This window comes from Arcticibacter sp. (assembly GCF_053551015.1).
In genome coordinates this window covers 1-57,671 of sequence record NZ_JBMQOB010000002.1, presented here as the reverse complement: position 1 = coordinate 57,671, position 57,671 = coordinate 1, and the positions used below count along the sequence as shown (strand labels likewise).

Annotated in this window: 30 protein-coding genes (1 of these 30 running past the window's edge); 13 read left to right on the top strand and 17 right to left on the bottom strand. The window is 46.9% G+C overall.

What is annotated here, in order from left to right:
• A protein-coding gene (locus ACO1NU_RS00285) for a SusC/RagA family TonB-linked outer membrane protein (protein ID WP_448816439.1) crosses the window boundary here: on the top strand, nt 1-2,205 show its 3' portion. 882 nt of this gene lie to the left of the window's left edge; the window shows 2,205 of its 3,087 coding nt (coding positions 883-3,087); its start codon lies beyond the left edge, outside the window; it ends in the stop codon at nt 2,203-2,205.
• 8 nt (nt 2,206-2,213) lie between these two features.
• A complete protein-coding gene (locus ACO1NU_RS00280; protein WP_448816438.1) occupies nt 2,214-3,821 on the top strand; it encodes a RagB/SusD family nutrient uptake outer membrane protein in 1,608 nt (535 codons plus the stop codon).
• Nucleotides 3,822-4,107: 286 nt separating this feature from the next.
• Here the strand turns inward: ACO1NU_RS00280 and xyl3A are convergent, their stop codons facing one another.
• The 6 genes from xyl3A to ACO1NU_RS00250 form a co-directional block, all read right to left on the bottom strand.
• Nucleotides 4,108-6,738, bottom strand: coding sequence for a xylan 1,4-beta-xylosidase (xyl3A, locus tag ACO1NU_RS00275; protein WP_448816437.1), 2,631 nt, complete (start codon nt 6,736-6,738; stop codon nt 4,108-4,110).
• 189 nt (nt 6,739-6,927) lie between these two features.
• Nucleotides 6,928-10,947 (bottom strand): hybrid sensor histidine kinase/response regulator transcription factor, encoded by a 4,020-nt coding sequence (locus tag ACO1NU_RS00270; RefSeq protein ID WP_448816436.1) that lies wholly within the window; start codon nt 10,945-10,947, stop codon nt 6,928-6,930.
• A gap of 402 nt (nt 10,948-11,349) precedes the next feature.
• On the bottom strand, nt 11,350-15,426 hold the full coding sequence (locus ACO1NU_RS00265) for a hybrid sensor histidine kinase/response regulator transcription factor (RefSeq protein ID WP_448816435.1): 4,077 nt from the start codon (nt 15,424-15,426) through the stop codon (nt 11,350-11,352).
• 36 nt (nt 15,427-15,462) lie between these two features.
• Nucleotides 15,463-17,139: a glycoside hydrolase family 43 protein gene (locus ACO1NU_RS00260; RefSeq protein WP_448816434.1), complete on the bottom strand. Its 1,677-nt coding sequence runs from the start codon at nt 17,137-17,139 to the stop codon at nt 15,463-15,465.
• Between the two features lie 228 nt (nt 17,140-17,367).
• The gene (gene kbl, locus ACO1NU_RS00255) at nt 17,368-18,558 is read right to left on the bottom strand and encodes a glycine C-acetyltransferase (protein ID WP_448816433.1); all 1,191 of its coding nucleotides are present in this window, start codon (nt 18,556-18,558) and stop codon (nt 17,368-17,370) included.
• A 12-nt stretch (nt 18,559-18,570) separates the two neighbouring features.
• Nucleotides 18,571-19,524: an NAD-dependent epimerase/dehydratase family protein gene (locus ACO1NU_RS00250; RefSeq protein ID WP_448816432.1), complete on the bottom strand. Its 954-nt coding sequence runs from the start codon at nt 19,522-19,524 to the stop codon at nt 18,571-18,573.
• Nucleotides 19,525-19,717: 193 nt separating this feature from the next.
• Between ACO1NU_RS00250 and ACO1NU_RS00245 the strand changes: the two genes are divergently transcribed.
• From ACO1NU_RS00245 to ACO1NU_RS00215, 7 genes are all read left to right on the top strand, one after another.
• Complete coding sequence (locus ACO1NU_RS00245) at nt 19,718-20,185, top strand: Lrp/AsnC family transcriptional regulator (RefSeq protein ID WP_448816431.1); 468 nt, start codon at nt 19,718-19,720, stop codon at nt 20,183-20,185.
• Between the two features lie 36 nt (nt 20,186-20,221).
• Nucleotides 20,222-21,544, top strand: a complete 1,323-nt coding sequence (locus ACO1NU_RS00240; protein ID WP_448816430.1) for a BamA/TamA family outer membrane protein — start codon at nt 20,222-20,224, stop codon at nt 21,542-21,544.
• A gap of 38 nt (nt 21,545-21,582) precedes the next feature.
• Entirely contained in the window at nt 21,583-23,205 is a 1,623-nt protein-coding gene (locus ACO1NU_RS00235) for a histidine kinase (protein ID WP_448816429.1), read from the top strand.
• Between the two features lie 79 nt (nt 23,206-23,284).
• Nucleotides 23,285-25,927 (top strand): zinc-dependent metalloprotease, encoded by a 2,643-nt coding sequence (locus ACO1NU_RS00230; protein WP_448816428.1) that lies wholly within the window; start codon nt 23,285-23,287, stop codon nt 25,925-25,927.
• A 16-nt stretch (nt 25,928-25,943) separates the two neighbouring features.
• On the top strand, nt 25,944-29,303 hold the full coding sequence (locus ACO1NU_RS00225; protein WP_448816427.1) for a SusC/RagA family TonB-linked outer membrane protein: 3,360 nt from the start codon (nt 25,944-25,946) through the stop codon (nt 29,301-29,303).
• A 10-nt stretch (nt 29,304-29,313) separates the two neighbouring features.
• Complete coding sequence (locus ACO1NU_RS00220; protein ID WP_448816426.1) at nt 29,314-30,639, top strand: RagB/SusD family nutrient uptake outer membrane protein; 1,326 nt, start codon at nt 29,314-29,316, stop codon at nt 30,637-30,639.
• 81 nt (nt 30,640-30,720) lie between these two features.
• Entirely contained in the window at nt 30,721-31,470 is a 750-nt protein-coding gene (locus ACO1NU_RS00215) for a LytR/AlgR family response regulator transcription factor (RefSeq protein WP_448816425.1), read from the top strand.
• Between the two features lie 6 nt (nt 31,471-31,476).
• On the opposite strand, the gene ACO1NU_RS00210 is transcribed toward ACO1NU_RS00215, so the two are convergent.
• From ACO1NU_RS00210 to ACO1NU_RS00185, 6 genes are read right to left on the bottom strand one after another with little or no spacing between them, the layout of a single operon-like run.
• Nucleotides 31,477-35,526: a two-component regulator propeller domain-containing protein gene (locus tag ACO1NU_RS00210; protein ID WP_448816424.1), complete on the bottom strand. Its 4,050-nt coding sequence runs from the start codon at nt 35,524-35,526 to the stop codon at nt 31,477-31,479.
• Between the two features lie 34 nt (nt 35,527-35,560).
• Nucleotides 35,561-36,637, bottom strand: a complete 1,077-nt coding sequence (locus ACO1NU_RS00205; RefSeq protein ID WP_448816423.1) for a glycoside hydrolase family 2 TIM barrel-domain containing protein — start codon at nt 36,635-36,637, stop codon at nt 35,561-35,563.
• 20 nt (nt 36,638-36,657) lie between these two features.
• A complete protein-coding gene (locus ACO1NU_RS00200) occupies nt 36,658-37,704 on the bottom strand; it encodes a glycoside hydrolase family 43 protein (protein WP_448816422.1) in 1,047 nt (348 codons plus the stop codon).
• A 6-nt stretch (nt 37,705-37,710) separates the two neighbouring features.
• Nucleotides 37,711-38,808 carry a glycoside hydrolase family 43 protein gene (locus ACO1NU_RS00195; RefSeq protein WP_448816421.1) on the bottom strand — a complete coding sequence of 366 codons (1,098 nt, stop codon included), beginning with the start codon at nt 38,806-38,808 and terminating at the stop codon, nt 37,711-37,713.
• Between the two features lie 54 nt (nt 38,809-38,862).
• Complete coding sequence (locus tag ACO1NU_RS00190) at nt 38,863-40,398, bottom strand: RagB/SusD family nutrient uptake outer membrane protein (RefSeq protein WP_448816420.1); 1,536 nt, start codon at nt 40,396-40,398, stop codon at nt 38,863-38,865.
• Nucleotides 40,399-40,415: 17 nt separating this feature from the next.
• Nucleotides 40,416-43,577 (bottom strand): SusC/RagA family TonB-linked outer membrane protein, encoded by a 3,162-nt coding sequence (locus ACO1NU_RS00185; RefSeq protein WP_448816419.1) that lies wholly within the window; start codon nt 43,575-43,577, stop codon nt 40,416-40,418.
• A 325-nt stretch (nt 43,578-43,902) separates the two neighbouring features.
• On the opposite strand from ACO1NU_RS00185, the gene ACO1NU_RS00180 reads away from it, so the two are divergent.
• Complete coding sequence (locus ACO1NU_RS00180; RefSeq protein WP_448816418.1) at nt 43,903-44,946, top strand: Atu2307/SP_0267 family LLM class monooxygenase; 1,044 nt, start codon at nt 43,903-43,905, stop codon at nt 44,944-44,946.
• Between the two features lie 183 nt (nt 44,947-45,129).
• A complete protein-coding gene (gene gdhA, locus ACO1NU_RS00175) occupies nt 45,130-46,470 on the top strand; it encodes an NADP-specific glutamate dehydrogenase (RefSeq protein ID WP_448816417.1) in 1,341 nt (446 codons plus the stop codon).
• 187 nt (nt 46,471-46,657) lie between these two features.
• On the opposite strand, the gene ACO1NU_RS00170 is transcribed toward gdhA, so the two are convergent.
• The 4 genes from ACO1NU_RS00170 to ACO1NU_RS00155 all read right to left on the bottom strand — a co-directional run bounded on the left by ACO1NU_RS00170 (nt 46,658) and on the right by ACO1NU_RS00155 (nt 54,042).
• Nucleotides 46,658-47,740, bottom strand: coding sequence for a formylglycine-generating enzyme family protein (locus ACO1NU_RS00170; RefSeq protein ID WP_448816416.1), 1,083 nt, complete (start codon nt 47,738-47,740; stop codon nt 46,658-46,660).
• Nucleotides 47,741-47,870: 130 nt separating this feature from the next.
• Nucleotides 47,871-49,292: an arylsulfatase gene (locus ACO1NU_RS00165; RefSeq protein ID WP_448816415.1), complete on the bottom strand. Its 1,422-nt coding sequence runs from the start codon at nt 49,290-49,292 to the stop codon at nt 47,871-47,873.
• A gap of 9 nt (nt 49,293-49,301) precedes the next feature.
• Entirely contained in the window at nt 49,302-50,831 is a 1,530-nt protein-coding gene (locus ACO1NU_RS00160; RefSeq protein WP_448816414.1) for a RagB/SusD family nutrient uptake outer membrane protein, read from the bottom strand.
• 10 nt (nt 50,832-50,841) lie between these two features.
• A complete protein-coding gene (locus ACO1NU_RS00155; protein WP_448816413.1) occupies nt 50,842-54,042 on the bottom strand; it encodes a SusC/RagA family TonB-linked outer membrane protein in 3,201 nt (1,066 codons plus the stop codon).
• 550 nt (nt 54,043-54,592) lie between these two features.
• On the opposite strand from ACO1NU_RS00155, the gene ACO1NU_RS00150 reads away from it, so the two are divergent.
• Nucleotides 54,593-55,495 (top strand): LysR substrate-binding domain-containing protein, encoded by a 903-nt coding sequence (locus ACO1NU_RS00150; RefSeq protein WP_448816412.1) that lies wholly within the window; start codon nt 54,593-54,595, stop codon nt 55,493-55,495.
• 66 nt (nt 55,496-55,561) lie between these two features.
• Nucleotides 55,562-56,554: a YeiH family protein gene (locus ACO1NU_RS00145; protein WP_448816411.1), complete on the top strand. Its 993-nt coding sequence runs from the start codon at nt 55,562-55,564 to the stop codon at nt 56,552-56,554.
• 729 nt (nt 56,555-57,283) lie between these two features.
• On the opposite strand, the gene ACO1NU_RS00140 is transcribed toward ACO1NU_RS00145, so the two are convergent.
• Nucleotides 57,284-57,671, bottom strand: a 388-nt coding sequence (locus ACO1NU_RS00140; RefSeq protein ID WP_448816410.1) for a transposase, incomplete at its 5' end; no start/stop codon positions are given.

Here is a 57,671-nt window from a genome sequence, read left to right as displayed (position 1 = left end):
CGCACCGGATCTTATCAGAAGCATAACTTTTCAATAAGTGGCGGAAATGAAAATTCCACCTTCAGAGTTAATGGTATATATTCTACAGATAAACCTATTTTAATCAAAGAAAACTCGAAAAACTATGGTGCACAATTTATCTCTGACTTCACTAAAGGAAAACTAAAGGTTGGAGAAACGGTTACTTTGAACTTTAACTCCCGTAATTGGAGTAACAAAAACTTAATTGATGCCCAACGCTGGTCATCTACATTGCCTCTCTACGATCCTAATAGCTCTACCGGCTTCTCAGGAGCAGGAAACGGAACGGACGTAGCAAGTGCCCTGGCCAACGCATACCTGAACGACAACAATAATGAGTCGTTTTTCGCAAACGGAAATATCTGGGCTTCCTATGAGTTCATCCCCGGCTTGAAATACAAGTTTAACCTGGGACTTGATCTAAACAGAGGACGCGAGCAGGGTTATATCTCCGCCTATTCAGTGGGACAATATCAGAATCATGACCCAGATGAATTAAATATCTCAACTAGTCAAAACAACAGATGGTTATTTGAGCACACACTATCATATGATAAGATGATAGGCAAGCACAGCATCAGCGCGTTAGCGGGTATCACATCCGAAGAATCAAGATTTAAATCTGTTAACGCAGGTGCCAGGGCACTCCCTAGTCCGGACTTACTTATTCTGGGCCTCTCTACCCTTTCTTCCTCACGCGTGGTAGGATCAGGAGTGGGTCAATTCGCCATGTATTCCATGCTTGGACGTATCAACTACAGTTACGAGAGCAAGTACTTACTTACATTGAACTTTCGTCGTGACGGATCTGCAAACTTCAGTAAGGCCTACCGTTACGGAAACTTTCCTTCTGTATCTGCAGGCTGGCGTGTGAGTCAGGAAAACTTCATGAAGAATGTTTCATTTATAAGTGATCTGAAACTAAGAGGAAGTTACGGTTTACTCGGAAATTCCGACATCAACCAGTATCAATATCAGAACACGGTTAGCTTCGACCGGGTATGGTATTATTTAAACAATGAGATGGTAACCGGAGGTCTTCCTTTGAACCCATCAAACCCGAATGTTAAGTGGGAAAGTCAATATTCAACTGACCTCGGGGTTGATCTTTCCTTGTTTAAGAACAGACTTTCTTTGACGATCGACTATTACAATAAAAAGACCGAGGATATGCTGGTAAACGTACCTATCTCGTATGTGGCTGGTTATATCGATAACTTCCCGATTCTGAACGCCGGAAGTATCCGGAACCGCGGTTGGGACATGCTCGCTACCTATAGAAATTCAAGTCAGAACTTCTCATACTCTGCTTCTGCAAATCTTTCACTTGTAGATAATGAAGTATTGAGTCTCGGAAATAACAATGAAATATTATTCGGGAACGTAAATCCAGGTGGGGAAAACGTAACAAGAACCGCAGTGGGCCGCTCTATTGGTGAGTTCTGGGGATACACAACAAACGGACTTTATACATCCGCAGACCAGCTTCAGCAGGATAAGGCATTTGCACCAAACGCCGCACTGGGAGATGTCCGTTTCAGGGACCTAAATGGCGACAATGCGATAAATGACCGTGATAAAGCATTTATTGGCAGCCCGATACCTGACTTCAGTTACGGTTTCAACTTTGATGCAAGCTACGCAGCCCGATTTGGAACATTGGATTTCTCGATGATCTGGCAAGGTGTTCAGGGCAACGAAATCTACAATAACAGCAAATATTGGGGAGAGGGTATGTACCACTATTACAACAATTTTGCTAGTACTCTGGATCGTTATCGTGCAGAAGACGTGGTTTTTACCAACCCTGTTTCTGGTGCAACAACACGTTATCCTAAGAATGTTAATACAGATATCCCTCGTGCAGTACTGGGCGATCCAAACCAGAACCTGCGTGCATCAAGTCGCTTTATCGAAGACGGTTCTTACCTGCGTCTGAAAACATTAAACCTGGGCTATACCTTCCCTGAACAGTTTGCTAAACGCTTCAAAGTTGACCGCTTCCGTGTGTATGTAGGAGCAAAAAACATACTCACCTTTACCAAGTACTCTGGTTACGATCCTGAAGTTGGATCCGATGATGCACGATACAACCTGAGCCGTGGTATAGACGCACAAAGACCTTGGGGACGAACCTTCCCTAATTCAAAAGAATTCTTCCTAGGAGCACAGTTTACCTTATAATTTCTAACATGAAAACGACAGTAAAAATTGGCAATATCATCGCGCTGGCACTCACGCTTTCTGCAGGGTGTAAGCCGGATTTGGATCTATTGAATCCACAGGAAATATCTACAGAAATCTATTACCGTACTCCAGAGCAGTTAGAGGCTGCCATTATCCCTGCATATCAGGCCCTCATTGGCCGGGTTCAGGGTGGATACGGACGCTCGCTATATTATGAGCTTCTTGCTCCGGGAGACGATTTTGATCACACATTCAAATGGGAGCCCATGTACCAGGACACATACAATACTCCTGCAAGCGACGGCATGGCCTCAGGAACCTGGAAGGATCTATGGAACGGTATATTGGCTTCTAACCTGGCGATCGACAAGATCACAACGTTTGAAGGTGAAATTGATGAACAACGGAAGAATAGGATGCTAGGCGAAGCACACTTCCTTCGCGCACTGCACTACATGCATATGGCTGCAATGTTCGGCGAGACAGTGCCACTCATCGACAAACCAGTATCTTCTGACGCGGACTACTACCCTACTAACTCAACAAAGGGTCAGGTTTACGCCCTCATCATCAGTGACTTCAAGAAGGCTGAAGAACTTCTTCCCGTAAGAAGTGCGCTTTACGCGAACGCCAGCTTTATCGGAAGAGCAACGAAGGGCGCAGCACAAGCCTATCTGGCAAAAGCTTATCTTTATCGTCCTATCCTCGAAGCGGGGCAGAAAGCTGAATTTGGTGAAGCAGAAGCTGCACTAAGAAGAGTCATTGAAAGTGGTGAGTACCGCCTTGTTGATCAGTACAGACACAACTTCCTTTCGACGACAGAAAACAACGCTGAGTCTATATTTGAAATCCAGATGTTTAATGGTCCAAGTTGGCTGGGAGGAGATTTATCAGATTCATGGCGCTGGCAGGAAATAGGAATTTTCGACGGTACTGGAGGTGCCTGGTGGAATCTTGCTCCAAACAAAAAGACCTATGATGAATTCGAGCCTGGAGATCCGCGTAAGTACATGACGCTCTGGTGCGATAATGGAGCCTATTTCACTCAGCTGGACGGTAAGGTTACCAAGTATGATGACTGGATGAAAAACCTGGCTACCGACAAAGATCTGTATGGAACAAGGAAGTACTGCCCTGATGTACAAATACCAGATTTCGACAATGACAATAACGACAGGCTCTTAAGATATGCTGACGTTCTACTGATGTATGCAGAGTGCCTCAACGAAAAAGGTGATGTACAGGGAGCAAAAACCTATATCGATATGGTGAGAAGACGCGCCAATAATGTTGTGCCTTCAGAGCAAACCCACCTATGGTACCAAAAGTCTCCAGGAACTATTCCGACTGTTGACGGACTGCTCGCAAAAGACACAACCATTAACGGGGTGAGATTGAATAACATCAAAAACATCATCGCTCACGAACGCTTTGTAGAGCTTGCAGGAGAATATCAAAGATACTTCGACTTAATCAGATGGGGAAGTGCCGATCCAAAATGGCTGGATCCTTTGAAGCAACAAGGCTGGACTGAAAAAGCCACCTACTATCCTTTCCCTCAGTCGGAACTGGACAACAACAAAAATCTAACAGGTAATGCTATGAATAATTAAGTAGCCCCCGTTGATCAAATGGAAGCGGCTGTATCGATTGATGCAGCCGCTTTTTTATTTGCCTGGATCCAATCTTATCTTCAACACTTCAGCCACTCACTCCTTTTCAATGTAGGGCGGTCCGCGCTGGACAAGTCAAATCAATCATAAAGAACCCGGTATGTTACCAGTGGAGAGTAAACACAATTTATCCCATGCCGGTGAGCCTATTTACCAAAAGAGGGTGTATTACAAAAATAATACACCCTCTTGAATAAGATTGCTTCAGAAATGTGCAAAACGCTCACTACAAAACGGTAACCTGAACTTTCTTCAGGTCCCTGTCTGCAGAGCTGGTTCCATACAAAATTTCATATCCTCCTGGAGTAACATCCACTCTGGTTACCTCTTCGTTAAAAAATTCAAAAGCCGAGTATGGCAGCGCGATCTTTTCGACAACTCCCTTTCCTGCAGCAAGCTCAACCTTGCTGAACCCACGGAGTGATTTGAAGGGGCCGTCTTTATCATCAATCTTTCGAACATATATCTGAATCACTTCCCTGCCAATCCGCTTCCCGGTGTTCTTTAATGGGATACTCAACTGTACCGAATCGCCTTTGCTGATTTTCTGCTTGTCGATCTGCGCCTTCCCAATCGAAAACGTAGTATAACTTAGTCCGTAGCCGAAGGGAAACTGAGCATCAGACATGAATCGATAGGTTCTTCCCTTCATCGAGTAGTCCTCGAAGTCGGGAAGTTGAGAGACGTTTTTATAAAAGGTGACAGGCAGCTTGCCTGAAGGGTTAAACCCGCCAAAGAGCACTTCAGCAACTGCCTGGCCGCCTGATTCCCCACCATACCAGGCTTGCAGGATCGCGTCACAAGATTGGGTTTCCGGAACCAGACCGATCGCAGAACCGGAACAATTTACGAAAATCACTTTCTTACCAGCGGCTTTAAGTGCCTTTAAACAGTTACGTTGAACTTCTGGCAGCTCAATATCAGTACGGTCTCCACCCTTAAAACCAGGGTACGATACAGGCATTTCTTCCCCCTCCAGGAGCGTTGAAAGTCCGCCAACGAACACAACTTCATCTATCCCCTTTAACTTCGCTAACAGCGCGTTAAAATCGATATCCAGCTCTTTACCGAAGTCAAATTCTAGGTTGGCCTGCCAATTATTCAGCTGACCGTAATGTATCTCAATCTTATAGGTTTTGCCACGTTCAACTTTGTATGGGACCCTTGACGGCAGAGTCCTCCAATTGTTGTAATTCGCTAAAGAAACCCCGTTCACTAACAGCTCGAAATGTCCCGTAGCGCCGAACTTAAATACAATCTCCTCCGTTTCAGGCGCTGTGAACTCAGCCTCATATTTACCAGAGAAGCCTTCGAGCCGAACGCCTGGAGCAAACTCATGCTGACCCGCTGTTGTAAGCTTTACCGGTTGGGTAATCGGCCGTGTTATCACGACATCACCTTTCAAATCGGGGCTATTCCAGTAAGATGCCTTAAAGCCGGGCTTACCTTCCATGGTGATCTTGGAAAAATAACTTTGCATTACTTTGTTCTCAACCAGATCACAGGCTTTATCATAGACTACATTATTAGCTCCAATTTTAGATCTGATACCGTCCAGAATGGTAATTGTTCGAATGGGAGTTCCATTATAGTTCCCCCAAAGCATCGGCTCATCATTCGCGTTAGGTCCGATAACCGCGATCTTTTTGTTCGACCGTATAGGGAGAAGTTGATTTCTATTCTGTAACAGCGTCATCGACTCAAGCGCCATCTGTAAAGCTAGCTTGCGATGTTCAGCATTGTTAACAACTGACATCGGAATTTTAGACCAAGGGACCAAAGCATCATTATCCATATCTCCAAGATCAATCCGTGCCATAAGGACACGCAACAAACTGATATCTAACTCTTTTTCTGAAAGAAGTCCGCAATTTACGGCATCAGGTAAGGCACCATAAGCATATTTTCCCCAAACACACTCGACGTCTGTACCCGCCAGCACACCCTTTGCTGCTGCGTGAACGGTATCTGAGGATACCTTATGGCTTGTAAAGAAGTCAGTTATCGCTCCGCAATCAGATACAACGAGGTGCTTGAATCCCCAGTCATCCCGAAGGATTGTGTTCAGAAGACGGCTGTTACCGCAGCAAGGCTCATCATCAAGACGCTGATAGGCACACATCACCTGTCTCACGTCTGCGTCCTGCACCAGGGACTTAAATGCCGGAAGGTAGGTTTCCCACAGATCTCTTGGAAGTACATTATTTAAATTCAATTCGTGGCGACTCCATTCCGGCCCTGAATGAACAGCAAAATGTTTGGCACAAGCAAGCAGCTTCTTGTACCTGGAGTCCTTCGGTCCCTGGAGGCCATTCACCACTGCAACGCCCATACGTGCGGTTAAATAAGGATCTTCGCCATACGTCTCCTGCCCCCTTCCCCATCGCGGATCACGAAAGATGTTCACGTTAGGTGTCCAGACAGAAAGCCCGAGAAATCTCCGGCCTTCTTCTCCTTTCCGTAATGCATTATGATATTTCGCCCGCACTTCATCAGAGGTTGCATCAAATATCCGATAGATGAGGTCATCATTGAATGAGGCCGCCATGCCGACAGGCTCCGGAAACACCGTCACACTATCCGTGTTGGCAAATCCATGCAGCGCTTCACTCCACCAGCTAAACTTCTTAATGCCCAGCCTGGGGATCGCCTGCGACTCATCCATCATCAATGAGGCTTTCTCCTCCAAAGTAAGACGCGAAATGAGATCTTTTGCTCTTTCTTCAGATGATAAAGCGGGGTTCCTAAAGGGAAGTACCTGCCCTGAGACCTGATCAGCGATTAAAAAGAATAGTGCATAACAAATTAGTCTGACTGCCTTAGTAGCCGACATAGTTGTAGAGGGTCGTTTTGCCATGATTCAAGATGGTTTAGAATATTCATGTCGTATACAGCCAACCATGCTCAGAGTTCCAGCTAGAGCAGCTATAAATATCCGACAATCTTCGATTCGAAATTATAGAGAAACAATCGCGTCTGATAGCAACAATGTCTAAAAAACAGGAGAAAATGTCAAAGCCTTCTCCTGTTTGATGCTCATCGTTCATCAATCAACCGGTTGCAATTTCCTCTTGTTTGTGATATACTCGGAAGGCACGATGTTGTATTTGGCCTTAAATGACCTGGCGAAATAATTAGGCGTTGAGAAGCCCACATGATAGGCTATCTGCGCTATGCTCATGTCACTTTGTTCAAGCAAAACGATTGCCTTTTCCAGCTTAACGGATCTGATAAACTCTACCGGACTCATGCCTGTGATCTCAAGTATCTTATTGTAAAGTGAGGCCCTGCTCATACAGAGGCTCCTCGCCATGGCTTCTACTGAGAGCTGGGGATTATGAAGGTTTTCTTCAATATAGACCAAAACCTTATTAATAAGCTTCTCATTCTCCGACTCGATTTCCACACTTGCCGGTAACACCTTCACCTGTTTTACATAAGTTTCCTTTAACTGCTGATTCAGCGCTAACAGGTTTTTCAATTTGACATTCAGTACCGCAAAGTTAAATGGCTTGGTCATATAGTCGTTGGCACCCGATTCGAGGCCGCGTATCTGTTCATCTTCTCCCGTTGATGCTGTCAGGAGTATTATCGGAATATGAGAAGTTCTCTTATCCGCCTTCAGCTTCCGACTGAGCTCAATGCCGTTCATCACCGGCATGTTTACATCACAGACGATAATATCAGGATGCAGAGAGAGCGCACGCTGCCAGCCTTCCTTGCCATTTACAGCATCATATATACGGTACTGCGTCTTAAGGTTGTCTTTTATATAAAACCTGAAATCGTCATCATCTTCCACTATCAGTATCGATACTGCTATCCCCGCGGCCTTTAAGTGATCGTCTAATAGTTTTGCCTCAGCATTTTCTGAGATGTTCAAGACTTTGTCTTCATCTGGAAGACATTTAGGTTCCAGCTCCTCCAGGCTAAACGGCATTGACACGATAAAGCTGCTGCCTTTTCCCTGGTGGCTACTTAATCTAATCGTTCCCCCATGCATTTTGACGAACTCCTTAACAATGGAAAGACCAATACCCGTTCCCTGGTTAAGTACCGCTGTACCGGGATCATGCTGAAAGAAACGTTCAAATAAGCGCTCCTGTGCTTCCGGCGGAATCCCAATACCCGTGTCTGATACAGTCATATCCAGCACCAGCCGCCCGTCTGAATCCAACTGTTCAGCCGCACTAATACTGACTTGTATCACACCCCCTTCCTGAGTGAACTTAAAGGCGTTTGAAAGTAGATTAAAGAGAATACGCTCCACCTTATCGTGGTCGAACAGGACATTTGCACTGGCGATATCCGACGTAAACTCAAAAGATATCTTTTTCCTGCTGGCAACGTCGCCAAATGAATCTGCAGCGTCACGGATGAAAGATATAATCTCCCCGGGACGGAGCTGGAGCTTTAGCTCTTGTTCTTCCATTTTCCTGAAATCCAACAGCTGATTGACCAGATTCATCAATCGACGTCCGTTTCTCCTGATCATGGTCAGCTGCCAGGCATATGCCGGTTCCTTAATCTTTTCAATCAAAGTGTCGACAGGGCCCACAATCAGCGACAAGGGGGTCCTGAATTCATGACTTAAGTTGGTAAGGAACTTAAGTTTCATCATATCCATCTGGTGCAGATGCTCCGCGTGACGTCTTTCCTGTTCGATAAGCTGCCTTGCAGCTATCCGCTCTTTCTCGAGGGCAAACTTCCCTTCCAGTTTTTTGATTCCCCGGTATCGTATCCAAAATACGAGGGTCAGCATACTAAACGTATAAAAGAAGTACGCATAGCTCGTGCGCCAGAAGGGCGGAGAAACATGAATAAGAATAGAACGCCCCGAGCGATTCCATACGCCGTCATTGTTACTGGCACGCACTTCAAATGTGTAATCTCCGGGGTCAAGATTCGTATAATAGGCCGTATGCTCCTTTCCTGCTAAGACCCAATCCCGATCTACCCCCGTTAAACGGTACTCATACCGATTCTGCTCGGAGATCGTGTAATTTAAAGCTACAAAGCTGATCGAGAAGTTGTCTTTATGCTTTAGATCTATTTGTTTGGCAAGTAATACAGACTGTTTCAACGGACCTTGCTCGGAAGGAATTACCGTAGCGTTATTTACCTTCAGGCCTGTGAGCACTACTGAGGGGATATTCCGATTAATCCTCAACATGGATGGATCAAAAAGATTGAACCCTTCCTGCCCCCCAAATAGTACAGTTCCATCTCTCAAACACAGACCGGAGCCAAGAACAAATGGGGAGTTTTGTAAGCCGTTATGATGAGTGTAGTTCTTGAATTTTTTGCTCACGGGATCAAAGCTGCTGATCCCGCCATTAGTACTTACCCATAATCTTCCGCTCTTGTCTTCCACGATCTTCTGCACGGCGTCGTTAGCAAGGCCGTCCTTTTCCGAAAAGTTGACAAACTTCCCGGTCTTTCTATTTAAAAGATTAATGCCTCCGCCGTACGTACCTACCCAGATATTGCCACTTCGGTCTTCATGAATACAGGTAATATAGTCACTTGGCAGTCCGTTCTTCTTCTTAGTGAAAAACGAGAACTTCTGTGTCCGTAAGTTCCAGACGGAAATCCCGCCCCCAAAACTTCCTATCCACATGTTACCGTTCCGATCTTCTTCTAAGGCCCTGATCACGGGATGTGAGGGAGAACCCGGGTCTTCTGCATTAATTGGATTATTAACAAGCTTCCTGATCTGGCCGCTTTCAGGGTTATACAGATTCACACCTCCGCCATTAGTACCGATCCACACCTGGCCTTTCCTGTCTTCCCGAATGCAAAATACATCACTGAAATTCAGATCCGAGGGCCGGTTCCCTTTTACGAGATGTTTCTGCTTACCTGATGAGAGGTCAAGGATGTAGACTCCGTCAAGAAAAGTTCCCACCCATAATTTAGAATCTCTCGCCATTTCCAGCGCTAACACAGAACTCCGCCTCGGCAAATTAGCATAATGAGTAAACGCCCCGGTTTTCAGATGAAACAAATCGAGGCCTCCACCATCCGTACCAACAAAGACGCCCTTCCCGGGGTACTCTGCGAAAGACGTCACAACGGGGGCACTAAGTCCATCACTGTCAAAGGGATTACTCTCTATGCGTTTGAAGTTTGTGCAGTTTGGATCGAATTTACTGATCCCTCCCTGGAAGGTACCTACCCAGCTTATTCCGTTTTTATCAAAACAAACAGAGCGTATAGACTTGGATTTCAGACTGCTTTCATTCCGCCGGTCTGCCCGGTACTTATAAACGAACCCACTATCTACGCTGACGAGGTTTAAACCGTCCTCTGTACCAAGCCACACCAAACCATTCTCAGCAACATTCACGGTATAGACGATGTCACTACTGATGCCTGAATCTCCCTCATCACTTTTATGAATAGTTTTTATTTTCTTCCCTGTGGCAGAAAGCACATGCAAGCCTCCCTGGGTGGCAACTAAAATCCGTCCCTTTTTATCCTCCTTAATCGACAATACAAACGCAGAAAACTGCTCTAACGGCCCTGTTGCTGAGTATAAAAACCGGGTAAAGGCATCCTCTTTCTTATCATACCGGTACAAACCCGAATTTGTACCGACCCACATCGTCTTTCTTGAATCTCTGAAAACGGAGATCACGGTGTTCGATTTTAACTTTCCGGCCGCTGCACTATATTGATAAGCCCTTTTGATCCTGAAGTTTTTGCGATCTACTACATGAAGCCCACTGTAAGAAGCAACCCAGATATCCCCGCTGCCATCTTCACTGATCGAAGTCACGGCAATTCCAAGCTGCTGGTTGTTGTGCTTACCGAGATCGATGAACTCGTCTTTGTTTCGATCATATACGCTTACAGAGCCACCGTTCGTGCCTATCCACAAGGTTCCATCCGAATCCTCAAATAAGGAGGTGACGTGATTTGCTGTTAAGGATGTCTGACGTTTATCAATATGCCTGTATACTTTAAAAGATGTACCATCAAAGCGGTTAAGTCCGTCATCCGTGGCCACCCACAAAAACCCAAAGTGGTCTTTCAGAATCGCAAAGACAGTATTAGAAGACAATCCGTCTCGAGATGTAAATGTCGTAAAACTAAGATCAGGCCTGGTCGCGAAGACCTGCGCTGAAAATATAAGACCAAACACCAATAGCGTTATCTTATAAAGAAATATATTCTGCTGCATGTAGAGATCTTGTCGATAGTATAATTGGCTTTTATAAAGTTAATCATCCTCAGACATAAGGAGAAACATTATCTGATAATATTCTCGCTCAATCTGCAACAAAGATCATATCCGTTTTAATTGGTAGAAGGCTGGGCCCGGCACCATTTACTTACGCAATTCCATTCATCAACATTGATCAGGACAGCACAAAAAAGGCCCTTCGAGAGGGCCGTTTACGATTAAATAGCGCGAATCAACAAACGCTTCACTGCGAACAAAACAGCAGCAATTCACCAGGCATCAGGAAAGCTGCAACGGCTTGTCCTTGCGCTTAAGGGTAATATATTCTGATGGCAACATATTGAACTTCGCCTTAAAGGCACGGGCAAAATAGTTCGGCGTAGCAAAGCCAACCGCGTAGCATATCTGACCGATATTCATATCACTTCTTTCAAGCAATATCGCCGCTTTATCAAGCTTCACAGAACGTATAAACTCAACAGGCGTTTCCCCGGTCAATTCAAGAACTTTCGTATAAAGAGAACCTCTGCTCATTCCAAGATGTTTGCTCAATCCCTCTACAGACAGCTGCGGACTGGTCAAATTCGATTCTATATACTGGAGTATCTTTTCCAGGAACTTCTCATTTTCTGATTCAACAACCGGTTCAGGGGCAATCATTTTAATCTGTTTGCTGAACGTGCTCTTTAGTTGCTGGTTTTGAGTCAGCAAGTTCCTGATCTTCACATGCAAGATCTCGAAATTGAAAGGTTTAGTCATATAGTCACTCGCACCCGTGCCTAAGCCAATGAGTTGATTTTCTTCACCGGTCAGTGCAGTCAGCAAAATAACAGGAATATGACTGGTCCGTTTGTCTGCTTTGATTTTCCTGCAAAGCTCAATCCCACTTACATAAGGCATACTGATATCCGAGACGACAAGTTGAGGATGCGATGAAAGAACTTTTTGCCATCCGTCTTTACCGTTCGTTGCTTCTACCACCTTGTAATAGGAGCTTAGATTATCTTTCAGATAAAATCTGAAGTCTTCGTTATCTTCCACAAGAAGGATAACAGGCAGCGAGGCAGACTCCGGATTTTCCACCAGCACGGGTAACATCGCCTCGTCTGCATTCTGCTCTTCATCTGCGATAGTACTATCCTGGATCCTGCTTAATGGCAGATGAACCGTGAACATTGAACCTTTTCCTGCAATACTCTGAACCTGAATCGTTCCACCATGCATTTTGACAAATTCCTTAGCGATCGAAAGACCTATTCCGCTCCCCTGATTGATAACGGAGCTGTCGGTTTCTGTCTGAAAAAACCGGTCGAAAATAAGCTTTTGTTCATCCTCTTTCATTCCAATCCCCGTGTCTGAAAGACTTATCTGCAGGCCATCCATGTCTTTAATTTTCAGCGATATTTCACCCCCTTCGTGCGTGAACTTGAAAGCGTTGGAAAGCAAATTGAAGAATACCCGCTCAATCTTATTGCAGTCGAATACCGTAAAATAGCTTTTCACGTCACTGCTGAAGCTGAAATTGATACGCTTCCTGTCTGCCAGATCCGTAAAGGACTCTGCAACTTCCTTCAGAAAACCAACAAAGTCCTTCTCTTCAACATGTAACTTCTGCTCCTTTTCCTTGATGTTTCTAAAATCAAGCAGCTGATTGACCAGATTGAGCAGCCTGCGACTATTCCGCTTGATCATTTGTAGCTGCTGATTGCGTGGTGAGTTTGTCTCCTGCTGAATCAACTGCTCTACAGGCCCAACGATCAAAGAAATCGGCGTACGAAACTCGTGACTGAGGTTAGTCAGAAACTTAATACGAAGCTGATCGAACTCATGGAGCCGATCCGACTCCCGCCGCTCCTGCTCTATCATTTGCTGAACCTGCAGACGCTCCTGCTCCATGGCGAAGCGATTTTTCAATTTGCGGATTCCCTGTCGTCTAATCAAGACAAGAGAGGCAACAACAACTAAAACATAAAACACGTACGCGTAATAAGTCATCCAGAAAGGAGGATGTACGATGATCTTAACAGAGGCAACTGGTGTGGTCCACTCGCCCGTGTCACTTGTGGCCTTCACATGAAAGGTATAGCTTCCCGGATCCAGATTGGTATAGATTGCCGTATTAGAAGGCCCGACAGCGTTCCACTCCTTTTCGAAACCGTCCAACTTGTACGAATACCTGTTCTCATGAGGAGACGTATAATTGAGCGCCACAAAACTTAATGAAAAATTCTGCTTATAGTCCAGGTTTATCGTTTTCACAACAGCAATGTCCTCACTGATCGGCGAATCTTCTGAAGGCCTCACACTTTGATTGGAGACCTTCAGATCTGTAAATACGACCCTTGGCACACTTCTGCTGGCATACAGGTCTCCCGGATGAAAATAATTAAACCCGTCGGTGCCTCCGAAGAAAAGTCTTCCGTCCCGGAGACGGAGTCCCGCACCGATCACAAAAGGACTGCGCTGTATTCCATTATAATGGGAATAATTCTTAAAATGCTTGGAAACAGGATCAAAACTACTGATTCCCTTATTCGTACTGATCCATATTTTCCCACTTTCATCCTCCAGTATCTTGTAAATAACAGCATTGGCAAGACCGTCATCTTCAGAATAAGTGCTTGCTTTTCCGGTTCCCAGATCATAGGAACTTAGACCAGCAGAAGTACCTATCCATATACGTCCATCGCGGGCACTGTACAGTGAATATATATTGTCGTTGGGAAGCTTGGTATTGTTCTTTGTAATTGACTTGATGTATTTGCTGATAGGATTATATACTGCTATACCTGCACCATTTGAACCTACCCAAATGTTCCCCTCTTTATCTTCCTCTATTGCTCTTATATAGCCGTTGAGCTGAATTCTACTGTTCGCATTGTTGTTAAAATGCAGAAATACCTTGCTCTCCCCATCAAAACAATCAACGCCCTGGCCATTAGTCCCCACCCAGATATTTCCCCGGCTGTCCTTCTTGATGCAGAAAACGTCGCTTCCACTGATGTTCTGAGGGCCGCTTCCTGCCTCAACATGCCGTACATCACCCGTGCGGGAATTCAGGATGTACAATCCTCTGAGATATGTCCCTATCCAAACATCTGAATCAGACTTTTCCATCGCCAGTATCGACAGTCCTTTAGGTGCAGAGCTGCCTAAAGAAATATGCCTGAAAACGCCTGTGGTTAAATCGAACGAATTCAGCCCGCCTCCATCTGTCCCCACATACATCTTGCCCTGTTCGCCCTCGGCAAACGAGGTAACCACCGAGGCACTTAAACCACTCGGATCAAATCGGTTACTCTGCCGAAGATTAAAAAATGCAAGGTTCTTGTCGTACTTGTTAACCCCTCCGCGGAAAGTTGCCACCCAAAAGATCCCTTGTGAGTCAATAAAAATGGATTTGACTGATTTCCCAACCATGCTAAAGCGGTTACGCCCGTCATGCTCCACGCGTGCAACCTTTCGTGTTGCGGGATCAAGTATGTTCAATCCATCCTCAGTTCCCACCCAGAGTTTACCTGCTGGATCGGATGCCAGAGCGTAGACGATATTATTGCTCAATGATTCCTCATCGGTCGCATCATAGTAATAATTATCAAATCCGTTCCCATTGATCTTCAATACACTTAAACCGCTGTTCGTACCTACCCAGATGTTTCCTTTTGCATCTTCGGCAATAGCGGATATCACATTGCCGGACAAGCTTGTCGGGTCGCTTGTGTGCAGGTACTGCACCAGGGTCCCTTCCCGGGGTTGATAAAGATACAGCCCCCTTCTCGTCCCCAGCCACATTCGGTCATGACGGTCCCTGTGAAGATGCATCACCGCTCTTGAACGAATCACGTCCTGATCAACTTTCCTCTTTAGCTTCAACGGCGTCATGGCCCCGGTCTTGGGGTTAACGACATGCAGTCCCCCATACCCTCCTACCCAGATATTACCACTTTTGTCGCTGCTTACAGCAGTTATCGCCCTATGCTGCGTCTCGCGGTAATTGGTAAATGAATCCATCTTCCGGTTATACAAAGCCAGTCCGCCCCCGGTAGCAACCCACAGGTTACCCGCACGATCCTCATAGAGTTGCAGGATTTCATTCGACGAAATGCTGGTAGAATCTCCTCCCTTATGACGATAGACGGTAAATTTCTGCCCGTCAAACTTGTTTAATCCATCATCTGTACCAAACCACATGTAACCAAACCTATCCTTAAGAATAGTATTCACCACATTGGAAGAAAGTCCCTCTTTGCTACTGATGTTAAGAAAATTGAGATTTCCTTTTTGAGCGACTGCCTGATAGGGCAGCGCCAGAAAAAGGACAAGACGGATTACTGCTCCAAGTTTTCTTAAAGTCATAAATCGGATGAATAATGTTTGAAGAATGATCTGTCTTTATTTTGCTTTAAAAGTCTCGTCATTACCGCTGTACCCGAACCACTTGTAAGAGGCCGTGTTATCAGAGCCTGCTCCGTCAGAAGTCGCGTACATCGCGAATAAAGAACCTACGAATCCACCTGCAACACGTGTACTCAGATACTTGCCGTCTAATTCGCCTTGCAACAGGTTCCATTTATCCTTTTTTGTCGCAAACCAGAAAGAGTATTTATCTTTTGCAGCAGAAATTTTAAGGAACAGAGGTCCTGATGAAGCTGGCAATGCTTGCTCCTTGATTAAGACCATGCTCTTGCTCGCGCGCTCGGCTTTAAACAACTGTACAACAGGTTTACCCTTGGATATCGATTTACAGATATAGTAGAAATGCGTTTCATTCTGGAATATCATCATCCCTGCCTTTTCGTTTTCCTTCCCGGCGGCGAAGCTTAACTCCGTAGAGGCCTCACAGGTGAGGTGCTGCTGCCGTCTTCCAATAAAGGCCGGATTGCCCTTACCCATAGCTGTTTCAGGCAACAACTTCATCGTCAGATAGTCTTTTTTCTTCTTTAAGCTATACCAGGATGTGTCCAGCGTACGCAGAAAAAGAAATTCCGAATGCAAAGTATCTTTGAAATCTATCGTATAGTTAAAATTTCCGTTCAGCGGTAATGATCCGGGATGTTTGTACTCCTTCCAGTTCACAGGATACTCATATAAAACCTCCTCGTGATCCGGATTGATAACCGGCCAGCCGTCAATCCATTTTACCGGAGCGATAAAGGTCTCGCGACCGGTATTGTAGTAGTCTCCTTCGTATGGTCTCACTGCAATGAAAATCGCGTAAGTATTCCCGTCGGGTCCCTCAACTAAATCAGCGTGCCCGGTAGATGTGATCGGATTTTTCCGGTTAGGATCAAGGTGACGTTGTGTTAATATTGGGTTCTTTTCATAGGGGATATAGGGTCCTTTAACATCCTTACTTCTCAGGATTACTTCCGAGTGGTTCACGGCTGTTCCACCCTCTGCAGCCATTAGGTAATACCAGCCGTCTCTTTTATAGATATGCGGACCTTCAATCCAAACCGGTTTTGTGCTGATGTCTACTCCTCCATTTACCAGCAGAATTTCTTCTCCTTTAACCTGAAGTGTTTTCTGGTCAAATTCGTACATCCGCAGTGTTCGGTGTCCATCGTACAAAGACTTATTTTCCGGAGGATTACTGTTGTAAATGATATACGCTTTCTCTCCTTCAAAGTAGAGCGATGGGTCGATTCCATGCACTTCCTTTATCCACACAGGGTCACTCCATGGACCTGCAGGGTTCTTGGCTGTTACCACAAAGTTTCCGCCGTTATCGATATCTGTACAGGTCACGTAAAATAGCCCGTTATGATAATTGATGGCGGGTGCAAATAATCCACGGCTAACAGTCTCTCCCATGAAGTCCATCTGAGAAGGACGGGATATCACGTTACCGATCTGCTTCCAGTTTTTCAGATCCCGGCTGTGCAATACCGGAATACCAGGAAAATAAGAAAAAGTGGAGTTGACGATATAATAGTCAGGACCGACTTTACATATAGCCGGGTCTGGGTAAAATCCCGCCAGGATGGGGTTAGGCAGAGTGGTTTGTCCAAAGCCGGACAGGAAAAACGATGTCAGAAATGTGCAAAGTAAAATGGAAAGACGGTTCATAAATGGTCAGGTGTGTTCGGTTAATATTATCTGAACATAAAAGTAGCCTAACATTTGATATGATACTTGCCATTTTTGTTGTAAATGATAGTACAAATGTTCAACACGACCGAACCATTGGGGCAATCATATAGAAAATTCCTCTGTAGAGGAATCTTACCTCCTGAACGAAAAAATTTCTGTTCAACTCCTTTCCATGCAGAGAGGGGCTGAACAGAACACGAGGTTTTATTTTAATACGCCTAGCTCCTTGCCAACTTCCGTAAATTCGGCAACCGCTTTCTCCAGGTTTTCGCGGGTATGTCCCGCAGATAGCTGCACCCTGATGCGGGCTTGCCCTTTGGGCACAACCGGATAAAAGAATCCAATCACGTAAATGCCTTTCGACAGCAGCCTGCTGGCAAATTCCTGTGCAAGTTCTGCTTCATAAAGCATGACCGGAACGATAGGGTGTTCGCCCGGGCGTATATCAAACCCGGCTGCGGTCATTTGCTCTCTGAAGTAACGGGTATTCTCTTCCAAACGATCGCGAAGTTCTGTCGTTTCAGACAGCATATCCAGCACGGCAATCGACGCTCCGACGATCGACGGCGCCAGAGAATTCGAGAACAGATAAGGACGGGAGCGCTGTCTCAACATCTCAATGATTTCCGTTTTTCCGGATGTGAAGCCACCCATTGCACCTCCAAGAGCTTTGCCCAATGTCCCGGTGATGATATCCACCCGGCCCATTACTCCCCGGTATTCGTGTGTGCCTCGCCCGGTCTTCCCGATAAATCCGGAAGAATGACTTTCGTCAACGAGTACGAGCGCTTTGTATTGATCTGCAAGATCACAGATCTTGTCCAGCTGAGCAATGGTACCATCCATGGAAAACGATCCGTCCGTAACAATGATCCGGTGTCTGCATCCCGCACTTTCGCGCAAGCATCTCTCCAGATCTTCCATATCGTTATGTGCGTAGCGGAACCGCTGCGCTTTGCAAAGCCTGACGCCATCGATGATCGATGCATGATTCAGCGCATCTGAAATGATCGCGTCCTGTTCATTGAACAGAGGCTCAAATACGCCCCCGTTTGCATCAAATGCTGCAGCATAAAGGATCGTATCTTCCATACCCAAAAAGGCGGCGATCTTTTGCTCGAGCGTCTTGTGTATATCCTGCGTACCACAAATAAAGCGTACAGACGACATGCCATAGCCATGTTCATCAATAGCCTTTTTCGCCGCTTCTATCACCTTGGGATGGGACGAAAGTCCCAGGTAGTTATTCGCACAAAAGTTCAGCACTTCTGAAGACTCCGTGGTGCTGATCTCTGCTCCCTGGGCAGTCGTGATAATCCGTTCTTTCTTGAATAAACCGGCTTCTTTGATCTCGGCCAGCTCCTTTTCCAGAACAGGCTTTAAAGTTTCATACATATCTTTAAGATTTTATACAGTAACCTTCATTCCCTTCAACATCTCATGAACCATCGTCTCCAGATCAAACCGGGGCTTCCATCCCCAATCCTGCCTGGCCGTACGGTCATCAATACTTCCCGGCCAGCTCTCAGCAATCTGCTGACGGAAATCCGGTGCGTATGAAATCCTGAACTCCGGAATACGTTTCTTTATGGCTTCTGCGATTTCCGCAGGTGTAAAGCTAAGTCCGGCAAGATTGTAAGATGTGCGTACAGTAAGTTGATCCGGATGTGCATCCATCAGTTCCAGGGTCGCTCTGATCGCATCATTCATGTACATCATCGGAAGTGGCGTATCCGCCTCTAGATAGCAAGTGTACTCAGCATGTTCAACTGCCTGATGGAAGATATCAACGGCATAATCGGTAGTACCCCCGCCCGGAGCAGCAAGATAGCTGATCAGTCCCGGAAAACGCAGGCTCCGCACGTCAAGACCGTACTTTTGATGATAGTAGTTGCACCAGTATTCACCGGCGCACTTACTGATTCCATATACCGTTGTCGGTTCAGTGACCGTCTGCTGCGGACAATCTTTTTTAGGAGAATCAGGACCGAACACAGCGATACTGCTTGGCCAGAAAACCTTCTCCAAACGCCCCTCCACCCCGATATCGAGCACGTTAAGCAAACCCTGCATATTGATCTGCCAGGCCAGCTGAGGATTCTTCTCACCTGTAGCCGATAGCACGGCTGCCAGGTGGTAAATCTGAGTGACACCCTCCTCCTTCACAAGGCGGGAAAGATGATCTTTGTCCAGAACATCCAGCTGAACGTAAGGACGCCCCGGCCCCGTATTGCTTTCGGCACTTAAGCGGTCGCCGGCGATGACCTGATCATTCCCATACTGCTCGCGAAGTGCCTGGGTCAGCTCGCTTCCGATCTGACCACATGCACCAATCACTAATATTTTCCCTGTTTTGTTCATGAATCTATTGTGTTAACATCCGCGCCATACAATTGTTCGGATATCAAAATCAATGCAAAACTCATAATTACCAGCATTTAATCCTATAAGTACCATTTTAATCAGAAAATTATCCTATCGTCCGGCCTGAAATAGATCAATTATGCTGAGATTTACCGCCACACAACACACATAGCAGAATTTTAATCTCTTTATGAACCTCGACCCGACGGATATCAAAATATTGGAGCTGTTGCAAAAGGATGCAAGAATGACGATCAAACAGCTGGCTCTTGAACTGAAAAGATCACACACTCCAGTCTTCGAACGGGTCAGGCGCCTCGAAGAAAAGGGCTATATAAAACGATACGTGGCCATCGTAGATCGGCGGATGATTGATAAAAACCTGATCGCTTTCACTCATGTCCAGCTGAAGGAGCATTCACAGGAAATCCTCAGCTCCTTTGAAACGGAAGTGATCAAATTCTCTGAGGTAATGGAGTGCTACCACATGACCGGAGCTTTCGACTTCATTCTTAAGATCGCGCTCAAAGACATGGATGCCTACCACGAATTTTTGATGGGTAAACTGTCCAAACTCCCCAACATCGGGACCTTGCAAAGCTTGTTTGTCATGTCTGAAGCGAAGAACGAGACCGCTTACGAGCTGGGAAGCCTCTAAAGGCCGACCTGGCTTGCTCCAAACATTTAAGAATGCATGTGGTTATCTTCTACCATGGGAAACTTCAGCATCTTCTTTGCGGCAGCCCTGCTGGCTGTTGGTCTGACTAGCCGTGTACACGCTCAGATAAATCCGCCGGTCGACTCGTTGAAGGCTGATTCGCTCAACGCTGTGTCCACACCGGTGATCCCTGCCTACTCTTCCCATTATGATGTAGGCGACCTGATTCGCGACGTTTTCCGTCCGGGCAGACCCGCCAAGCCAGCCAGCGAAAAATCAGGTATCACCATGATGCCCAATGTGGCATACAATCCAAGTATCGGAGCACAGATCGGAATAAAGGCCGTTGCCGGGAAGGTACTCGGCAAAGAGAAATCTACTTTAATGTCCGTAGCGGCCACCTCCGCATCTGCAACGACGAAGGGGATCCTCTATTTTTACATCAGCCACAACGTCTTCACATCCGGAAATAAATGGAATCTTCAGGGTAGCCTGATTGCAGCGAAAACGGTGACCCCTGACTTTGGACTGGGGATAGGTACCGCTGCAGGATCAACCGAACTGGATGAAATCCTATCCAATCCCGGACGTACGGGCTATGTTCTTCATGCTGAATTCTACAACTTCCGGGAAAAGGTCTATAAACAACTGTTCAAAGGGTTCTTTCTCGGTGCGGGTGTGTCCTTCGATATCCGGAGAAATGTAATAGACAAGAACACCAGCAATGAACTGACTCCTTACAACATCTATAGTGACCGTTACGGATTCAAAAGGGATGGCTACACATCCAACGGACTGCTGTTTAACGCCCAGTATACGACGAGGGATAATCAGAACCGTGCCTACAAAGGCATCCATGCCGACCTCGGTATTCGCGCCAATCAGAGCTGGATGGGCAGCTCCAGGAATGCTCTTCAATTAACATCAGACTTCAGGAAATATTGGAGCCTCTCTCGCCGGAACCCGGAACACGTTATCGCCTTCTGGAACTTCGGTTCTTACGTGCTCAGCGGAAAGCTCCCCTACCTGGAACTTCCGGGAACAGGTAAAGACCCGAGCGGACGCAGTGGCAGAGGCTATACAATCGCTTATTTCAAAGGGCCCAAGTACTTTAGCTCCGAAGTGGAATATCGTTTTCCCATTACGAAAAACAAATTCCTGAGTGGCGTCACCTTCTTCAACATCCAGTCAGCCAGTGATGATCTGGGCACAAAGTTGTTCGACAAATGGCAGCCGGGCGGCGGCGGCGGACTCCGTGTGCTCTTCAACAAAGCAACACGTACCAATCTGTGTATCGACTACGCTTTCGGCCGGTATGGTAAACGGGGACTCTTCCTCGGATTAAATGAAGCGTTCTAATCTATTTCTCTACAACACAGTTTAGCTATCTTTGCGCGATGAAGTCTGGCATTTATGGCTCAAAATATTTCATTGCCATCAGCGCATTTGTTTTGCTTGTTTTCACGGGCATAGCTACCGTACTTAGAGGAAAATTCAATGCGCGAACAGAACAGATCAGCAAAGACATTGGCTCCCAGACTTTTCAATTAAAATCATTGGCTCTTCGTGAAGAGTTCAACAGCATTCTCAAAGGATTGTACACGGCCGAAGAACTTGCCATACAGACCAGAGGAATTGCAAGCACTGACCAGATACTTCCCGGTCTTACCAAGTTACTGACAGGCGGTGCAGCCATTGGCGATGCTTGGTATGTAGAGATCAAGGATCGGGACACCCTGGTCAAATCGATTGATAAAGCAACCCAGGGGATCAAACCGGCACATCCGGATCTAAGGGCCTGGGTTTTAACTCAGGCCAGGAATAAGAAAAGTAAAGATCCAAATGGTTCTCTCGTTAGAATCGCCGGCAGCCTCCACTGGATTGAACCATCTGCATACCACTTTCAGGGCTCAGGTACGATATTCTTCGGAATAGACATAAACCTTACAGACCTTCAAAAGCACCTCTGGAATGTAAACGAAAAAGGCAGGGCAACAGCCACGATCATCGACAGCAGTGGCTATTACATCAGCAATCCGGAAGAAGAACTCGTCGGTACAAGGGTACCCGATTCTCTGATGAGGCTAAGCGGGGAAGTCCGTTTAGCCGACAGCCTGAGCAGCTACGAGACCATATACTCAAGCTTTCTGCAAGTTCCGGTTATTCGGTATTATACACCATTCCGTGTCGGCTCTATGAACTGGACGATGGTAGTCGACACGCCCCTGTTCGTGGTTATTGAAGACACCCAGGCTATTGAACGCTATGCCATGCTTATCTTCGTCGCCAGCGCCTTGATCATCCTCCTCCTGATCGCTTTAGCACAGGCCAAATGGCAGAAAGAGTTCATGCTACGGCAAGAAGCAGAAATGACAAAACAACGCCTTTCCCTTGAAAAGCAGGCATTAATGCTCACCACCGAAAGGCAGAAAACAGAGAACGCTCTCCTCCAGCTCGATAAACTTAAAGAGAAGGTCGATCCTCATTTCCTGTTTAACTCCCTGACTTCCGTGAACGCGCTCATCGAAGAAAAGCCCGAACTGGCCAAATCATTTGTAGTAAAGCTCTCGCGCGTGTACCGCTATGTATTAGACCCTCCGGAAAGCGGCCTTGCTAAGCTCTCTCAGGAGATGCGCTTTGCCACGGAATACTTCTTCCTGCTGCAGATCCGCTTCGGATCATCCTTGCTTCCGCTGGCAACGGAGATCCGGGATGAACATCAAAACGCCTTACTGCCATTCATGAGCATCCAGATACTTCTTGAGAACGCAGTGAAACACAATATCGTTTCAAAAGCGAGTCCGCTTCATATCCGTATAGAAAGCCTCGATAATGGTATCATGGTGACAAACAACCTGCAACTTCGTCAGGATCAAAGAGCTTCCGGGAAGCACGGACTGAAATACCTCCAGAAGACCTTCGCGTTTTTCGGAGTGTCTGGTTTTCAGTACGAACTTACCGGTGATACCTTCGTTTGCTTCCTGCCCTTCATCAACAGCAAGGATATACCCACTCCATAAATAAGCGGTTTCACTCCCTAAAACTGCGACTTCATTCCTGAAGGTTTCCAAAAACGCGTATTAAGCATGATTTTGGAGTATGATTTTGGATAAGAAAGTCGCCAAGACAATACTCATTGCCCTTTTTTTATTATCATATAATACACAGGGATTTGCGCAAACATCAAAGAAATCCCCCAAAACAAAGAACACAAAATCTTCATCGGGGGAAGCAAAGGATAGCAAGGCCGACAGTACAGGCAGCAAGGGTCTCAAGAATTACGCTGAGCTTTTAAAGAAAGCGAAAACATCTGAAGGCCTCTTCAAGGTTCACCAGATCGACACCGACTACTACTTCGAAATCCCACTTGTGCTGCTCGATAAAGATTTCCTTGTGGTGAATAAAATATCAACCGTCCCTCTGGCGCTTAACGAGTCGGGATTGAACAAAGGGATGAACTTCGACAATAAAGTCATCCGCTTCACCAGGAACACTCTGGCTAAAACCATTTGGGTAAGCACCATCGTGCCCCAGGTAGAATCGGCCCCCAATGATGCGATCACCCGTTCGGTTCGCGACAACTTTACCGGGTCTGTGATCGAGTCATTCAAAATAGAAGCATACTCCCCTGATTCAAGTGCTGTCGTCATCAAAATGAACCGGGTGTTCGACGGTACAGACAAGAGCTTTAATGATGTCTTTACTGATATCGGTCTCGGAACATCGCCGAAAACATCCCTGTCAGGTATCGAACGCATCAAAACCTTTCCGGAGAATATCGTGGTGCGTGCACTGCTCAGTACCCGGGTTACGGAAGGACAAAGCAGCATTCCTGTAAGCGTCACCGTAACAACCAACCTGGTTCTGCTGCCTGAAAAACCGCTGCAGCCACGGTTCGCAGATAAGCGCGTAGGCTTTTTCAGCGTTCCCCGCTGGTACTTTTCCGATACGCAGCACAAGATGGAAAAGCGGGATCTGATCACCCGCTGGCGACTGGAACCAAAGCCTGAAGATCGCGCACGCTATCTCCGTGGAGAATTGGTAGAACCTGCCAAGCCTATTATCTATTATATTGATCCTTCCACTCCTCCGGTATGGAGAAGCTATATTAAAGATGGTGTAACAGACTGGCAGAAAGCTTTCGAGCAGGCCGGCTTCAAGAACGCCATCCAGGCCAGAGAAGTAACGGATACAACCGACTATGATGGAGATGATGTACGTTTTTCTGAAATCACCTATGCTGCTTCTCCCAAATCAAACGCCATGGGTCCTTCTGTGGTCGACCCGCGTACCGGCGAAATCCTGGAAGCGGATGTAATCTGGTGGCATAACGTAATGACTTCCCTCCAATACTGGATGAGGATACAAACCGGCGTAATCGATACAGGTGCCCGGGGCAATAACCTCTCAGACGCTCGCATGGGTAATGCCATCCGCTTCGCTTCTTCGCATGAAATAGGGCATACGCTCGGACTGAAACATAACATGAGCGCATCTACATCCTTTCCGGTCGACTCACTCAGATCGGCAAGCTTCACCAACCGTATGGGAGGAACCGCTTCGTCTATTATGGATTACGCACGCTTCAACTACGTGGCCCAGCCTGGGGATAATGTAACGAATATTACGCCGCAGATTGGCATGTACGACAAATACGCCATTGAATGGGGATACCGCTGGTTAGATACTTCCGGCCCCCGGGAGGAACTTCCCGTATTGCATAACTGGATCAGAAAACACCAGCATGATCCACTTTACCACTTCGGCGAGCAGCAATCCACGACCAATATTATTGATCCGCGCTCCCAGTCGGAAGACCTTGGTGATGATGCAGTAAAGGCAAGCCGCTTCGGATTAGCGAATCTGAAGAGAGCCATTCCGCAGTTGATCAGCTGGTCCGCTTCCAATGATGAAGATTTCTACCAGACAGGCAAGTTGTACATGGCTGCTTTGTCGCAATGGCAAACCTATGCTGAGCATGTTATTTCCAACGTAGGAGGTTATTACCTGGAGAACCCCGTTAAGGGCGATGGCAAAGACGCCTATACTCCCGTGCCAAAGGAGAAGCAGCGAAATGCTGTTAATTACATCAAAGAGGAAGTCCTCCATATGCCTTCATGGCTGTTTGATGCTGAACTTCTGAAAAAAACATTCCCCGTAAAAGACACTCCTCTGGGTCCTTTTGAATATGGTCCTTACAACATGCAGCGCGAATATCAATACGGTCTGATCTACAGCCTCTTTAGCGATGAACGCCTCTTAAGAATGCTGGAGATGGAAGTCATTAAGGGTGAAAAAAATGTCTATACAGTTGCTGAACTATTCAGAGATATCCGGCAGGATATATTCAGGCCGACCATGAAGGGTAAAGCACTAAGCATTGAAGAAAGAACATTGCAACAAAACTATATTGATGCACTTCTCGTAAGCACAGATAAAATGCTGGAGAAAGTGACGAAAAAAGGATTGCAGGCGGGCGGCGAGTCGACTATGCTCCCACACACATGTAACCTCGGAATCGGGGAAGACGAGCACGAAAGCGCGGAGAATAGCCTTCGTAACATCCATGTGAGCTCCATGAGCCGTACATCGGCAATATCCAGCACTAAACGCGGAGAATTGCTGCGCGTCCTTTCGATCCTCGGGAAAAATAAGAAATCCTCTCACGAAGCGACAGCGAATCACTACCAGGATCTTATCCTGCGGATCCGCCAGAGCTTGCAATTAACGAAGAACTTTTAATCCATACACACACATAATGAATAGATTTCTACTTTTATTATCCGTTCTGCTGAGCTTTTCCCTCCCGGGCTACAGCCAGAACCAACGCACCGTAAGCGGTTTTGTTGTGGACGCTGAAGGACTGCCCCTGCCGGGAGCCTCCGTCTATGTCGACAAATCCAGCATCGGCGAAGAAACAGGTACTCCGGGTCTCATCCAGAATTCCGCTATCGGAACGACTACTAACGTCGAAGGTAAATTTACGCTGACGGTACCTGAAGGCACCCAAAACCTTCGTGTCAGCTTTCTTGGGTTTAACTCGGTCCTTGTGAGCATCAAAAACAAGAACAACCTAAGAGTTGAACTCAGCAGCAATGATAACGCGCTTCAGGAAGTTACTGTAAACGGTTACACCACCATATCAAAAAGAAAGAACACCACAGCTGTATCGGTCGTCGAATACGAAAAGATCCGTCAGGCAGGTGTTTCCGGTATCGATCAGATGCTGGAGGGACAGGTTGCCGGTGTTGCAGTAAGCACCATAAGCGGTGGCCCCTCTGCAGCTCCAAAGATCCGCATCCGCGGAACAGCATCCCTGAATGGATCACAGGATCCGCTGTGGGTGCTTGACGGGATTCCGCTTGAAGGAACCAACATGCCTAACGTCTATGATAAGGACAATATTGACGAATTGCGAAATCTGCCTATTGCAGGAATAAATCCGGACGACATCGCAGACATTACCATCCTGAAAGATGCTGCCGCCACGGCCATCTATGGCGCTCGCGCAGCGAATGGGGTAATCGTCGTGACGACCAAAAAGGGAAAACAAGGTCCGGTTGTCGTGAACTTCAATGCCAATACATTCATTACCGGCCGCCCCGACATCAGCAAGCTGAATCTGATGAACTCAAGCGAGAAGGTGGACTTCGAGCTTGGCCTCGCAGCGCGCACAGACCTCGAGTATCGTCAAAATCAAGGATCAGTCGCCCGTATCCTCAACCGGAATAATGAGTGGAACAAATTTCAGAACAATGGCTTCGCAGCTTTAAGTCCCGCAACTCAGCAGGCGATCAATGATCTGCGTGCTAACAGTACCAACTGGGGAAACGAACTGTATCAGACTTCTGTTAACCAGCAATACGGGCTGAGCTTCTCGGGCGGTAACGACCAGGCGACCTATTACCTTTCTTCCGGATATTACAACGAGAAAGGTGCTACAAAGGGCACAGGTCTTGAACGATACAACGTTACTTTGAAGACAGATTACAAGTTGTCTTCAAAGCTGACTTTAGGCGCCGCGCTATTCGGCTCGCAGTCAAACAGAAAAAGCTATCTGACAGAAACGTCGGCATTTACAAACCCGGCGCAATATTCACGGGACGTAAACCCTTATCAACCGGTCAGAAACGCTTCAGGCGGTTACGAGTATGACCTCGACATTTTCGGAACAAGCAATCTTTCTGGTGACGTGTACATCCCCTTCAATATGGTTGAAGAGAGAGAGAACACTCGCTACACCCTTAATAACAAGAGCCTGAAAGGACTCGTGGACCTGAACTATAAGATCCTTAACGATCTGAAGCTCCGCTCAGAGCTCGGCATCCAGGTCGAGGAGATTGCGATCGAAAAGTTTGGATCTCCGGATTCTTACTACGGCCGAAAGTTTAGAGAAGATAGCCGCTATTACAACTCCGCAGCGAAGCAGTACCAGTACTTCCTGCCACAGGGAGGAATCATTCAGAACCAGCAGACGTCTTTCTTTCAGTATAACTGGAAAACCATCCTGGAATACTCCAAAATCCTGGCTGAGAAACACGAGATTGAAGCACTTGCCGGAACGGAGCTCAGACGGAATAACAAAGACGATATCATGACCAAGGGCTTTGGTTTCGACGAAAGGACTTTAACGAACCAAAACATTGTGTTTCCAAATGCCGATTTTGCGACTGATCCGAGATACCGGGGCTATCAGAAGACAGAAATCGAAAATGCGTTTGCATCTTTCTTTGCTACCTTATCGTACACCTACGACAGACGCTACACGGCTTATGGTAGCATCCGCTACGACGGCTCAGATCTTTTTGGTGTCGATCCGAAATACAGGTATCTCCCGATCTATTCCTTTTCCGGTGCATGGAATGCCAAAGAAGAAGCATTCCTGAAAGACGCTTCCTGGTTATCTGTCCTCAGACTACGCAGCTCGTACGGAATCCAGGGTAATATCGACAAGAACACCTCACCCTTTATTGTTGGTGCATATGACAGAACCACCATCCTGCCGGGTGGCAACGAGACCATTATCAGTGTCACCAGCCCTCCGAATGATAAACTGCGCTGGGAAAAAACAAGTACCTTTAATGCCGGCTTAGACCTTGGCCTGTTCAATAATACAGTTCAGATAACCCTCGATTACTACAACAGGAACGGAAGAGACCTTATCGGCACAGAAGAACTTCCACTGGAAACCGGATTTGAATTCACACAATCTAACTTCGCACGGGTAAACAACAAAGGTCTTGAGTTAAGCATTTCAACGCGCAATATCAGCACAGATAAGTTCAATTGGTCAACAGACCTTAACCTGGCCAACAACAGGAGTAAAGTTCTCCGCGAAAAAGTAAGAGACAATCAATACACACCCTCCCGTGAAGGCTACCCTGTGAATGCAGTATTTACGATCAAGACGGCGGGACTGGACGAAAACGGTTTGCCGAAGTTTGTTCAACAAAATGGCGAAGCCGTTTCCCTGGAAACATTTTACAAGCTGTATGATCCTTACGCTGATTTCTTCCCGGGCATGCTCAGCCAGAGTGCATTGACGGCTAAAGAGTACCAGGGCTTATTTACCTACGCTGGAGACGGAGACCCTAAGTACATTGGAGGTCTGATTAATCGCTTCAGGTATGCAAACTTTGATCTTTCTGTGTCGGCACTCTTCAACTTGAAGCGCACCGTGCAGGGATCAGCCCCTTACAACCCGGCCTCAGTTGACCGCGGACAAAATTACTCAAGGGAGGTCCTGAATGCCTGGACTCCTGAGAACACCTCTGCCCGCTTACCTCAAATAATAGGTAACTATACTGACGGCGGCGAACGCTGGATGGCTTACAACTGGTTAAACGGTGGAGACCAGATCAATTCATACAGAAATCTCGATCTTTTCACTAAGGAGATCAGTTACGTGAGGATCAACAGTATCCGCTTAGGGTATACCCTGCCACGCGCCTTTTCAAGTAAGATCAAAGCAAATACCTTACGGTTCAGTGTGGAAGGAAGAAATCTCTTCGTATTCGGCACAGACTACAAAGGCTTTTTTGACCCGGAAACGTACGGAAGCATTTACACCCAGCCCATTTCCAAGACAGTCTCTATTGGTTTGAACGCAACATTCTAACAGCACAACGATGATAAAAAGAACTTCAATATATATGCTTCTGCTCACGGTAATTACCCTGAGCAGCTGCGATAAATACCTCGACATTGAACCGACCGGGAGGGTGATCCCGACTACCGCCTCTGACTTCAGAGCTTTATTAACAACCGCATACAAAGGTTTTCCACAACACAAGTCGCTGCTTTCCGTCAGAACAGACGAAGTGCTGCTTGATGAATACAGCTATGATTACTCCAGCCTTCGTGATATCCACAAATGGAATGATAATAATCCGGATGCTGTGACCATGGAATTCCCCTACCAGAGCTTCTACACGACCATCTTCTACGCCAATGAAGTTATTTCGGAAGTGGAAAACAGAGCAGGTCAGAGTGCAGAAACAGCGCAGATGAAAGGTGAAGCCTATCTGTTAAGAGCCTATTGTCATTTTGAGCTCCTGAACATGTTTGCCAAACCCTATGATAAGAATACTGCAGCAACAGACCGTGGAGTTCCCCTTTCCCTAAAGATGGACCTGGAACAAAAATATGCTCCTGCTTCAGTTGAAGAAGTCTACGCACAAATCCTGTCAGATATCGAAGAAGGCCAGAAACACCTGAATGTAGAGCGTTTTCCTGCCGGAAGCAATTATCGCTTCAGCATCCATGCAGCAAACGCACTGGAGGCAAGAGTCTACGAATATAAAGGCGACTGGAACGCAGCTTTGAAAGCAAGCGAGAGAGCACTTAAAATAAACAACAAGCTGGAAGATCTCAACTCGGCTTCCAGTCTGTTGCCAAATCACTATAAGTCGGTTGAAAACGTCATGTCCCTGGAGAATACCTTTAATGTAATTCTGACTACATCGTCTTATATTTCCAGTCATCTGACCGGCATATACAACAGTGAAAACGACCTGCGTTTTCCGATGTATTTCAGCCGCTCCGGCCGCAACTACAAGTCGGCAAAGGGCCAGTCTGACGAGCTGAAAATCTCTTTCCGCAATGGTGAGCTCTACCTGATCCAGGCAGAAGCCGCGCTGCAGACGGGCAACAAGCCTCTGGCACTACAAAGTCTTTTGGCACTAAAATCGAAGCGCCTTAAGCCTGCCTATTACAACACGGAAGCAACACGCATCAGCGGCTTAAATGATTCAGCCCTTATGCAGGAGATTATCGCCGAAAGAGAAAGAGAACTTGCTCTTGAAGGACACCGCTGGTATGACCTGCGCAGATACGGACAGCCAGCGCTCACGCACCAGGTGGATGGCGAAACATACACCTTGCAGAACAACGATCCGAGGTACACACTTCGGTTCCCGCGCTCTGCAGTCGCCGGGAATCCCAACCTTCGATAAGCATCATTCAATACCGAAATCCCCCTCAGGCATACCTGACGGGGATTTTTTATATTTGTGCTGTTTATACATCTATCTGGCATGACGGTATTGATTATTGAAGATGAGGAACTTGCTGCTGATACCCTGGCAGGCATGCTAAAAACCATCGACCCAAACATACGGGTTCTGCCTGTTCTCGGAACGGTGGAGTCCGCCGTAAAATGGCTGCAACAGAACCGGGCGGATCTGATCTTTATGGATATCCACCTGGGAGATGGTGAAAGCTTCGCCATTTTCGACCAGGTCAGCATCAGCAGCCCGGTCATCTATACGACAGCGTATGATCAGTACACGCTTAAAGCCTTCAAGAACCAGGGGATCGACTACTTGCTTAAACCCTTCGATAAGGAAGATGTCCGCGCCGCGCTCTCCAAGCTGGAAAGTCTGCAGGTGGCCCGCGACTCTCCGACTCAGGCCTCTTCCCTAGCAGTTGAACCTATACGTGGGTTCAGGAACCGCTTCATGGTAAAAGTGGGCCGGCTGATCAAGACAGTGTCGACAGAGGATATCGCCTACTTCATGGCAGACGACAAACATTTGTTCCTTGTCACACACGACGATAAGCAATACATCGTTGAAGAAACTATCAGCAGTCTGGAGCCTAAGCTCGATGGAAAGGACTTCTACCGGATCAACCGCAAGTTCATTATCCACATTACAGCTATCAAAGAAATGTACCGCCTATCCCGCAACCGTATCCGCATCATCCTTGCCCCCAGGCCCGGTGATATCGAAGTGGTCGTAAGCGAGGAGCGTTCCGAATCTTTCAAGGACTGGCTCAATCAATAAAGGGACTTAGTCCGTCTCCACTTTCTTTCTGTGCTTTTCAGCAAACTCGCTCGGCGTCTCTTTAAACTGCTGGTAAAAGCATTTGGAGAAATACGAATGCGAGTTGAAGCCAGCCATATATCCCACTTCTGATATGGTATATTCATGGGTGGACAGGAGCTTTGCCGCATATTTTAACCTGATCAGACGGATGAATTCATTAGGTACATACCCGGTCAGCGATTTCACTTTTTTATACAGGCTCGAACGGCTGAGACCAAGTTCCTTGCCGAGCTCTTCAACTGAAAATTGGGTGTCCGACATATGTGTCTCGATAGAACTGATCAGGCTGCTCATGAATTTCTTGTCGCGGCTCTCTGCGATGAGTGTCTGTGTCTCATCAAGGGGCTGCTGCGCAAACTTTTGTCTGACGCTCAATTGCAGGTCTAGCAGATTCTTCGTGATAAGCGACACCTGCTTCCACTTAAAAGGCTTCGAAATGTAAGCATCTGCACCATTCTCCAGGCCTTCGATCTCTGCCTCCGTATTCGTCTTCGCGGTAAGGAGGATCACCGGTATATGACTGTAATTAATATCTGTCTTGATTTTCCTGCAAAGTTCGAAGCCATCCATCTCCGGCATCATCACATCCGATATCACAATATCCGGCGAATGCTTCTGAAGTTGCTCAAGACCCTCTTTCCCATTTTGGGCCTTAATGGGATGGTACCCCTCGTTTAGCAGGCTTTCTGAAATAAAAGAGCGGAGTGCCTGATCGTCCTCTACGATCAAAACCATAGGCTTATCATTCCCGGTCAGTTCATCACTCTCAACCCCTGAAAATAGGTCCTCTGCTTCTTTCTTGTTGCTTACCAGCGGAATGCGGACGGTAAAAATGGTACGCACACCCGAATGGCTCTCCACCAGCAGCTCTCCACCATGCTTTTCGGCAAGCGACTTCGCCAGGGCAAGGCCGATACCCGAGCCGCCCAGGTTGCTGTAATGATGATTCTCGGAAGTCACCTTGAAAAACTTGGTAAAAATACTATCCAGCTGGTTCTGCGGAATGCCTATACCGTCATCTTCAACGCTTATGGAAACGTATTCGTTACCGGAATTGTCCTTCTCGAGAGGATTGATCCTCATCTCCACCCTGCTCCTCGTGAACTTGAATGCATTGATCAGCAAATTGCTCAGGATTTTTGTCAATGCTTCTGTATCTGCATAAAGGTCCAGCTTCTTCAAGGCGGTCTTCAGCACAAATTCAGTGGTGTTCTGATAGGGAATAGCACTAAACCGCTTGTGTAATGTGCTTACGAAGGATACGAGTTCTAGCTTTTCGGTATGAATCTCATACACATCGCTTTCGATCCTCCTGAAGTCCAGCAACTGGTTAACCAGGTTCAATAGGCGGTCTGAATTTTCCTCCATGATCTTCAGTTGGGCTGCCGTGTCGGTATTCTTCTCACCAAAGTTCATCAGTCGCTCCAGAGGCGCGATGATAAGCGATAAGGGCGTCCTGATCTCATGTGCCATGGCCGTAAAGAACTCAATCTTCTGTTTATAAAATTCCTGCTCGCTTTTTGCTTTCAGGCGTTCTAGCTTCCTCTCATTATTCCGTTTAGCACGCAGGATGCTGTAGCGGCGTACCACATACAATATCGCCATCGCGAAAATCACATAGAGGATATAAGCCAGAGTGGTCTTATAAAAAGGAGGCGCTATCGTCACCTGAATGCTGCTCATTCCATCCTCGTTAATCTCACCATCTCCTGCCTCGGCAACTTTAAAAATATAGTCCCCCGGCGGCAGATTCGTATAGGTAGCCTTCCTCTGCTGACCTACATAGTTCCAGTCTTTATCGAATCCCTCCATCTTGTACGCGTAACGCGCCTTGTCGGGCGCCAGATATTGTAGGGCGGCATACTCGAAACTGATAACGGACTGATCATGCCGGAGCCGGATCTTTTTGGTATAGTTGATCGCCTGCTCCAGCGGACTGTCCTTCTGGCGAACGTCAACGTCTTTATTGAACAACTGGAAGTTTGTAAACGCAATCACCACAGCTTCCTTGGCTCGCTTGATGCTGTCAGGATAAAAAGCATTAAAGCCCTTTATACCTCCGAAGTACAATTTCCCCGATGAACTCTTGTAATATGACTTGTAATTGTACTGCTGGCTTTGCAGATTGTCCCACTTTCCATAATTCCGTACCTCTTTGTTACGCGGATCAAACTCATATATCCCGTTATTGGTCGATAGCCAGAGCTTCCCCTTCTTATCCTCAATGATTCCAAAGATGACGGCACTCTTCATCCCGTATTCGTCTCCATACACCTCGAACTTCCGGGTTTTCTTATTGAAGAGGTTCAATCCCCCGCCGTCCGTACCGACCCAGATATTTCCTTTCCGGTCATCAAACAAGCTAATCACCTTATTGCTGCTGATCGAGCCTGCCTTACCCGTGTAGGAATACCGTTCAATATGCCTGGTACGGGGATCCAGACTGAGAAGCCCGTTGTCGTATGTAGCTATCCAAAGCAAATCCTTCTCTGCATCCTGGCAAACCTGGTATATACACATCTTATCCAGATTTCCTCCCCTGATCCGGATAAACCGGTCCTGCTGCGGATGGTATAGGTTAAGCCCAGATATCGTCGATACCCAGATACGCCCCTGCCGGTCCTCATCAATGGAATAAACACTGTTGTCGCTCAAGGATGTGCGGTCGGCGGGTTGGTTGGTGTAGCGCCTGACTTTCCCAGTACGCGGGTTGTAGATATTGAGGCCACCCGTGTACATGCCGATCCAGATATTACTGCTACGGTCTTTGTACAGCGCATGAATATTGTGGTACGATAAGGTATCCTGCCCTGCCCGGAAAGGATAATGAAGAAAAGTCTTGCTAATCGCGTCAAAATAATTCAGTCCCCCATCTTCAGTACCTACCCAAAACCGATTTTCGTCATCTTCAAGAAAGGCACTTACCGCATTCCCCGAAAGTGAGTTCCTCCCTCCGGATGAATAATAGTATTCGAACGCAGGCACATTCTCGTTGTGGTAATTCAGACCACCAAAAAAGGTACCCGACCAGATTCCTCCTTTTTTGTCCTTAAAGATGGTATAAACCGCATCATCACTAATGCTGTAGGGATCATTGCTCCTATGCTGGTAAGACGTAAACCGGCCGGTGGAAATATCGAGAACATTGAGCCCCTTTTCTGTAGCCAGATACAAAACTCCTCGCTTCGGCTGAAAGATTCCTCTGACAATATTATCGCTGATGGAATTCGTACCCGACTTCCTGAACACCGTAAACGATTCCGAATGGCTGTTAAACAGATTTAGTCCCCCTGACATCGTCCCCACCCAGATCCTGCCATCCAGATCCTTATAAAGATCAATGACCGCATCATGAGAAAGGCTGCCTTTCTTCCCGTCTGCCCGGTACCTGCGGATCTTGCCACTCCCCTTTTCCAGCACATCCAGGCCCTTCCCGTAAGTTCCCAGCCAGATATTACCCTCCTCATCTTCAACAATCTTCGATATCTCGTTAGATGATAAGCGCGGAAAAGAGCTGCTTGATGATGTAAACTGCTGCAGTTTGGGCGACTGCTGGTGGTAACGGTATGCACCCTTCTCTTTCGTCGCGATCCAGATATCTCCGTTCCCCATACGGGCAATGTCATTGATAAAGATCCTGCCAAGAGGCTCAAAGAGCCTGAACTTCTGAGTCTCCAGATTGAATATATAGATCCCGGCATCCGTCCCGATCCAAAAGGTTCTAGCATCGTACTTGAATATCTTGCGTATGAAGTTGTTCCCTATCGATTCAGGATCATCTTTATGGTGCTGGTAGGACTTGAATTGATAACCGTCAAACCGATTCAGACCGTACTTGGTACCAAACCACATATAACCCTGCTCGTCCTGCTCGACATCCCAGATGGTATTGGAGCACAGGCCGTCTGCTACAGTATAGTTCCTAAAATGGATCTTCTGTGCTTTCAATCCATTTGCGAAGGCGAAGTAACAAAGCAAAAACAGGGCCGTAGCCCTGCTTGATAGTCTGATCATCTGTTAGATTTGGTTATTCAAGATACTGAATTTTTTACTCCTCGTTCAACTTCCGTATAATATCAACCTCGTCCTGACGATATGGTGTGCCATCCGGCTTGAAGATATCATGAAACCATTCCAAGGGCTGTGATCCATCAGGCAAAGGAGTATCCCAGGCATAGATGGTGTTCGACTTTCCGGCTACAAACCCCCAGTTGATCGCGCCAATGTTTTCTTTCTTCAGCATAGGCATAATGTTAGCAAACCTGCTGTTGCGTGTCCGCGCCATATACTCCGTACAGATCATGGGCCGTCCATGCGACTTTAGAAGGTCCAGTACCCGCTGATGCCAGGCAGGCTCTTCATAGTCGTGATAGGTAATCACATCAGAGTTTAGCGCCTGAAATGCATTCAGCTCCTCAAAATCCCAGGCCCATAAGCCTGCACTTACCGGCTGAGTCGGGTTGACGTCGCGTGCCCAGCTAAATACACTTTTCAACAGAGGAAGAGAGGTAGTCAGTTTGCCTGAATTTCCTGGCTCATTATAAAGATCCCAGAGCAAAATGCGCTGGTCTTTTGCAAAATGCGTCATCACGTCCTTCACATATTTCTCCAGTGCGGGGAAATTCTTTGGGTCCTTAGATGCAGGATCGCCGGGGTCCTGCACCCATCCGGAGTTGTGTATTCCCGGCTTAGGGGCCGGCTGCTTGCCCCTGAATCCCTGCTTATTCCAGCAATCGTCAAAAAACACAAAGATGGTTTTGATCTTGTGCTTATCGGCAATTTCGAGATATTGATCCATGCGCTGCTTAAAACCTTTCTGATCTTGCTCCCAGGCCAGGCTGTGCAGATAGACCCTCATGGTGTTGAAGCCGATTTTCTCAGCCCAGCCCAGCTCCCGGTCTATAGTTGTAGGATCAAACGATTCTGCCTGCCACATCTCCAGCTGGTTGATGGCGGTACTTGGCAGAAAGTTTGCGCCGGTGATCCATTTGTGTTGCGCATACCATTGATTGGCTTTCTCGATGGTCCAAACTTTACCACCAGCGGCTTTTGCCGGACTTTTTTGCGCATCTACCGTCCCTGTAGCGAGTATGAAGAATACAAGGAGTAATTTATACCTGAACATTTTCATTTTTTGAGATTAAGTTATTTACTTGGGTTTTCTGAAGGGCTTTTCAGCACTTCACCCTCTTTTACCGGCTGTCCAAAATTGGGAGTACCATCAGCATTCCAGCCGAACTTCTGAGCCCTCGGAGAACGGTGTATACCGCAGCCCTGCCCCGGCTCGGAATTGGCATGATATAAGATCCAGTCTTCGGTACCGTCGGGCGATTTAAAGAATGAGTTGTGACCCGGAGCATACACTTTATTTTCGGGCGACTGCTTGAATACCGGCACGGGATTCTTTTTCCATGAGGACGCCTTCATGAGCTTGCGCCCCTGAAGGGTTAACATACCCAAAGCGTAGAAATCAGTCCAGCAGCCGCTTGCAGAATAGATCAGGAAGGTCTTTCCCTCGGGATTTTTCAGAATCTGAGGTCCCTCGTTAACGTTCACATGCGGTGGATTTTCCGGATCATTCAGATCTCCGTGCTTTTCCCATTCATAAAGCGGAGTGGAAATCTTCACCCGTTTGCCCTTTATTGTCCAGGGGTTTTTCATCTTGGCGATATAGATCTCCTGCGTATGATTCACATCGCCTTCCCATCCAGCCCAAACCATATACAGCTGATTTTTGTGCTTGAATACTGACCCGTCGATCGCCCATTTATTGGTATGATCACCTACTTTCCCCTTCAGCACCCAGTTCGAGTTCATCGGATCTCCTGAAGTATTCTCCAGGACGTACATCCGGTGGTTATTGTTGTTACCGTCGTCGGCCGCAAAGTACACGTACCAGCTCCCGTCAATGAAATGAATTTCCGGCGCCCAGATTTGTTTCGAATAAAGGGTTCCCGGAGGAGGAAAGAAGATCGTTTTCTTCTCCGCATCTTTGAGTTCAGCCAGATGAGCGGTCTTCCAGATCACAATACTATCCTGAAGAGTATGGGTATAATAGTAATACCCGTCTTTGTGAATACTCCATGGATCGGCACCCGAAGGCAGCAAAGGGTTTGAAAAAGTCTGTCCGAACGAGAATCCCCAGACCAGGCTGAGTATCCAGGTTAATACCTGTAGTTTTCTGATCATCATATCTGTTTATTTGTCGCCTGAAGGCACCGCTATTTTTAATCCCGCTGCAACAGGCTCACCCAGGTTCGGTGAACCGTCAGCCTGAAAACTGATTTTCTGCATACGGATGTTCCTTTTCTCTGCACATCCTTCTCCCCGGTTGGAATTGGCGTGATAGATCAGCCAGGTTTCTTTCCCGTCCGGAGATTTAAAGAACGAATTATGGCCAGGCCCATAGGCACTGCTGCTCGGCTTTGAACTGAGAACCGGAGTAGCGCGCTTCTCCCAGTCGGTCACTTTCATCGGATCGCCTCCCGGCTTCAATGTAAGCAGCCCCAGAGAGTAGTCGTCCGTTCCGCAATAGCTCGCCGAATAGGTTAGGTAATAGTTGCCCTGCTCATTCCTCAGAACCTGCGGCGCTTCATTCACAGGGAAGCCGTTTCGTTCCCAACCGAGGGTAGGCTGACTGATCATGGCAACCGGGCCTTCGAGCGTCCATGGATTACTCATTTTAGAGATATAGATCATTTGTGTCAGATCTGCGTTGGTCTTATCAGGCCTGCCGCACCATATCAGGTACCTATTGCCATTGTATTCCATCACGGTTGCGTCTATCGCCCAGAAATCCGCCCCGGTATTGTATATCTTTCCCTTCTCTGTCCAGGTGCCGGTACTGGGGTCGGCACTGTCATTCTCCAGTACCCAGGTCCGCTGGCTCAGGTCTGTCCCATCACCTGCCGTAAAATAAATATACCACTTGTTGTCGAGATAGAAGAGTTCAGGAGCCCATACATTCCTTGAATTGGCTGCTCCTGCCACAGGCGTAAAGACGACTTTAGAGGACGCGGTAGCCAAGCCCGACATGGTCGCTGTCTTCCACATCCTGATATCATTGCCTGTGGTCTGCAGATAGTAGTACATCCCGTTTCGTTGAAATACGGAGGGATCTGCACCCGACATCAGTGGGTTGGCAAATGTAGTTTCAACCGGCTGCGGCTGAACAACCTCAGGCTCTTTGCCGCCCGACTTTTTGCAGGTAATACCAGAGACTGCCAGTCCCAGGAACAAATACCTGATAAAGATCCGGCGGAGTCTCCCCTGCCCTTGTTTGCTGAGAATTTCCATTTCGTGTGTGTTTTATAAACAGGCGCGTCTCATACGACGCGCCCATTCAACTGATTAATAGCTCGGATTCTGTGTCAGATTAGGATTCAGATCGATATCCCGCTGCGGAATCGGATAGTACTCATGCTTACCCGCAACGAAAGTTTCGAACTCAGGATCACGACTTGCCAAAGCCTTGCTTAAGTCGCCCCAGCGCAGCAGATCTGCCCATCTCCATCCCTCGCCGGCCAGCTCCACGATGCGCTCGTGCTTAAGCTGAGCTAAAAACTGCGCCTGATTTAAACCCGGGCGTGCAACACTCAATGTCCGCATTCCTGCCCGCAAGCGCACTTCATCAACATACGGGTAGGCCTCGGCAGAACGGTTTAGTCCATTCAGACACTCTGCATACATCAACAATACATCTGCATACCTGATCAGGCGGTAGTTATTCGGAGAACGGAAACCCTCTTCGTTCTTCCAATGGTCGTTCAACAACTTCCTGAACCAAACGCCATTGGCATTCGGGCCGTTACCATAGCGGGAAGCAAAGGTCTGTCCGTAAACCATCGAGAAAGCGGGACCTCTGGGATCCATATTATCAAATATGAAAGAAGCCTCCAGTCGTGGATCACGGCCACCGGTCGCATTGGTTTCCTGAAAGAACTCATCAATCAGCCATCTGCGTGCTGCTCCATCGTTAAATCCAACTCCCGGAGGACCGAAGAACTGCGAAATAGACGTTCCTGTATTATTGGTTCTGGATTCATCCACATCGTCGTCGGTATTTTCTGCCAGATTCTCGTTGAACTGGATCTCGAACACCGATTCACTGTTGTTTTCAGTGTTGACCCGGAAGTTATCGCGATAGTTCCTTGTCAGCGAATAGATCTGCCTGCCCGGACCGGTTACCAGCCAGTTGAACGCATCAAGTGCTGCCTGATAGTTTTTCTGCTGCAGATGAGTCTTTCCTAAGAGTGCATAGGCCGCACCTTTGGTTGCTCTTCCGAGATCAGTGCCTGTATATCGCTCAGGGAGGCCGGGAATCGCTTCATTCAGATCCTGCGCTACCTGTGCATAGGCCTCCTGCGTGGTTGCATTTCCAGGCTTGTCTGTTGTCTGGGAAGGCGTCAGCAATATAACAGGTCTGCCAAAGTAGAGCGTCAGATTGAAATAGAACAGTGCTCTCAGAAACTTGGCTTCTGCAATGATCCGCGTCTTCAGTCCCTCATCCATCGGGATATTCGGTACGTTGGCAATGACCTGATTGGCCCTGAATACCCCCACATACAAGGTCTCCCAGGTCAGTGAAGTCAGCCCATCGTTGTAATTCGTTTGATTAAACCTCATCAGGTTATTCAGTCCGCCGTCACCGCCAGAGCCAAAACCCTCATCAGATTTAAGGATCCCGTGATAGTAAATCCATCTCGAGTATAAAGCCGGGGTACGATAAAATGTTCCGTAAACGGCATTGATTCCCTTAACAGCGTCGTCGGAGCTTTTCCAAAAGCTCTCTACCGTTGGTGCGTTGGGGTTGGCGGCATCGAAATCTCGCTTACATCCCGCGCTCAGCATCAGGAGTATCGACAAAGTGGCTATAATGTGTTTCATGTGATCTGCATTTATAATTAAAAACCTACACTTAGTCCGAATGAAATGATTCTTGAGGATGGATAGTTTCCATTATCCACACCTGGTTCCAGCGTGGTATTGGCCCCAACTACATCCGGATCAAGTCCTTCGTATTTGGTAAACGTGAGGAGGTTCTGGCCATTAACATATATTCTGGCATTGCTCAAACCGCTTTTTCCAAGCACACTCGCCGGAATATTGTAGCCCAGTTCAACATTCCTCAGGCGGAGGAAAGATCCGTCTTCTATCCAACGGTCAGAGTTCCCTCTGGCGTTCTCATTGATCCCCCTGTTCTGAATGCCGGCTGCAAACTGATAGCCGAGACGAGGATACGATGTATTCGTGTTCGTTGGAGTCCATGGATTAATATCCCTCCGGTAGTTTGCATCACCGTAGCTGTCGAGCTCCCTTCTGACATCGTTGTATAGCTTATGTCCGAAGGCACCATACCACTGCATCGAAAAGCTGAAGTTTTTGTACGCAGAATTGAAGATCAGGCCTGTTGTAAACTTAGGCCATGGACTGCCGGCATATTGCCTGTCAAAGTCGTTGATATCATCGTTCGTGCCACCGTCAACCAGGTTAACGAAACGGATGTCTCCCGGCCGGGCATAAGCCTGCTGAGCTTTGTGAGCCGCAATCTCCTCCTCGCTTTGAAAGATACCATCTGTTTTCAGCACGTAGTATTCGCCTATGGAGCGTCCAACCTCTGTGCGGGTGTTGCCTGAGGTGATGTATTCCCGCGGAAGTCCTGTCGCCGGATCGACGCCAAGGTTACCGAAGCCAAGTACCTTATTCCGGATCACACTAACATTAGCAGAAAGATCCCATTTGAAGGCCTGATTACCTGTTTTCGGACGGTAGCCAACCTCCAGCTCTAATCCCTTATTTTCTATGGAACCGATGTTCACGATCGGATCTCCCTGCAGATTGCCCAAATATTGAGGCAAAGGCTGTCCAGTCAATACGTCGCGCGATTCAGAACGGAAGGCGTCTATGGCGATGTTCAGGCGATTGCTGAACAGGGCCGCGTCCAGCCCGATATTGGTCGTTTCTTTTTCCTCCCAGCGCAGCTCTTCGAAAACAAGTTTAGCCTGTGTGGCTCCCGGGAACACCTGTTGCTGATCCCCGAATACTGCACTTGGTGCCTGGTTCAAAAATGGAGTAAACTGATAGTCACCCAGCGTATTCACCCCAAGCACTCCCCAGGAACCGCGGAGCTTCAGATCAGATATCCAGCTTACATCAAAGAAATCTTCTTCAGAGAGCCTCCATGCCAGGGCTACCGACGGAAATGTACCCGTACGGTACTTGGGAGAAAACCGCGAGTCTTTATCTGTCCTGAAGGTCAGCGATGCCAGATAGCGGTCATCATAGGTATAGTTCAACCGTCCCAGGTATGAAGTCAGCAAGGTCTTGAACAGGGTACCCGAAGAGAACCTGTCGCCAGGGTTCCCACTGGTTGACGACAGAGTGGTATAGTAATTCCCGCCGAACTGAGCCAACCGCACGCCCGAACCCAGTGTATTATCACGCTGAGTAGTTTGCTCTGTATATCCCACCACGCCGTTTAGACTGTGCTTGTCAAATTTGAAGTTATAGTTCAGCGTATGCTCAAACAAGTAGCTCAGGTATTGCGAGCGGTTATCGGTAAGCTGACTCAGATCAGGCGACTGATTTTGATACCAGGAACCCTCCCGGCGCACTGTTTTTGCTTTGTCAAAACTGCTCTCCACCCCGGCGTTGAACTTATAGTTTAAGCCATCGATGATCCTGAAGTCGACAAAGGCATTACCGAGTAGTTTAACAAAGTTGGACCTGATAGACGTGATATCCGCAATGGCCACATGATTTCTGGAAAAGGTGTTGATAAATTGGTTGGACCCATATCCCCAGCCTCCCGGATTGTTATTGGTGATCATTGCATCGCTCCTCACAGGAAGGGCGGGCACGCTGGTCCACATGTCATACCAGGGATTGCCTACGGCAAAACCATCTTGAATAGGGTTCTTTAAAGTTGATGTCGAAATAGCCAGGTTCTCTCCGAACTTAAAGCGTCCCTTGGTAGATTCTGTATTCACACGCAAAGATGCACGATCAAAGCCACGGGCGATCAGTGTACCCTCGTCTTTGAAGTATCCGGCAGAAACAAGATAGCTTGATGTACTGCTACCGCCTGAAATACTGGCATTATAGTCCTGAACAGAACCCTGACGAAGCAGCTCATCAGACCAGTTGGTATTCACGGCTCCATTGTAGTTCGCGATTCCCGGCTGTATGGCAATCCCGGAATTGGAGTAGGCCAGGCTGTTCGTTTTTACATACTCCTCGGCAGACATCATATCGTACTTCTTTGGTATCGTCGAAACGCTGTACCTCGATGATACCGAAATCTTAGGCTCACCTTCCCTGCCCTTACGGGTGGTGATCAAGACCACGCCATTGGCCGCCCGTGATCCATAGATCGCAGCCGCAGACGCATCTTTCAGTATCTGTATAGACTCAATATCATTGGGATTAACAGTTGTATTCGGATCTGCAAACATCCCGTCGATCACATACAAGGGACTTGAGGTACCGAAGGTTCCCAGTCCGCGGATGTTCACCACAGCCTCCTGTCCGGGGGCTCCACCATTGCGGACAGATACACCGGCCGACATGCCCTGCAGGGCCTCTGGCATAGATCTGCTCACCACCCGTTCCGTATTCTCGGTGTTCACCACGCCGGTAGCACCCGTCAGGTCACGACGCCTTACCGACTGGTATCCAATTACGACAACTTCATTCAGCGAGTTGGAAGTAGGCACCAGCGTGACATTGATCTGGGTACGTCCGCCCACATTCACTTCCTGACTGGCGAAGCCGATATACGAAAACACCAGCACGGCGTTCTCTGCAACAGTGAGCGAAAAGTTTCCGTTCGCATCTGTGACCGCCCCCCCGCCGGAACCTTTGATAGCCACGCTGACGCCGGGCAGCGATTCGCCATCATCAGCCTTCACCGTTCCTCTTACAACAATGTCGGCTTGCCGTGTCGCAGAAGCCCCGGAGGCATGTACCAATCCGGAACTCAAAATAAAAAAGACGGAACGCATCGGTATCCTATACTCGCTTAGCACTAGGGTCATCAGCCCTGAAAGTAAGTTTTTGCTTTTCATAAAATTTGGTTAGTTCGTTTGCTGGTTTTAGTTACACAAGTCTAGATAATCGGTGTTCCAACGGCTATAAAATTTGAATATTAAGCTGTAAAAATTGATTCACGATGTTACAAATCACTCTAAACCACCTCTGAACAAGGTGTGCAGCCCTTTTCGAAAGACGTTAAACCATTGTACGAAATACACTAAGGTGGCGCTGCCTGCTATGCTTCGATCTAGTGACAAACCGAAAGCTGGAGTCAACATTTGTTTTTGCTGTCCAGATTATTCTTAGCAATTTCACATAGGATAGCGGATATCCGCATCAGCTAACGATAACAACAAAATGGAAATAGGCCTGATTACTTTTGCAGATATGCAACCTGAAGAACTTTCAGGAGGCTCGAGACATGCTCACCAGCGTATAAAAGAATTGTTGGAAGAAATTCAGCTCGCCGATGAACTGGGGCTGGATGTCTTCGGAGTTGGAGAACATCACCGGCCCGACTACGCCGTTTCATCACCCGCCGTTGTTCTGGCCGCAGCAGCAACGCTGACGAAGAAGATCAGGCTGGCCAGCGCAGTCACGGTACTGAGTTCAGACGATCCCGTGCGGGTGTACCAGGACTTCGCCACACTCGACCTGCTGTCTGACGGCAGAGCAGAGATCATGGCGGGGCGTGGATCATTCATCGAATCATTTCCCCTATTCGGGTACAACCTGAACGATTACAACGATCTGTTTAAGGAGAAGCTGGAACTTCTGCTGAAGATCAACGAAAATGAAGTAGTATCCTGGAACGGCAAACACCGCCCTTCATTTCAACATCTTGGCGTCTACCCGCGGGCAAAACAGGAGTCGCTTCCCATCTGGCTTGCTGCAGGCGGAACCCCTGCTTCAGCCGTCCGGGCTGCCACCCTGGGCATGCCGCTGATGCTGGCTATTATCGGCGGGCGCCCCGAGCAGTTTGTGCCCTTCGTGAACCTCTACCGGGAGACGGCAGCAAAGGCAGGCAGAGACCTCTCCACGCTGCAGCTCGGCGTGAACAACCACATGTACATAGGCGAGGACTCACAGAAGGCCGGCGACGATTTCTACCCCTACTATGCAGCCATGATGAACCGCGTTGGACGTGACCGCGGATGGCCACCCCTCAGTAGAGAGCAGTTCGATTATTCACGCTCCGCCGCCGGAGCATTGATGGTGGGTAGTGTACAGCAGGTGATCGACAAGATCCTATATGAACATGAGCTTTTCGGAAACACCCGCTTCCTGGCACAGGCTAGCGTGGGCAACGTTCCGCACAAGCTGACCATGAAATCAATTGAGCTTTTCGGAACAAAGGTGGCACCTGTGGTCAGAAAAGCCATAGAAGACTCAAACAGTTAATCAATACTGTCAGATCTTAGCTCCAGCGGCAGAATTTTCACCGTTTTGCAGCTTATTTGATACAATCCAGGCGCTTAGAAAAAATAAATAATCAATTACCTTTGGTACCCGGGATCAGCAGATTAGCTCCTTTCCCACCTGTACACGGCTTTTTTTAACAACACTAAACATTACTTTAAACTTATGGATGTACTGATTCAAGAATTTATGAAGAAAATCGAGATGCGGAATGCGAACGAACCCGAGTTTTTACAATCGGTGTTCGAAGTAGCCGAATCGATCATCCCCTTTGCTGAAGAACATCCAAAATATAAGAAACACAAGATTCTGGAGCGCATTGCAGAACCAGAAAGAGTCGTCATGTTCCGCGTTCCATGGCTGAATGATGAAGGCGAAGTTGAAATCAACCGCGGATTCAGAGTGCAGATGAACAGCGCCATCGGGCCGTACAAGGGCGGACTTCGTTTCCACCCCTCTGTGAACCTGGGTGTCCTGAAGTTTCTTGCCTTTGAGCAGGTATTCAAGAACAGCCTTACCGGACTGCCTATGGGCGGTGGTAAAGGCGGCTCCGACTTCAATCCCCGTGGTAAATCCGATAACGAAGTCATGAAGTTCTGCCAGAGCTTTATGACCGAGCTGTACCGTCACGTCGGTCCCGATATCGACGTTCCTGCGGGAGACATCGGTGTTGGTGCCCGGGAGATCGGCTTTATGTTTGGCCAGTACAAACGTATAAAAGGCGAATTTACAGGCGTGCTGACCGGCAAGGGCCACGAGTGGGGCGGCAGTTTGATCCGTCCCGAAGCTACAGGATACGGAGTCGTGTATTTTGCCCAGCAGATGCTTCATACAAGAGGGGATTCCATGGAAGGTAAAACCGTGGTAATCTCCGGTTCCGGAAACGTGGCCCAGTTCACTGCTGAAAAATGCCTGGAAGTAGGCGCAAAAGTGCTGACCATGTCGGATTCAGAAGGCTATATCTACGATCCGGCGGGTATCGACAAAGAAAAGCTCGCCTATATCATGGAACTGAAAAACGTAAGACGAGGCCGGATCAGAGAATACGCGGCCAAATACGACTGTGAGTTCTTCGAGGGCCAGAAACCATGGAGCGTAAAATGCGACGTGGCATTTCCGAACGCCACCCAGAATGAACTTGATGGTGTAGACGCTCAGACTCTGGTAGACAACGGCTGCTTCTGCGTGGCAGAAGGTGCCAACATGCCCTCTACTCCCGAAGCCATTCACGTTTTTGAGCAATCACAAATCCTCTACGCTCCAGGCAAGGCGGCAAATGCCGGCGGTGTGGCTGTATCAGGACTGGAGATGTCTCAGAACTCACTGCGCTACTCATGGAGTCGCGAAAAGATCGACAGCAAACTGAAGCTTATCATTGAGCAGATCCACCATGTCTGCGTAAAACACGGACGAATCGACAAAGACTATGTCAACTATGAAAAGGGCGCGAACATTGCCGGATTCGTTAAGGTGGCTGATGCGATGATCGCACAAGGCGTGGTATAAGAACAAATTTCATCAAGACCTTACCGAGGGTGTATCATAATCATGATCACCCTCTTTTTCGTTCCGGGTGAGACTAGTGGCATCCTCTATAATGTCTTTGACCTGGTCAACAGCTGATTAGGTTTCGCGGGTAACCGGCCAATTAAGAAAATATAAATCCTGGACTTTAGTTTTAAAATCAACATACTCATTTATTACTAACACAACGAAAACCAAGGTGTTCAAAGCTACTATCTTCTGTACTCTTCATTCTCCTGGCCACCCTATAACCCGAGCAATAACCATCATTGCACAAAAAGGATCCTCCCCTCATCACTCTCTTTGACGCGGTTGGTTCTGCCGGATCCAGACTTGTTGAAGGACCTTTAGGATTTACAACTCCACTCCGCACATTTTCATAATACTTGTTGTGGTATAAGTCGGCACACCATTCCCAAACATTCCCCGCCATATCGTACAATCCATATCCATTTGGACTAAATGATTTCACAGGAGCGGAATAGTAGAACTTATCTTCCAGTGTATTTCTGGCAGGGAATTTTCCTTGCCAGAAATTCGCTTTAGGAGCACCGCTATTCACAGATTCGTTTCCCCAGGGATATATATTATTCTTCAGCCCTCCACGGGCGGCATACTCCCACTCGGCTTCCGTAGGCAGCCGCTTACCGGCCCACTTGGCATAAGCTTGTGCATCATACCACGACACATGCACAACCGGATAATTTTCTTGACCTCTGATATCGCTTCCTGGCCCCTGTGGATGTCTCCAGTCTGCACCCTCTTTCCACTCCCACCACTGAAAATAGTCGGTAAGGGATACCTCTGTCGCTGGAGCTTTAAAAACTAAAGAAGCCGCTATGAGTAAGCTCTCGTCAGGCTTTGGAGTTCCGGGTGGAAGTTGTCTTTTTATCTCCTCCCAGTCCGGTTTCTTCTCTGCTGTTGTTATGTAGCCGGTCGCATTTACAAATTCAGCAAATTGAGCATTTGTCACTTCTGCTACATCTATCCAAAATCCATCTAACTTTACCTTATGCTTTGGATATTCATCTTCAGCTGCCTGCTCGTTGTCGCCACCCTGCTCAAATTCACCCGCTGGGATCCATACCATCCCATCACGCTCTGCCTGTGTACCTGCCCTGGCCGTTACCTCCATATCTACACTGGCTTTAGAGGAACCTGTTTTAATAGATTGGCCTTTCTGCTGGCAGGAACTTACTATTGAAATTATAGCGACGAGAATGAATGAACATTCCGTTTTTAGACTTGCCATTCTTCTTGAAATAAACGTATATGTCATTTCCGTTTGCCTAAATTACCCCATCTAAAAAACATTTCGAGGTAAGTCTTTAAATATCATCCGCTCGTTAGAGGATCTATTTCTTCTTCAGAATCCTGAGAGCTTATTGTTCCTGATCTGACCAGTCAAAGGTTTTATTCTCCGAAGGGGTCTTGGCTTTTGCCAGGAGGCTCTTTAGCTTTCGCAACTCTGCTGGATACTTCGCAACAAGATTGTTCTTCTCCCCAATGTCTTGCTTGAGATTATATAGCTCCAATATCTCCTTTTTTCCCTGCTCCTTAAAACGAATCAATTTCCAGTCGCCTTGTGTCAGAGCCTCTTTTATGCCACCTTCATTGAACTGCCAATACAGATAGTCATGTTGCTTCTCCTGCTTCTTTCCGAGCAGAGATGGAACGTAGGAAATACCATCAATTCCGGAGGGGACCGCAGCAGACGTCAGTTGTCCAACTGTAGAGAAGATATCCCAGAAAGCCCATGGCACATCACTCTGAGTACCCGCAGGAATTTTTCCCGGAGCTCTTACAAGCAGGGGCACCCTTATACCACCTTCGTAGAGATCACGCTTTACGCCACGGAGGGGACCTCCACTGTTGAAGAACACCGGATCGGCACCACCTTCCTTGTGGGGGCCGTTATCACTTGTAAAGAAGATATAGGTATTTTCATCAAGCCCTAACTGCTTAATAAGTTCAAGAATACGACCAACATCCTGATCTAACTTGGATACCATAGCTGCAAAGGCAGCTCGGGGCTGCGGCTGATCATCATAGTTGCCTTTCTTCTTGAACGGTGTTTCGGGTCCGAACTGACTTGTCCCATCGGGATTTTGAAACTTCTTCAGCAAGTCCGCCGGTACCTTCAGTTCAGCATGTGGCAATGTAAATGGTAAATACAGAAAGAAAGGCTCATCCTGATGTGACCGTACAAAGTTCAGCGCCTTGTTCATGATGAGATCCTGCGTATAATCACTCGAGTCTACCCGTACTTCCTTCGTGATCTTATCCTGAATCTCATATAGCCGACTGGTATAATAGTCATGCGCATGGGCCTGATCAAGATAGCCAAAAAACTCATCAAAGCCTTTCAGATGTGGTGCCCCAAGGGTTTCGGCATCGCCTAATCCCCATTTGCCGAACATGCCCGTTACATAACCATTGGCTTGCAACCTCTCGGCAATAGTAGTATCCTGAGGGCGCAAAGCCGCCTGTCCATCCTTGGCTTTAGCATTCCCTCTGACCCACGCATGTCCCATATTCAGCCCTGTCATCAATGCGCACCTCGAAGGTGCGCAAACCGTGTTGCCCGAATAAAACCTGTTGAACTTGACTCCTTCGTTTGCCAACTGGTCGATATACGGAGTCGGTATTGGAGATCTCTTATTATAGCTTGTCAGATTTCCGTAGCCCAGGTCGTCTGCCAGAATAAATATGACATTGGGCTTCTTCTTTTGCAGCTCCTGAGATCTAAGATCTCTTGCAAAAAGTAATCCTACTAGGATGAAAACGTATCTAAAGTTGTTCATGGTAATTGGTTATTTTCCGTAATTGAGATTTTGGGTTAAAGCAACATTATTTTGGATGGCTATGGAGGGTACAGGCCACAAATAATCACGGTTGGCATTAAAGCTGCGGCTATCGATCCTGTTACCCTTGATATTATAGACATCTGTATTGAGGAGCTTCTCCGCTTGTTTCCAGCGCCGGATGTCAAAATAGTATAGTCCCTCTCCGGCAAATTCTATTCTTCTCTCATGTCTGATCTCTTCCCGCATTTGCTCTTTGCTCAAACCTGTAGGCACATTGGGCATCTTCGCCCGGGCTCTAACCTGATTGATGGCTGCGGACACACTGAGTCCGCCGACCGAAGCGTCGGGACCAATAGCTTCATTCATCGCCTCTGCGTACATCAGAAGCACATCTGCATAACGAAGAAGGATATAATTTAACTCGGATGTACCGCTTGTCGGCACAACTGTCGGCTTCTCGTTGTCTTTGAAAATTGTATACTTTTTTAAACCGTAACCGGTACTTGGATACTGAATATCTGTTACAGATGCACCCTTAAACGTCGTTCCCGGAATAATGACGGTCGCCTGAAGTCTGGAGTCCCTGTTCTCATAAGGTTTTGCCGCATTATATAAGCTAGAATTAGCTATAGGTCTTCCATCTGTAGCGTAATAGTCATTTACAAGACCGGGCAGTGGCGCACACCCCAGCTGCTGATCCAGCATGACATCGAGTGAATGGGCGAATTCGGGGAATTTATACTGAATATCAAAGATCACTTCCGAATTACCTTCGTTCTCCAGATAAAACAGACCGCGATAATCGGGAAAAAGGGTATAAGTCTTTGTATCAATCACCTGCTTAGCTGCAGCTGCGGCTTCTTCCCATTTTCCTGCATATAAAAGAACCCTGGCTTTCAAGGCTTGCACAGCTCCGCGGGTTACTCTTCCTTTATCTGCTCCTGAATAACTAGCTGGCAAAGCATTGTTTGCGGCGGCTTCATCGAGGTCCTTTAAAATCTGAGCGAGGAGTTCCTCAGCTGAGTTCCGCGGTAAATTGGCTTGAGTCTCGTAGTTTGTCGCTTCGGTGATGAGTGGAGCTCCGCCGAAAAGATTCCATAGCGGAAAATAAAACAAGGCTCTTAAAAATTTCGCCTCTGCTTTATAGCGGTTCTTCAGGCTTTCATCCATAGACACTTTGTCAATATTGACAAGCAGATTATTTGCTCGCCCTATCCCTGTGTAGCAGGTATTCCAGGCGCCATTGAAGGTGCTTGTGGCGGCATTGTGCAGGCCTCTGGAAATAATATTCTCGTCGGCATTATACTGATACGCATTAGGTGTAAGGGCGTCCAGGTAAATTGCATTGCGTGCTGAAAACAGCGAATTTGAATTAATTAAAGTTGCGTATGTAGCATTCAGTGCTGCCTCTCCCTGTTCTTTCGTATTCCAGTAAGTATTTTGGGTAAAGCGGTCGGTAGGTGTAACATCCAGGAACGAATCGCTGCAGGCCGTTAATGAAAATAATGTAATGATGATGAATGTATATCTTTTCATGGCGATATTTTTAAAATGAAACATTTACACCGGCAGTAATACTTTTAGCATTGGGATATTCCACCAGATCTCCCCTCGTCAGATTTCTCTCAGGATCGCTGAATTTGAAGTTGGTGAAGGTCAAACAGTTCTGCGCGTTAACGAATAGCTTCAGTTGACTAAGTCCTGCTTTGGAGATGTGTTTTTTAGGTACGGAATAGCTCAACTGCACATTTTTCAGTCGCAAGAAAGAGGCATCCCGCACCCAGAAGCTTGAGGTTTGAAAGTTCTGTGGATAACCATTTGAGGTCGTTAGCCTGGGTAAACTCGCTCCTGTGTTTTCAGGACTCCATGAATCACTTAGCCATTCTCTCGTGACCCCTGCACCATTCTTGTACGGCTGGGCAAGGTTGCCGGTCAGATAGGTATCGACATCTGACAAGCCCTGGAAGATTGCGCTGAAATCGAAGTTTTTGATGCCCAATCCTAAAGAGAACCCATAGGTATATTTTGGAATACTGTTTCCTATAACCACCCTGTCGTTGTTGTCGATGATATTGTTTCCATCCACGTCGCGGTACTTCAAATCTCCTGGCTTCGTTCCTGCATTCTGAAAAGGATGATTTGCAATCTCTTCTTCAGTCTGGAATATACCTTCAGCCTGTAATCCGAAGAAGGCATCAATAGCTGCGCCTTCCTGAGTAATCGTGGATCCACTCAAATAGCGCTGTCCCTGTACATCAAGCACGCGGTTTTTAAGATAAGTTACGTTCGCGCCCAGCGAGTAGCGCAGTTCACGGATCGAATTTTTATATCCTAATGTGAGCTCAACACCCTTATTTGATACGGATCCTATATTCTTAAATGGTCCTGCAAGATTCCCCACTTGTGCGGGAACACTGATCTGTCTAAGGATATTAGACGTTTTTTTATCAAAAAAATCCAATTCAAAGGAAAGGCTATTATTGAAAAAGCTCCCTTCCAGACCGATATCGGCCATTGTAGTAGTCTCCCAGGTAATATTGGGGTCACTCAGTTGAATAACAGCTGCCCCACTCACCACAGTTCCGCCGAAGCTGTAGTTCTGACCAAGTGACATAGCGTCAACATAGCTGAATAACGATATCGACTGATTTCCAAGTTTTCCATAAGATGCACGGAGCTTCAGGTTGCTTATAACTTTGCTGTCTTTCAGGAAATCCTCCTCGCTGATCCGCCATCCGACGGAAAAGGAAGGGAAAAAACCCCAGCGATTTCCTTTGGCGAAACGGGAAGACCCATCATACCTGGCATTGGCTTCTAATAAATATTTATCCGAAAAGTTATAGTTGAATCGCCCGAAATAGGAAAGCAACTTACTTTTCCCTGATGTGCCTGTCACTTGCGGTGAGGTACTACCTGCATTTAACTCCGTCAGATCATTACCCAGATATCCCTGGTTGTATGCTGAAAAATTTCCGTCGTCAAAAGTTTCTATACTAAATCCGCCAAGAAGACCTAATGTATGCTGTCCAATAGTCCAATCCCAATTCAACGTATGATAATTAGTTAAATTAAGATTGTTCGTACTCGCTTGCCGCACTCCTCGTAAAGGCGTGTTTCCAATGGGACTGATCACTCCTGTCTTGGTATTCGTAAGATAAAGTTGTGGATAGGAAAACTTCTCAATGCCATAGAAAAGGTTTGCTGCTACAGTGGCCCGGTATCGCAAATCAAATGGCAGTGCTACTTCGGCAAATAAGTTGGCTAAAGTCCTGTATCGATTGTCTTTCCTGAATCCTTCCTTCGCCAGTGCAACCGGATTACGAAAGAAATTATGTCCCGGCACACGAATCCACTGATCCGCATAAGTTCCATCCTGTGCATAGGGTGTTTGCATTGGTAAACCGCGGTAAATCAATCCCATAAGCCCCCCTTCCCCATTGCCTTCATCTGCAGTATAAGCGCTTTCCTGGTTTGACCAAAAATTCCCCACCAGGCTGGCTCCCACCTTCAATCTTTTGTTAATGTCTGAGGTGATATTGGTATTCAGGGAATATCTCTTTCCGTTTGTTTCTATCATAATGCCGTCCTGATCGAGATAGCCGAGTGAAATGGAGAAAGCCGTTTTTTCCGATCCTCCTGAAAGACGTAAGCTATGTTCCTGTAAAGGCGCGCTTTTGAACATCAAGTCAAACCAATCTGTGTTGGGATAAATGAAGGAATCCATCCCCGCTTTGTATTCAGCAATGAGTTCGGGAGAACTTTCTGCGGGCTTGCCTTCGTTTGCCAGCGCTCTGTTTTTTCCCTCCATATACTCTACTGAACTGGTAACAGCATCGGGAAATTGGGTGGCTTTTTGGCTTCCTGCATAAAAATTATAGTCGAAACGGAAGCTGCCGCGCTTACCCCCCTTAGTCTTAACGAGAATCACACCATTAGCGGCCCTGTTTCCATATATCGAGGCCGAGGCAGCGTCTTTCAGGACGGATATGCTCTCAATATCATTTGGATTAACATCGCCCAGCGGAAATTCAATACCATCGACCAAAACAAGAGGATTGCTATTGTTCAAGGTACCTGTACCACGGATACGGATAGTGGCTGCATCCGCGCCTGGCCGGCCTTTTGTCTGATTGGTAAAAACACCAGGCAGGTTTTGCAGAGCTTGGGTCGAATTTGTAATCGGCCGGTTGGCGAGCACTCTCTGATCCAAGCTCGCTACTGAACCAGTAAGATTCACTTTCTTTTGTGAACCATAGCCCACGACGACGACTTCATTCATCTCATTCACGACTTCTTCCAAATAGATGTTGACAGGGCTTTCTCGAACCACGAATTCAAGGGTCTTGTATCCCAGATAACTAATTGTAAGCGTATAGGGAAATTTCTGTCCGGTTACAAAACCGAATTTCCCTTCTGCATCTGTAACCACCTTATGTGTTGTTCCCTGAATAGTAACATTCGCACCTGGAAGTACTTCCCGACTTTTAGAATCGAATACCTTTCCTGACAAAGTGGAATTGATGAGTGGTTGTGTCTGCTGAGCTTCAGACACAAAAGGGATTAAACAAGTCAGAAGGATTAGAAGAAGAGTTGGAGAAGAAACTCCAGGTTGGGACTTGGCTTTTTTCCGACTATCAGTATCTGTTCTTTTCAAAAACAGGTCATTTCTTGATAGATTGGAAAATAATAGTGCTTGCTTTAAAGTCCAGGCATAGAGTACCAGGTTGACTTTGTCAAACTTTTGCATATTTTTGATTGGGTTTAAATGTTTGATGAAAAGAGGCGGCGCAACTCCAATTGACAGCCTCAATCATTGATCTTTCCTAAAAGAAGCACTTGCCGGTGCTTCTTTTTTATGTAAAATAAGGTGCTAACATTGACATATAGCGCCCTCTGATTTAGCATCATCCATTCCTCTTAGGGAGAGGAGCCATACTTTAACATTAGAATTTAGCAACTCTGTTGTTGCACTTTGGGGAGATTCTACTATGAACATTGTAGCTGATATTTTCTCAAATATAATAGAATAAAGATTAAACTACCAAAATTATAGAGTAAATAGTTTTGTGTCGAATACGGAAGAACATCATGAGCACCTGGAACAAAAAACTGCACCTCTCCCATTCGAATTATCTTGTGCCAAACAACTGATACATATAGAGCTATCACACCTTGAAAGATGATCAAGGTAAGCGCGAGCGGGAGGGGGATTTGTGATCTGCTTGGCACAGTATTAAATTGCCGACATGCAGAGATAAGCATCTGTTCTGGGGAATATATTTTAGTTTTGCGTTGCTATGCTCGACTTTAGATTGAAGGTATTCGGTGCAGTTGCCAAAAAGCTGAACTTTACAAAAGCAGCTGAGGAACTATTTATCAGTCAGCCGGCTGTTACCAAGCATATACGTGAGTTGGAAAGTCACTTCAAAACAACTTTGCTGGAGAGAAGCGGAAACAGAAAGGTCGTATTAACACCCGCAGGAGAGAGGTTGCTTCTGTATACTGAAAAACAAAACGCTTTATACAGCGAACTTGAGTTTGACATCAATCTGCTATCAAATCAATATTCCGGAATTCTTCGGATTGGAGGAAGCAATACTGTATCACAATATGTAATTCCCGCTGTCCTGGCTAAATTCCATGAAAGGTTTAAAGACGTTAAAGTAAACCTTGTTACCGGCAATACAGAACAAATTGAGCAAGCGCTATTACATGGAGAAATCGAACTGGGCATTGTAGAGGGTATCAAGCGCAATGGCCGACTGAAATATGACAGCTTCTTAAAAGACGAATTGGTTCTGGTGTGCGCCACGGCAAACGGTTTGGTCAAAAAAGACACCATTACTTCCTCAGAACTCAAGAACTTACCTTTTCTGCTGAGGGAACCAGGATCCGGCACGCTTGATGTAGTTGCTCACACATTGGAGAAATCGGGCCTTTCCCTGGCTGATTTAAAGATCGAGATGCAACTCGGAGGAGCAGAAAGCATAAAAGCCTACTTGCTCCACAGTAACTGTTTCGCCTTCTTATCGGTACAGGCTATCATTAACGAACTTCGATCCGGCTCCCTAAAAATTGTGGATGTGAAAGGACTCGCCATAGAACGCCCCTTTTATTTTGTCCAACAACATGGCCATCTCCCCGGACTAGCCAACGTTTTCATGAACTTCTGTAGAAGCACGCAGGAGTTTGTGAGATAGTCGATAACCCTGGGTTATCGGTGATCACTATTTGCGATAAAAATCCAGGAGTTCTTTAATTGAACTTTGCAGCATGAATATGCAAGAAAGTCAATTAGCCCCCGAGGTGAAGCCTCAACTTCTATCTTTAAACGAGCCTACCAAAAGGATAGTTTTCATTATTGCTCTTATATTCTGTCTCACGCCATTGTCAGCCCTGCTATTGCTTTGGTTATGGGGATTGCTGCCGCGCAAATCATTGGTCACCCATATCCTCATCTAAATAATCAGGCTACCCACTGGCTACTCCAGGCATCTGTCGTTGGATTGGGGTCCGGCATGAATATAGATCATGCGTTGCAACCGGGCAAAACAGGATTAAGCCTCACAATAGCTTCTATCACGCTGACATTATTGCTCGGATATTTTCTAGGCAAATCTTTAAATATCGACAAGAAAATATCCTATTTGATCGCAGCGGGAACGGCCATCTGCGGAGGGAGTGCCATTGCGGCGATATCGCCTGTCATCAAAGCACAGGAAAAGCAAATATCTGTAGCATTGGGATGTATTTTCATCCTGAATTCAATTGCCCTATTTGCGTTTCCAATGCTTGGCAATTACTTTCATCTTTCCCAATCACAGTTTGGCTTATTGTGTGCTATTGCCATTCAGGACACTAGTTCCGTCGTTGGAGCCGCCAGCAAATACGGTCCTCATGCACTGGAAGTGGCCACAACGGTAAAAATGGGTCGGGCGCTATGGATTATTCCTGTGGCTTATTTATCGAAGTATATTTTCGAGAGCAAAACAGCTAGAATTCAGATCCCCTACTTCATCGGACTATTCGTCCTGGCCATAATTGGCAATACATACGTGCCTATAATCAACACGTGGAGCCCGGTTATCGTCACGGTTGCTAAGGCAGGACTCACGTTGACGTTATTTTTAGTGGGAGCTGGCTTATCCAGAAAGATCTTAAAAGCTGTCGGACTAAAGCCAATCATCCAAGGTATTGCACTATGGATATTTATCAGCGTAACAACACTTCTTGCAATAGTAAATTTTGCTGCAGCATAAAGCAGAAATAGGGATGGCTATTTCTTAAGGTCGGAGAGTTTCTATAATGTCGCTTCCGAAGTCGACAGAATATTTGATGATAAAGATAAGCGGGATATATACGGAGGTTCCCTTCACGAGCGGTCTCATGGAGAAAGCTTCCTGGCCTTGCTTTACAACAAGCTTAGTGGGAAGGGCCTTTATATTTTTGATGAACCCGAATCTGCTTTATCTATAGTAAGCCAGTTCAAAATGCTTACCAGGATAAGGTACTTGGCGGACAAGGAGTCTCAGTTCATTAGCGACCCATTCACCCATATTAATGACGTATCCTGATGCTGATATTTATTGTGTGACCGATGATGGACTTCAGCTTATGAACTACGAGGATACTGAACAGTATAAATTGACGAAATACTTCATCAACAATTACCAAAAAATGCTTGCGAGCTGAGACTAGATTAGATTCCTGGTGAATAAATATGCGAATCTGCACTTATTTTAAGTAATACCAGAAAACAAAAAAGCCGCTAATCTTTGCGATTAGCGGCTTTCGAGACCTTGATATATTATCAGCGGTGAGGGAGGGAAATGTAACTTGACTATTTTTAGCCCCTGTCGCAGTAATATGTGTGTTTTTGAAATAGAGGTCTCGCTAAAGACGGGAGTGTAATATCAACTGTGTCATTGGCGTCCAGGGCAGATTGATTGTGGAAAACTCCCCACATAGAGTTTTCCATGGTCAATCTGCTAACCATGCAGGCTTATTTTAAGTCTGTCCTCAAACATAATATAAAGTTGAGATAAGGTCAAGCTCCAGTTTCTTAACGGCATGGTCCATTTTTCAGATACTCGCTGTACTACCAGATAGACCAGCTTCAGCAAAGCATTGTCCGAAGTAAAGCCGCCTTTGGTCTTGGTAACCTTTCGTACCTGTCGGTGAAAGCCTTCCACTGTATTGGTCGTGTAAATTACCTTGCGGATATGGGCGTCAAAGCGGAAAAAGGTCGATAGGTTCTCCCAGTTAGCATACCACGAGTGAATAGGAACAGGATACTTCTTGCCCCACTTTTCATCCAGTAAGATCAGGTTCTCATATCCTTCTTCTTTACTTAGCGCCTGGTATACCATTTTTAAG

Coding starts and splice junctions, on each gene's coding strand:
- ACO1NU_RS00280 (WP_448816438.1), top strand. CDS start 2,214: ATGAAAACGACAGTAAAAATTGGCAATATCATCGCGCTGGCACTCACG.
- xyl3A (WP_448816437.1), bottom strand. CDS start 6,738: ATGGCAAAACGACCCTCTACAACTATGTCGGCTACTAAGGCAGTCAGA.
- ACO1NU_RS00265 (WP_448816435.1), bottom strand. CDS start 15,426: ATGACTTTAAGAAAACTTGGAGCAGTAATCCGTCTTGTCCTTTTTCTG.
- ACO1NU_RS00260 (WP_448816434.1), bottom strand. CDS start 17,139: ATGAACCGTCTTTCCATTTTACTTTGCACATTTCTGACATCGTTTTTC.
- kbl (WP_448816433.1), bottom strand. CDS start 18,558: ATGTATGAAACTTTAAAGCCTGTTCTGGAAAAGGAGCTGGCCGAGATC.
- ACO1NU_RS00250 (WP_448816432.1), bottom strand. CDS start 19,524: ATGAACAAAACAGGGAAAATATTAGTGATTGGTGCATGTGGTCAGATC.
- ACO1NU_RS00245 (WP_448816431.1), top strand. CDS start 19,718: ATGAACCTCGACCCGACGGATATCAAAATATTGGAGCTGTTGCAAAAG.
- ACO1NU_RS00240 (WP_448816430.1), top strand. CDS start 20,222: ATGTGGTTATCTTCTACCATGGGAAACTTCAGCATCTTCTTTGCGGCA.
- ACO1NU_RS00235 (WP_448816429.1), top strand. CDS start 21,583: ATGAAGTCTGGCATTTATGGCTCAAAATATTTCATTGCCATCAGCGCA.
- ACO1NU_RS00230 (WP_448816428.1), top strand. CDS start 23,285: ATGATTTTGGATAAGAAAGTCGCCAAGACAATACTCATTGCCCTTTTT.
- ACO1NU_RS00225 (WP_448816427.1), top strand. CDS start 25,944: ATGAATAGATTTCTACTTTTATTATCCGTTCTGCTGAGCTTTTCCCTC.
- ACO1NU_RS00220 (WP_448816426.1), top strand. CDS start 29,314: ATGATAAAAAGAACTTCAATATATATGCTTCTGCTCACGGTAATTACC.
- ACO1NU_RS00215 (WP_448816425.1), top strand. CDS start 30,721: ATGACGGTATTGATTATTGAAGATGAGGAACTTGCTGCTGATACCCTG.
- ACO1NU_RS00210 (WP_448816424.1), bottom strand. CDS start 35,526: ATGATCAGACTATCAAGCAGGGCTACGGCCCTGTTTTTGCTTTGTTAC.
- ACO1NU_RS00205 (WP_448816423.1), bottom strand. CDS start 36,637: ATGTTCAGGTATAAATTACTCCTTGTATTCTTCATACTCGCTACAGGG.
- ACO1NU_RS00200 (WP_448816422.1), bottom strand. CDS start 37,704: ATGATGATCAGAAAACTACAGGTATTAACCTGGATACTCAGCCTGGTC.
- ACO1NU_RS00195 (WP_448816421.1), bottom strand. CDS start 38,808: ATGGAAATTCTCAGCAAACAAGGGCAGGGGAGACTCCGCCGGATCTTT.
- ACO1NU_RS00190 (WP_448816420.1), bottom strand. CDS start 40,398: ATGAAACACATTATAGCCACTTTGTCGATACTCCTGATGCTGAGCGCG.
- ACO1NU_RS00185 (WP_448816419.1), bottom strand. CDS start 43,577: ATGAAAAGCAAAAACTTACTTTCAGGGCTGATGACCCTAGTGCTAAGC.
- ACO1NU_RS00180 (WP_448816418.1), top strand. CDS start 43,903: ATGGAAATAGGCCTGATTACTTTTGCAGATATGCAACCTGAAGAACTT.
- gdhA (WP_448816417.1), top strand. CDS start 45,130: ATGGATGTACTGATTCAAGAATTTATGAAGAAAATCGAGATGCGGAAT.
- ACO1NU_RS00170 (WP_448816416.1), bottom strand. CDS start 47,740: ATGGCAAGTCTAAAAACGGAATGTTCATTCATTCTCGTCGCTATAATT.
- ACO1NU_RS00165 (WP_448816415.1), bottom strand. CDS start 49,292: ATGAACAACTTTAGATACGTTTTCATCCTAGTAGGATTACTTTTTGCA.
- ACO1NU_RS00160 (WP_448816414.1), bottom strand. CDS start 50,831: ATGAAAAGATATACATTCATCATCATTACATTATTTTCATTAACGGCC.
- ACO1NU_RS00155 (WP_448816413.1), bottom strand. CDS start 54,042: ATGCAAAAGTTTGACAAAGTCAACCTGGTACTCTATGCCTGGACTTTA.
- ACO1NU_RS00150 (WP_448816412.1), top strand. CDS start 54,593: ATGCTCGACTTTAGATTGAAGGTATTCGGTGCAGTTGCCAAAAAGCTG.